The following is a 55,364-nucleotide window of genomic DNA, read 5'->3' as shown; positions in this document are numbered from 1 at the left end:
TCGCACCTTTGAGGTCGGCCCGGCTGCGCACCAGATGGATCGCCGCAAGCTCGGGATGCTCCTGCCGCGCCAGATTGGCCTCGATCCGCGCGCGCAGCGCCTCGCCCGGCATGTCGACGCGCAGGATGCGCATCATCGCGACCGCGGGTCCTGTGTAGATGCAGTGCCAGTCCGCATCGACGCGGCAATCCGCAGGCACGAGACCAGTCTCCTCCTCGAGCTCGCGCAGCACGCTGCCGGCGATATCGACCGTGTCACCCCTGATGTCGTCGAGGTCAGGCGTGCCTGAGGGAAAGTAGATCCGGCCGGCGTTCGAGGTGTGCTGGCCCATCTCGCCGAGCACGAAGGCGCCGTCGCTTGCCAGCACGGCGCCCATGCCGAAGCCATTGAAGACCTCCTTGTCCGGGAAGCCCCAGTCGCGCCAGGCGAGGAAGCTTGCGAAATCGGTCTCGAAATAGTTCGCCGTGAAGCGTCCGTCGGCAAACACCGGATCGCGTCCGAGCAGGACGCGGCCGTTCCACATCCCGGGCCGCTCGCGCTGCTGAGCGACGAAATGCGCCGCGATCTCCGCTTGCTTTTGCTCCGCGAACGGCCACGGCCGGTTCTGCAAGATCAGATCAAGCGCGGTGACGCGGTGAATGGCGGGAGGCTGCATCCGACCCCGCGTCCAGCTATTTCGCGTTCCCGGTCGTCTTCTTGACCTGGTCGACATACTTGTTGGTGTAGGTCTTGGTCACGTCGATACCGGCCTTCGCCACATCAGGCGAGCCCTCACTGAACACCGCGAGCACGGCTTCCGCGCCCTTCGGGTCCATCTTGCCGGTCTCGGAATACATCGGGATCGTGTTCTTCAGCGCGGCAAGATAGAGGTCCTTGTTCTTGCCGACGATCTCGTCCGGCATCTTGGCCATGATCTCCTCGGGCGAATGCGAATGGATCCAGTTAAGCGTGGCCATCATCGCGTTGGTCAGCGCCTGCACGTCCTTCTCATGCCCGTTGACCCAGGCCGCGGTCGAATAAAGCGCGCCGCCCGGGTATTCGCCGCCGAACACCGCGAGCGTGTCCTTCTGGGTACGGGTGTCGCTCAGGATCTTGAGGTCGGAATGGTTGCCCTGCAGCACGGTGACCGAGGGATCGAGCATCACGGCCGCATCGATCTGGCCCTGCTCCATCGCGGCGACCGCGGTGGCGCCGAGGCCGACGCCGATCACGGCGGTTCCCATCGGGTCGAGCCCGTTCTTCTTCAACAGGTACTTCAGGAAGAAGTCGGTCGAGGAGCCGGGCGCGCTGACGCCGACCTTCTTGCCGGCGAGATCCTTGACCGAGTTGATCTCGGCGGTGTGCTTCGGCGAGACCACGAGCACGAGGCCGGGATAGCGGTCGTAGACCACGAAGGACTGCAGCTCCTGCTTCTTGGCCGCGAGATTGACGCAATGGTCGAAATAGCCCGAGACGACGTCGGCGCTGCCGCCAAGCACCGCCTTGAGCGCATCCGAGCCGCCCTTGAGGTCAACCAGCTCGACGGCAAGCCCGGCCTTCTCGTACTCGCCGAGCTGCTTGGCCAGCACCGTCGGCAGATAGCAGAGACAAGCGCCGCCGCCGACCGCGATCGTGATCCTGCTTTGCGCCGCGGCGAGGCCCGTGCCCATCACAAGCGCCATCAGGGCGCCCGCGACCTTGCCAAACATCGTCCTCATGACGTCCTCCATTCCAGTTTGGCGGCAAGATAGTGCAGCGCGGCTGGCTTGAGAAGGCAACTTTCCGATGGCTGGTCAAGCCTGCAACGGCGGCATAGCATCCGCGGCACAAGAAAAACCAGGGGAGGCTCCTTTCATGAATCGCATTGCCACCACGTTGTCGCTTGTCGCCGCGTTCGCCGCCGGCTGCGGCGTCACCCATCTGCTGCGGCCGGCGCTTGCCGCCGAGAATATGACGGCGCAGATCATCCATACCGGCGAGATGGAGGGCGACAAGCTCGGCAACGCCAACAATGTCGGTTTCCGTTCAAAAATGTTCGTCGCCGCCGACGGCGCTACCGTCTCGATCCAGGACGGCAACGTGCCGAAGCACATGCACCCCAACACCAACGAGCTGCAATACATCCTCGAGGGCACCGGCACGATCTGGCTCGGCGACAAGGAAGTGACGGTGAAGCCGGGCGATCTCGTCGTGATCCCGAAAGGCACCCCGCATGGCGGCACCAAGCCGCAGGGCCGCGCCCTCAAGGCCATCGCGATCAAGACGCCACCGCAGGCGCCTGACGATACGAAGCTGCTGGACTAAGGAACAGCAGCGTCGGGTGGGCAAAGGCGCGAAGCGCCGTGCCCACCATTCACGCCGTGCTCGTGACGGTGGGCACGCGGAGCCTGTCATCGGGCGCGCGTTCGCGCGACCCGAAGCGCAGCAAACACCAATTTCAAGGCGTATGACTGGCAGCCGTAACCTGCGATCCCGCGCTTTGTTGCGTAACGATGTTTTCGAGCCGCGCGATGTTTTCCAAGAGTCGCTGGCTGGTCAGGACGAGAAAATAATAGCCGAATTGCGGATTTTGAAAGTAGAGCTCAAGCAGCCTGTCGTAGGTGATGGACAGAACCTGCCCGTCCTCTATGCATTCGACCGTCCCGGTTCGTCGGTTATTCGGCGTGAGGAAACCCAGTTCTCCCATGAGACGTCCAGGCGGAAGCTCGACCTCGATTTCCTTGACCAGAAACTTCCCTGTGACCGTGAGGAACATTTCGGTCGCCACATCACCCTTCCTGAATAGTCTGTCGCCCCGCCGATATCGGCGTTCGGTCATGAACGGCTTCAGCCATTCCATCGACATGTCACCCTGCGACGCGGTGCGTGCCTTCTTGACGAGCCTGAGCATTTGACGAAGGCGAACGGCATTGATCGGCAGCAACAGCAGATACAGCAGGAAAGTGGTGATGTTTCCGGAGAGCGCGCCAAACGCCGCGAAGAACGTACAGCCTGCCATATTCGCGACGCGCAGCGGCACCATCGTCTGCATCAACAAGGTCGCGACAAAGAAGATCGCGCCAATCAATGCAAACATGTTGGCAAGCGTTATGTTGGCCAGCCCAATTTCGAGCAACCGGTTCAACAGCGCATCGTAGGTGACGTTGTTGGGATCGAGACCCAGTTGAATCAGGATCTTTGCAACCCTGAGATTGTCCGCGGCCGTATCGAGGATACGGTCGAGTATCGTCGAAAGATCTGCGCTGAGCTTCATTGGATTATCTCTTCCCGAAGCTGATTAAAAACGGTTCAATTCGTGAGAAATCTGTAGGCGGCGATCAGAGCCACCATGGCAGCGAAGATCAGCAGGGCCGGCACGGATTTCCGGGTGGCCGGCCTGTCCGGAGCGGCCGCGGCCAGCCGAGCCGGCGGAGGCCTGCGCGGCGTCTGAGACCGCACAACGCCTTTATCCGTCGACACAGCGGCGGTTTCCAGTTCCGGCGCCGTGCCAAGGCCTCCCATCTCGCCATAATAGCTGGCGTAGACCTCGCGAACTGCCACGACTTTCGACTCGGCCTCGCTCATCGTCTCAAGCCTTGCTCGATAGCCAAGCAAGAACTCCTGCGCATTTACGGGCAGGTCATCGAAGCTTCCGAGCTTCGCCATCATAAGCCATATGGCAAAATCCGCCTCGGCTTTGGAGTGGGCTTTTCGGGCAATCCGGATGCTCGGGCGTGAGGCCATCTTTATCTGGTCGATGTGCGAGTTATCCAAGCTGGCGTCAAGCACCTCGCGTCGGCTTCGCTTCTTGCGTAGCTCTCGCATGACAGTGCCCGATGCCTATGACTTTCCTATAAACACCGCCTCGAAAATATAGAGCAACGTGCGGCCAGACAGTATGCCACTTAACCGATCGCAAGCTTTCTTTTCCGGGCCCAAAGGTCACGCCCCCGCCCTACTCCCGCACCACCGCCGTCGGCCGCCACACCAGCAGCCGCTTCTCCACCACCGTCACCGCCATGTCGATCAGGATGACGAACGCCGAGAGCACGAACATGCCGGCGAACACGCCGGCGACGTCGAACACGCCCTCAGCCTGCTGGATCAGATAGCCGAGGCCGGCCGCGGCGCCGAGATATTCGCCGACGACGGCGCCGACCACGGCGAAGCCGACCGAGGTGTGCAGGGAGGAGAACATCCAGGACAGCGCCGACGGCCAATAGACATGCCGCATCAGCTGCCGCTCGCTCATGCCGAGCATGCGGCCATTGTCGAGCACGGTGGTCGAGACTTCCTTGACGCCCTGGTAGACATTGAAGAACACGATGAAGAACACCAGCGTCACGCCGAGCGCGACCTTGGACCAGACGCCGAGCCCGAACCACAGCGCGAAGATCGGCGCCAGCACCACGCGCGGCAGCGCGTTGACCATCTTCACATAGGGATCGAACACCGCGGCGACGCGCGGTTGGCGCGCGAACCAGAAGCCGACCAGGATGCCGGCGGCCGAGCCGATCACGAAGGCAAGGATCGATTCCCACAGCGTGATGACGAGATGCTTCCAGATCACGCCGGTCGAGAACCATTTCACAATTTCGCTGAACACGTCGACCGGGTTGGAGAAGAAGAAGGGCGGCAGCAGGATCTTGCCGAACACCGGCACGGTGGCGAAGAATTGCCACAGCGCCAGCGCGACGACGGCGACCAGCACCTGGAGCGACAGCAGCGTCAACCGCGACATCAGGCTGCCCCCGCCTGCGAGGACTGAACGTAGCCCTTCATCACCTCATCCTTCAATACGCTCCAGATCTCCCGGTGCAGGGCGTGGAAATCCTTCTCCATCCGGATTTCGGAGATATCGCGCGGCCGCGGCAGCGCGATGCGCCAATCGCCGATGATGCGCGCGCCGGGGCCGGCCGACATGATCACCACGCGGTCGGCGAGCGCGATCGCCTCCTCGAGATCATGGGTGACGAACAGCACCGCCTTGCGGTCGGCGTTCCACAATTCCAGCAGCAGATTGCCCATGATCTGCCGGGTCTGCGCATCGAGCGGGCCGAACGGCTCGTCCATCAGCAGGATCTTGGGGTCGCGGATCAGCACCTGGGCGAGGCCGACACGCTTGCGCTGGCCGCCGGAGAGCATGTGCGGGTAGCGGTTCGCGAACGCGCCGAGCCCGACCGACGCCAGCCATGTCTGCGCGCGCTCGAGCGCCTCGGCACGCGGCGTGCCCTTGATCTCGAGCCCGATCGCGACATTGTCGATCGCGGTCTTCCACGGAAACAGGGCGTCGGCCTGGAACAGGTAGCCGGCATCGCGATTCAGGCCGGCCAGCGGCCTGTCGAAGATGCCGACCGATCCGGCTGCGGGTTTCAACAGCCCGGCCGCGACATTGAGCAATGTGGATTTTCCGCATCCCGTCGGGCCGACGATGGCGACGAACTCGCCATGGGCGACCGCGAGATTGGCCTTCTCGACCGCCGTATAGACGCGCCGGTCCCCCAACCGAAATGCCACCGTCGCGTCGTCGAGCGCGATCGCCCTTGGCTGTGCCGTCTCCACCTGCATCGTCCCCCCGGTTTTGAGGGATGGCTTAGCGGTTCGAACGGGCAAGTTCAACGCAGGAAGATGGCGCAGGCAGCCCGAGCGCATGCGGATTGCGGTCGTTGGCGCAGAGGCCGGCCTAGTCCACCTGGTGATGCCGACGATAGGCCCGGCGCTTCGGCGGCCTGCTCGGGCCCGCGTAGAACGGATTGATGGAGCACGTGGCCGGGCGGCCTGACGCGGTGGCCTGGCACTGCGGGATCGAGGTGAAGCTGCAATCGATGTAGTCGGCCGTGAAGCGGCCGCCAAATACCTGCATGCAGACGGGATAATTCGGATCGTAGGTCTGCGCCGCGGCGGGCCCGGCGGTGGCAACACCAAGCGCGATGATCGCGCAGATTTTCAGACGCATCGAATCCTCCTTGCCGCTCAAATTGCAGTCACGCGCGGTTATAGCGATCTCGGGCGAAGCGGATACTGGCTCGCGTGAAGAAAATGCCTGGAAACACGTCTCCAGAGCTCAGGTTCGGATCCGATCAGAACCGAGGCCCTAACGCTGCTCGTCCGGCCTGTCGTCGTCTTCGCCAAGACAGCGGATGACGTAGGCCGGCGTGTCCCGCGGCAGGATCTGCGCGGCGCGCGCCCTGAGGCGGCATTCCAGCTGCGCGATCATGCGCGCCTTCTTCCGTTCGCTCGGCAGCGAGGATTGCCGCAATTTGCGCATCGTCATCGGCGATCCGTCGGACTCGAAGCTCAGTTCGTATCGCTTGCCGTTGCGGTCGGTGGCGGCGCAGGAGATGCTGGACACCTGCCGCGTGACGAAGCTTCCGATCTGGCGGCAGGAGCCGGTCGACATCTCCACCAGCGGCACCGGCAGCCCATCGACCCGCGGCCGGTCGCGGGATTTCAGCAGCATGCGATCGACCGACAGTTCGAAGACGTTGTCCTGGGTCTTCTCAACGCTCTCGCCCGAGAACGAGACGATGTGGCTGGTGTCGGCGGGATCGTCGAGCACGACGGTGAATTCGGAGCGGCCGCGCTGGTTGTGGAAATAGGCAACCGCCTTGCAGCTGAAGCTGCGCCCGGCAATGTTGACGTTGCGGCAGGTGCCGGACATCAGCGCGTACATGTCGACGTCGTAGACCGGCTCCGCGGCCGCGGCCGCGGGAAGACAGGTCACGGCGACCGCAAGCAGGCGCGAGAGGCGGGACGCCATCGGGCGGGGTCGATTGAGAACACGATCGACAGGCAGATGCATATCCCAAGGTCGCTGATTTACGTCAACGGCGCAATCGCCGACGCAGGCCGAACTGGCTGCGTTGCATGCGAAGCGGCCAGTCCGATCGAAGCAGATGGCGGGGAATTGCGTCAGATTTGCGGGCCGGACAGCGTGACCTCGCGCTCGGCGCGGAACACGTTGGCGTAGAGGTTCGCGATCCACTGCCGCCCGCTTGCCGTCATGTTGAGATAGCCGATCGCGCCCTGGATATGGGGCGCCACCATATTCCAGTAGAATTGGGGATAGCGATCGACGATATCAGCCGGCGATTCATAGCCGAGCTGGCGGTTCACGCCGACCTCCTCGAACTCGTAGTAGAGCGCGTTGGCCTTTCTGATGTAGTTGGGATCGCCGAGTTGCCCGATGAAGTCGGCCGCACGCACGATCGCGGCCTCCTCGTCATACTGCTGCCCTTCTGGCGCCGGAAAGCGAGTGCCCTCGATGTTGCGAGCGACGCGTTCGCGGTCGAGCGGGATGACAGCCTCGAGGCGATCCAGCACATAGAGCTTCGACCGGTCGACATGGTAAGGCATCAGGCCTGCGTCCGACGAGCCGCGCGGCAGCACCACCTTATTGCCGGTCGCATCGACCACGTAGCCGTCCGGACCGTCGCCCTTGAGAAGGCCGCGCACGTATCCGATGTCGTGGGTCAAACAGGCCACAATCGTGTGCGTGTAGTCCTCGGCCGTCATATGGGTATGCAGCATGCGCCCGCGGATAATGTCGTGCCCCGCCAGCGTGACCAGCATGGTGTGTTCGACATTGTGGTAGAGCGCATCGCTATTGCCGATGCATTCGAGCGCAATGCGGGCGGCGGCCGGAAGGATCTCCGCGAAACGCGCCTGCCCGGCACCGAAGTAGCGGGCCACATACCGCGCGAGAAACTTCTCCAAGGCATTTGCTGCCAACTCAGGTAACGTCATCATCGATGCAGTCCCGCCCCGCGCAACGTCCCTCGCCTGCTCCCGATCTCGCGTCGTTATTGGGCAGGAACTATAGCGCATCTGCAGGCAGGCGGCTACGCGCCGCGGGCCGTGGCGAGCCGAATTGGCCGTATTTCCCCGGTATTGCCCCCCGCAATGCGGCGAGTGCTGATAGTGGCATGAACCCTGCATGAGTCGTTGCAGACATCGCGTTAGACCGGGTACCCACGACCAATAAAGGCCATCATGCTCATTACTCTCGTCGCCGTCCTCTGCAACGCCCAGCTCTGCATGGAGAAAGTCGTCACCACCAGCGATCAATCCGGCATCACCATGGGAGCCTGCGCGGTGAATGCGCAAGTCGGCATCGCCGATTGGCTCGCCAAGGGGCCGTATCACGCCTGGCGGCTGCAGAGCTACAAATGCGTCATGGGCAAGTACGTGCCCAAGAACGAAGTGTGATGTGATCTCCAGCCAGCGGATGCCGTGCCGGCTCACCGCACCGGTGTGATCGGATCACGTTGTTTTGCACGGGTGTGGAACATCCCGCGTGGCAGCGCTCGGCCCAAGTCACGGCCCGAGTCACGGCCCAAGTCAAAGTCCGATTTATCGGCTATCACTGTCGTCCCCGATGGTGAGACTTGAGGTCCCCGCACGATGCCCGCAACGCCGCTGATCGCCTATGCGCATGTCGGCAAGAGCTTTGACGGCGGCCGCGTGGCGGCGGTCGACGACGTCTCGCTCGAGGTCGCCGAGGGTGAATTTCTCGCCATCGTGGGTGGGTCGGGCTCGGGCAAGACCACGCTGCTCAGGCTCGCCAACCGGCTGATCGAGGCCGACTGCGGCCGTATCGCGGTCGAGGGTGAGGACGTCAGCCGCCTCGATCCGATCCTGCTCCGCCGCCGCATCGGCTATGTCTTCCAGAGCGGCGGGCTGTTTCCGCATCTTTCCGTCGCCGTCAATATCGGCATCACGCCGAAGCTGCTGGGGTGGTCGCGGGCGGAGATATCTGCGCGGGTCGATGAGCTGCTCGACCTTGTGCGGCTCGACCGCGCGCAGTATCGCGACCGCCTGCCGCATGAGCTCTCCGGCGGCCAGCGCCAGCGCGTCGGCGTGGCGCGCGCGCTCGCCGCCAAGCCGCGCATCGTGCTGATGGACGAGCCGTTCGGCGCGCTTGATCCGCTCACCCGCGACGCGCTCGGCGACGACTACCGCGCCCTGCACCGCGAGCTCGGCCTGACCACCGTTATGATCACCCATGACATGACCGAGGCGATCCTGCTCGCCGACCGCGTCGCGGTGATGCGCGGCGGCAAGCTGCTGGCGCAGGGCTCGCCGGCGGAGCTTTCGGAAAGCCACGACGCCTATGTCGGCGAGCTGCTGCGGACGCCGCGGCGCCAGGCCGAACGGCTCGGCGCGCTGCTGCCGGGGGATGGCGCCGCATGAGCTTCCTCTCCGATCCACGCTGGAGCGAGGCGTTCGCGCACCTGCCCGACTACCTCGGCAATCATCTGCGCGTCAGTCTCGCGGCGCTGGCGCTCGGGCTTGCCATCAGCCTGCCGCTCGCGATCATCGCCCGCAACAAGCCGCTGTTGCGCGGCGCGCTGCTCGGGCTCGCCAGCATCGTGCAGACCGTGCCGGGACTGGCGCTGCTCGCGCTGTTCTACCCGCTGTTGCTGGCGCTTGCGGCGATATCAGCGGCGTGGTTCGGCTTCGGCTTCTCCGCCTTCGGCTTCCTGCCGGCGGTCCTGGCGCTCGCGCTCTATTCGATGCTGCCGGTGCTGCGCAACACCATCACCGGGCTTTTGGGCGTCGACGCCGCGATCCTGGAGGCCGCGCAGGGCGTCGGCATGACGCCGCGGCAATCGCTGCTCACGGTCGAGCTGCCGCTGGCGCTGCCGGTGATGATGGCCGGCATCCGCACCGCAGCGGTGTGGGTGATCGGCACCGCGACGCTGTCGACGCCGATCGGCCAAACCAGCCTCGGCAACTACATTTTCGCGGGGTTGCAGACCCAGAACTGGGTGTTCGTGCTGTTCGGCTGCGTTGCCGCGGCCGCGCTCGCGCTCGCCGTCGACCAGCTGCTGGCGCTGATCGAGACCGGCTTGCGCAACCGCAGCCGCCTCCGCGCCGCGCTCGGCGGGCTTGGTATCGCCGCACTGATCGCGGCCACGCTGGTGCCGGCGCTGGCGCGGCCACAAAGCAGCTATGTCGTCGGCGCAAAGACCTTCACCGAGCAATATGTGCTGTCGGCGCTGATCGCCGAGCGGCTGCAAGCGGCGGGTCTTTCGGCCACAAGCCGCGCCGGTCTCGGCTCCAACGTGATCTTCGAGGCGCTCGCCGCCGGCGACGTCGACGTCTATGTCGATTATTCCGGCACGCTGTGGGCCAATCAGTTTCACCGCACCGAGGTCAGGCCGCGCGCGGAGCTAATCAGCGAGCTCAAGGCGACGCTGGCGAAGCTGGACATCACCCTGCTCGGCGAGCTCGGCTTCGAGAACGCCTATGCGCTCGTGATGCCGAGAAAGCGCGCAACAGAACTCGGCATCCGTTCGATCGCCGACCTGGTGGCGCGGGCGCCGACCATGTCGATCGCCGGCGACTACGAATTCTTCTCGCGGCCGGAATGGGCCGGCATCAAGGCCGCCTACGGCCTGTCGTTCCGCGCGCAGCGCCAGATGCAGCCAGATTTTATGTACGCCGCGGTCGCCTCAGGCGAGGTCGACGTGATCGCGGGCTACACCAGCGACGGGCTGATTGCGAAATACGATCTGGTGGCGCTTCAGGACGACAGACACGCCATCCCGCCCTATGACGCGGTCATGCTGCTGTCGCCGAAGCGCGCCGGCGACGAGGCGCTGAAAGCGGCGCTGCGGCCGCTGCTCGGCAGGATCGACATCGCGGCCATGCGCGACGCTAATCTGCGCGCGGCCGGCAACGACGCGTCATCGTCGCCGACTGCGGTGGCACGCTGGCTGTGGGAGAAGGTCGGCGGCAAATCGTAGGATGGGTAGAGCGAAGCGAAACCCATCACATCGAAACGATGGGTTTCGCTTCGCTCTATCCATCCTACAAATCATCGGGATGACCGCGCCTCAGAGCCCCTTGATCATCCCGGCATCGATCAGCAGGCGGTTGAAGCGGCGGGCCTCGGCGCCGTCCTTGCAGGCATAGAATACGCCCTTGCAACGCAGCATGATCTGCTTCTGCTCCGCGAACGACGGGTCGAGCAGGACCCCTGCGGCTTCCTGGATCACGATCGGGATATAGGCAGCATCGAGTGTATCGAGCGCCGACGATAGATCGGTCGGTCGAAAGTTGATTCCATCGAGCGCATAGTAAGTTGAGAAGTAACGCGGATCTGTGGTCATCATGCGTTGCGCCAGCGATTTGCGGTCGATGCCCGGCTCAAGCAAATTCTGCGAGATGGCCGGCTGATGATCGCCGAAACGCAAGATCAGAAATGATTGATCCGGATAGTCGCGCGCCAGCCGTGTGGTGAAATCGCGGTACTCCTTCGCCGTCACAGTCTGGCGACGAATATATTCGTCAGTCTCCGCCGCATTTCCCAGCGGGGTCCAGTCCGGCGTCAGATCGGGCCGGTAGACACTCCGCCAGGGATAATGATTGGCCGTGAGATACATGAACATGAAGATCGGTGACTGCGACGGCAGCTCACCCGCAAACAGGTTCAAGGCCTGATCGAAGTAGAACTTGTCGGGCTGCATGTCCTCATCGACGCCCATGTCCGCCATGTCGATGAACTGGCCGATGCCGGCACCCTTCTGGAACCTGCGCGCACTGAGGAAGTCGCCATAGGTCGGATAGAGCGAGAAGGTCCTGTAGCCGCAGTGCTGCAGTGCCCGCGGAAGTCCGCGCGTGACACGGCCCGCGGCGATTCTTGTGACGTAGAATTTCAGATCGCCGAACGATCGCGCCGACAGGCCGGTCAGGACATTCAGCTCGGAGTACCATGTCGGACCGCCGGACGCCTCCACCATCAGGGTCCGCTGCTTGCCGTCTACGGACTTGAAGTAGTCCGAGTACCCTGGGGGCACCCTGACGCCAGGCGCAGCGGTGATATCGAAGCTCGACTCGTCGAGCAGCATGATGAGATGCGGCCGCGGTGCAGTGGTGTCGCATTTTTCGACATTCGGCACCGCCGGATCGAGGGTTGCGTACGTTCCCAAGGGCAGGCGAAGCGGGCCGCTAGCAGGTGGATCGGCCTCGATCCACCCCGTCGAAGCCAGGCGCGACACCGCCACCACTCCCGAGCGCGCGAGACCGGAAATATGATTGACGCCCTGGAACGGCTCCCACGGTTGCTCGGGCACCGCGACCGACATCGCCGACATCAGGACGGTTGTTGCAGCAAGGACCGCCAAAGGAAGGCGGCGACCTGTGCGTACTAGATCGACGAGCCAGATCACCCACAGCAGCGGAACTGCCAGGACTCCCGCCACGATCAACTGCGTCCGCAACGGCGGAACCACCGAAAGCAGGAATGAAAACGTATCGCGATCGATGATCAGGAAATCGAGGGTCGTCAGCGTTAGCTGCAAAATGTCGAACTTGAACCGCGACAGCGCGATCAGCAGCACCACCAGAATCAGTGCGAGCGCCGCAGAGATGCCCGGCCGCGGCAACACGAGCAGGAAAAGGCAATTCGCAAAAACCCAGGTCAGCAGGGACAGTGTGATCGCAAAGGGTCCGTGTTCCGTGGCGAGCAGGACAGCCAGCGCCGCAAGATGCAAGATGACGACCACGCCAACACCGGCGTAGAACCAGGCGCCGCGCAGGTCCGTACCGCCGGTCCGGCTTGTTTCGGTTTTAACGGAGGCTGGAATTTTGGGCCTCCCTTGCGGCTAGAGGTTTTTCACGAAGCCCGCATCGATCAACAACCGGTTGAAGCGGCGGGCTTCGGCGCCATCCTTGCAGGCATAGAACAGGCCATTGCAGCGGAGCATGATCGCCTTCTGCTCCTCAAACGACGGATCGAGCGGGATGCCGGCGGCCTCCTGGATCACCAGCGGCAGGTAGGCCGCATCGATCGTCTGCATCACCGCCGGGCTCTTCACCGGCTCGAAATTGATGGCGTCGATCGCGTAATAGGTGCCGTAATAGCGCGGATCGTAGTCCATCAGCTTCTTGCCGATGCCGGCCTCGTCGAGACCGGGATCGAGCAGTTGCGGTGAGAATTCTGGCTGGTGATCGCCGTAGCGCACGATCAGGAACGGCTGCGCCGGAAATTTCTTCTTCAGCGCCGCGACGAAGGTCGCGTAGTCGTTGGCGCTCATCGCCTGCCGGCGCAGATATTCATCGACCGAGGCCGCATTGCCCGGCCGCTTCCAGGACGGCAGCAGGTCCGGCCGGAACTTCGTTTCCCACGGGAAATGGTTGGCGGCGAGATAGACAAAGGTGAACAGCGGCGAACCGGACGCCTGCTCCGCCATCAGCTTCAGCGCCTTGTCGTAGAAGAAGCTGTCGGGCTCGACGTCCTTGGCGTGCAGGTCATGGGCGTCATAGAAGCGCTGGATGCCGGTCGTGGTCTGGAAACTGCGCGCGCTCATGAAGGCGCCGAACGCCGGATAGAGCGACAGCGTGTTGTAACCGCAGCGGCGCAGCGCCAGCGGCAGGCCCCGCTCCACCCGCCCCGAGGCGATGCGGGTGACGAAATAGGCGAACCGGCCGAACGAACGCGAGGACAGCCCCGCCAGCACGTTGTACTCGGTGAACCAGCTCGGTCCGCCATTGCTCTCGGCGAGGAAGGTCCGCTCGACCCCGTCATAGGACTTGAAGTGGTTGCCATAGCCTGGCGGCACCTTCACGCCGCCGGCCTGGCGGATGTCGAAACTCGATTCATCATGGATCATGATGATGTTCGGCCGGCGGCCCGCGGGATGACAGGCGTCGACCAGCGGCACCTTCAGCCGTTCGTTGACGGCAGGATCGGATTCCATGAAGCCGTATTTGACGAAGTCGGAGACCGCGGTGACGCCGGACCGCGCGAATTTCGACAGATAGCCGTCGTCGTAATAGCCGCGCCAGGCCTCGTCCGGCCAGGCGAAGGCGTAGGCCGAGAGCGCCGCGGTGCAGGCAAGGCAAGCGGCGGCCGCCGGCAGGCGGCGGATGCGGAACGGATCGAGCCACCACAGCGCGTACATCAGCGGCAGCGTGACGAGGCCGGCGCCGATGATCGACCAGCGCAGATTGGGGAAGATCGTCAGCAGGAACGCGGCGGTGTCGCGGTCGATCACCATCAGGTCGACGAAATTCGCGGTCATCTGCACCACGTCGTGCTTGAAGCGCGACAGCAGCACCAAGACCACGACCAGCGTCAGCGACAGCGCGCCCGACAGCGCCGGCCGGCGCAACAGCGCGATGAACAGGAAGTTCAGGATCCCCCAGGTGAACAGGAAGCAGATCCGCGAGCCGAAATCGGTCTCGGTCCGCAGCATCAGGATCAGCGCGCCGAGATGCGGGGCGGCGACCGCCATCAGCCGCCAGATGCCGATCGCGGCAAGGCCGCCGGCAAGCGCGGTAACCGAGGAGTTTTGATTTGGCGCGGGCGCCATAGGTGAGACGCAACACGACCCGGCGCAATACAAGAGCCTTGGCTGGCAACGGCCAGGAGGCGCACGGGACAGCCGGAGCCTGCGCCGTGTCATGAAACCGTAGTGGAATCGTCATGAACGCGCAATGAATTTGCCAGGGCCACACGCAGCTCGGTAAATTCCCCGCACCTAGACTTTCGCCGCGGGCGCTGGCGGCTTCGAAATCCCTGCGATGAAGAGATCGATGATCGCCTCGGCAGTCCGCTCGGCCTCGGCATCCGCGATGCCCCAGCGCGGGAAATGGCCGTCGATGTTCATCCGGGCGAAGCCATAGACCAGCGCCCGGCCGGCGATCTGCACCTGCTTCAGATCGTCGACCCTAAGCAGGCCCTGGGCGAACGCCTCCGACAGCAAGTGCTCGGTCAGGGCGATCACCTCGGCATTGTCGCCCGAGACCGCCGCCGACCGGTCATGGTCAAAAAAGCGGCGGCTGGAGATGATCTCGAAATGGGTGGGGTTCTTCATCGCCCAGCGCAGATAGGCCATCCCAAGCTTGCGGAAACGCTGCAGGGGATCGCCGGACGGCGCCTCCGCCATCGCCGCCTCGATCTCGGCCCGGAAGCGGCGCTGCGCCTCCTCCGCGACCGCATTCATCAGGGCGTCCCGGCTCGGAAAATGCCGGAACGGCGCCCCCGGCGACACCCCGGCGCGGCGCGCTGCCTCGCGCACGCTGACCGCCTCAGGCCCGCCCTCGTCGACCAGTTGCATGGCCGCCTCGACCAGGACGCGGCGGAGATCGCCGTGATGGTAGGGCCTTGCAGCCGGCGCACTTGCCGCGGCACGGCGGCGCGGCTTGCCCGACGGGGGTCTGGGAGACGACGTGCTGTTGGCGGGGCGGCGCATCCACGAGACCTAGCATCACTCCCTTGTGAATGTAAGCACTGATTACACGGATTGACCGCGCGCCGCCGCGCTATGTAACTGGTGATTACATTGTGGCTCCGCGTCATTGCGAGCGAAGCGAAGCAATCCATCCCGCCAAGACAGCAGAATGGATTGCGTCGTCGCTTCGCTCCTCGCAATGACGGCACCAAGAAGGGGACGGACATGCCGATGCGTCAAAACTGGTTCGAGGGCTGGCGGCTGTTCGGCGTGCTCACGCTGATCCTGATCGGCCTCTGCGTCTGGATCGCCGGCATGCGGCAGTTCGAGGTCGAGGGCGTGCGGATGGTGATCCGCTTCACGGCGCGCACCTCGCTGCTGTTCTTCTGCCTCGCCTTCTCCGCCGCGGCGCTGGCGCAGCTCAGGCCCAATGCCTGGACGCGCTGGCAGCGCCGCAATCGCCGCTACCTCGGCGTCACCTTTGCCGCGTCGCACGCGATCCACGCCGGTGCGATCGTGTGGTTCGCGAACATCGATCCGCCAGGCTTCGCCGCCGCAACGTCGGCCGCATCCTATGTCTTCGGCGGCATCGGCTATGCCTTCATCATCGCGCTGACCGCGACCTCGTTCGACCGCACCGCTTCCCTGCTCGGTCCGCGGGCCTGGCGCGCGCTGCACCTGACCGGCGGCTATTACCTCTTGCTGCAGTTCACGGTGTCGTTCGGCAAGCGCATCCCCGAGATGCCGCTCTACGCGCTGTTCCTGATTCCGCTCGTTGCCGTGTTCACGCTGCGGATGATCGCGATGGCCTCGCGGGCGGCGCCGCGCACGGCGCAGGCCGGATAAAGCGCTAGTCACTTCCCACAAGGTGGAACTTGCGGCCCAATCGTCGATGAACGGTCATGACGGCGCGGTCGACGTCGCTGATCAGGCTGTCTCCGAGAATCACGTTCGGGATCTCCCAATTGCGGCCGACACGCACATGCGGCAGCGCAGAGACCGCCGTCACGCGTGCGGTCTCGCATCCCGGCTGCGCGCGCAACGCATCGTCGGCAAGCCGCGTCAGTTCATCCCGATTTTTTCCGTCCGTCATGGCGACGGGTGATGACGAAGGAAGATGGCTCACTGATGGCCGATCGTCTCGAGCTCCCTGGCGCGGGCCTCCGTCATGCTGCGCATGCATTCGCCAGCGTCGATGCGGGCGATGGTGCCCTCGCCCAGGCCGTAGTAGAGGCAGTTGGCGTCGCGGTACTGGATCCATAGCCGCTGCGCGGCGCGCAGCTGCTCGCGCTGCTTGTCGGGCGCATCCTTCATCGCCTGCTGATAGGCGATCGTCATGCGCTTGTCCCATTGCGCGGTCTTGGCCTTGAGGCATTCGACCATCTGGAAAGTGTTGCCGTCGCAGGCCTGGTCGGGGTCGCCCTGGTCGCCGGCGCAAGCGGCAGTCGCAAACGCCCCGACAGCGGCCACGATCAAGGATTTCAGCATGGCCATCAGGTCCGCGGCATCAGGCCGAGGCGCTTGGCGATGATCTTGTCGACCATCCGCTTCGGCAGCACCCTGGTAATGATGTGGCGCATCGGGTCGGGCGCGATCTGATAGCGCACTTTCGGCCGCGGCAGCGTCAACGCATCGAAGATGACCTCGGCGATCTTCTCCGGCGGCAGGCCGATCGAGTCGAGATGCTGCATGTAGACGCTGACCTTCTGCAGCGCCGGCAGATAGGGCGAGTTCTGGTACTTGGCGATATCGACGTCCTGCTGGCCCTTGCCCCAGATCGGCGTCTTGACCGGCCCCGGCGCGACGATGATGACGTCGATGCCGAACAGCATCAGCTCGCGGCGCAGGCTCTCCGACAGTCCCTCGATCGCGTGCTTGGACGCCGCATAGGCGGGCGTCAGCGGGTTGCCGTTCTTGCCGGCGACCGAGGAGATCATCACGATGCGCCCGCGCGGGCCCTTCAGCGACGGATCGGTGCCGAGCAGCGGGCCGAACGCCTGGGTCGAGATGATCGGCCCGATCACGTTGACGTCCATCTGGCGGCGGAATTCATCAGCCGACAGTTCAAGCACCGGGCCCGTCACCGCGATGCCGGCATTGTTGACGAGGCCGGTCAGCGTCTCGCCGTTCAGCGCGCTCCGCACCTCGCGCGCCGCCGCCAGCACGGCGGCCTCATCGGTGACATCGAAGATCAGCGGGGTGAAATTGGCGCCGAACTCGCTTTTGAGCCGGTCGGCGTCGGCCTGCTTGCGGACGCTGCCGAACACGCGAAATCCGCGATCGAGCAGCAGCTTTGCGGCGGCCCAGCCGATGCCGGTGGACGCACCCGTGATGACGGCAGATTTCATGTCGCTTCCCCCTCGTATTTGTTCCTGCCCATGTAGGTGGGCGACATCCTAGTGCAATGGCGCGAGCTTGACACAGCCCGGACCAGGCTGCGTCGTGGCTAGCCAGACCGCCCCCGCGCAGGATATCTGGAGGGCGTGGAGGAGACATGCGGCGCTTCGTGACGCCTACCATCGTCCTGGCAGTGTTTGGTCTGCTGGTGGGCGGCCTGTATCGCTATGTCTTCGACGAGGTCAGCGAAGCCGACATTGCCAATTATCTGCGCAGCGCCGTCCATGGCGCTGGACTAACGCTCGCGGTATGGGGCGTTCATCTCTATTTCACGTCCCGCAGCAGCGCCTGGATACGGCGATGGCCTTTCATCATCGAATTGCTGGTCCGCACCATCACGACGGCATGCATCGTCGTCATTGTCGCGATCGGGCTGGAGGCGATCCTCTATCCCTATGGGGTCGCGGTCAGATGGATCGTCGGCGACCTGCCGAAGATCATGGGCATTTCGCTCGCGCTGTCGTTTGTGATCACCGCGGTCTACGAGCTGATCCGGATGATCGGCGGCCGGACGCTGGTCAATGTCGTGCTCGGACGCTACCGGCGGCCGACGCGCGAGGAGCGTGTGCTGCTGTTTCTTGACCTCGTCGGCTCGACGACGCTTGCGGAGGGCATGGGGGAATTGCGCGTGCAGGAACTCCTGACGCGCTTCTTCTTCGACATCGATGAGGCCATCGTCGTGCATGGCGGTGAAGTGCACGCCTATGTCGGCGACGAGGTGATCGTGACATGGCCGGTCAAGACCGGCCGGCCGGCGCGGCGCTGTCTCGATTGTGTGTTCGCGATCCAGGATCGCCTGGCCGAGCTCGCCGACCGCTACCAGAAGGAATTCGGCGTGATCCCTGCATTCCGCGCCGGCCTCCATGCCGGCCCCGTCGTGATCAGCGAGTGCGGCGATTCCCGCCGGCAGGTCGCCTATTTCGGCGACACCGTGAACGTGACGGCGCGGCTGCAGCAGCATTGCAAGGAGGCCGGCCGTCCGCTGCTGGTGTCGGGCGAGCTGCTTCGCCTGCTGCCATCAGCCGATGACCTTGCGATCGAGCCGTTCGGCGCGACGCAATTGCGCGGCCGCGCCGCGTTGGTCGAGGTGTTTGCGGTCGATCGGCGCGCAGCGGCCGCGGCATAGGCCGCTCACCCCGCCCCGGATCGGCCGCGTCGCGGTTTGACCGGCGAGAGACGTCCTGAAGAATTCCTTAAAGGCGGCGCCGGCCGATGGACCTCCGCTGCCGCACCGGCGGCCGCAACCCGGTCCGACAGCCGAAATACCCGCGCGCAAGAATGACGAATTGAGTCCCGCCCGGTCGTAGCCCGTTAACGATGCATTGTGGCTGTATTTGTACGGGGTGCCGGCTTAACGCAGGCGTAAGACCGTATGCGGAATCTTGCATGCGGGTGTCATTCAACAATCAACAGGCTGCCCTCATGGCGCAACAGCCGGCACATTCGATCATTGCCGAACTAGAAGATGCTGTCCGGGACGGAACTTCCGCGAAGCGCGTGCAGACGCTGCGGCGGGTGACCGACCTTTTCCTGAACGACGGCGACCGCCTCAACGACGAGCAGGTCAAGGTGTTCGACGACGTGCTCTGTCTCCTGATCGCACGCGTCGAGACGCGGGCGCGCGCCGAGCTCAGCAAGCGCCTCGCGCCGCTCGACTACGCTCCGTTCGAGGTGATCCAGTATCTCGCCTGGGACGACGACATCTCAGTCGCCGCCGACGTGCTGACCCATTCCAGCCGCCTCAGCAGCGAGGCGCTGTTCGCGATCGCCAGCACCAAGGGACAGGATCACCTGTTAGCGATCTCGGCGCGCGAGAATCTGCCCGAGGCGGTGACCGACGTGATCATCACCCGCGGCGGGGACAAGGTGATCCGGCGCCTCGCCAAGAACGCGACCGCGCGCTTCTCCCAGGACGGCTATTCCAACATCGTCGCCCGCGCCGAGGGCGACGACGAGCTGATCGAGATCCTCGGGCTGCGCATCGACATTCCGGCCAAGCTGTTGAGCGAGCTGTTGCGCCGCGCCAAGGAAGCGGTGCGCGCCCGCCTGCTTGCAATCGCGCCGCCCGCGGTGCGTGACGAAATCCAGAAGGTGCTGAACGACATTGCCCAGGAGGGCCCCGCCGCCCCGCGCCGCAACTACGGCGTCGCCGAGGAACTCGTCAAGCTGATGAAGCAGCTGAACGAGCTCGATGACGCGGCCGTCTACAAGTTCGCCGAAGACAGCAAGTTCGACGAGGTCACGGTCGCGCTCGCCGTGCTCAACGACATGCCGATCGAGATGATCGAGCGGCTTATGCTCGGCCACCGCTCTGACCTGATCCTGATCCCGTGCCGCTCCGCGCGGCTCAACTGGCCGACGGTCGAAACCATCCTGCGCAAGCGGCCGCTGCCGCATCCGCTCGACGACGCCACGCTCGAGGTCGCGCAGCGCGACTACCGGCGGCTGTCGCTGGAAACCGCGCAGCGCACGGTGCGCTTCTGGCAGCTGCACAACAGGATCGAGAAGCAGCCGATGGCTGTGGAGTAGCCGACCCGGCGCTTTTCACGGCATCACAAACGTAAAGGGTGGGCAAGGCAGACGCCTCACCCACCCTTTCTATTTGCGCGTAGGGTGGGCAAAAGCGCACCGGCGCCGTGCCCACCATCAAACGCTGTGCTCGTGGTGGCGGGCACGCTTCGCTTTGCCCGCCCTACAAGCCTTAGTTCTTCGACTTGTCGACCAGCGCGCCCTTCTTGATCCACGGCATCATGTCGCGGAGCTTGGCGCCGACCTCCTCGATCGGATGCGCGGCGAGCTTGGCGCGGGTCGCCTTGAACGAGGTCTGGTTGACCTTGTTCTCCAGCATCCAGTCGCGGGCGAACTTGCCGCCCTGGATGTCGGCCAGCACCTTGCGCATTTCCTTCTTGGTCTCGTCGGTGATGATGCGCGGGCCGGTGACGTACTCGCCGTACTCGGCGGTGTTGGAGATCGAGTAGTTCATGTTGGCGATGCCGCCTTCATAGATCAGGTCGACGATCAGCTTCACCTCGTGCAGGCACTCGAAATAGGCCATCTCCGGCGCGTAGCCGGCCTCGACCAGCGTCTCGTAGCCGCCCTTGATCAGCTCGACCAGGCCGCCGCAGAGCACCACCTGCTCGCCGAACAGATCGGTCTCGCACTCTTCCTTGAAGGTGGTTTCGATGATGCCGGCGCGGCCGCCGCCGATCGCCGAAGCATAGCTGAGGCCGAGGTCATGGGCGTTGCCCGAGACGTCCTTGGCGATCGCGATCAGGCAGGGCACGCCGCCGCCGCGCTGGTATTCCGAACGCACGGTGTGGCCGGGGCCCTTCGGCGCGATCATCAACACGTCGAGGTCGGCGCGCGGGTCGAGCAGGTTGAAGTGCACATTGAGGCCGTGGGCGAAGACGAGGGCCGCGCCCTTCTTCATGTTGTCGTGCAGGTGCTCGCGATAGATATCGCCCTGCAGCTCGTCCGGGGTCAGCATCATGACGAGGTCAGCCCATTTGGCGGCCTCGGCGACTTCCAGCACCTTGAAACCGGCGGCTTCCGCCTTCTTGGCCGAGGCCGAGCCCTTGCGGAGCGCAATGGCGACGTCCTTGACGCCGGAATCCTTCAGGTTGAGCGCGTGGGCGTGGCCCTGGCTGCCATAGCCGACAATGGCGACCTTCTTGCCCTTGATCAGGTTCAGGTCGGCATCGCGATCGTAGTAAACTCGCATCGTGGTTTCCTCGTTTCAAAAGGGGGGCCAAAATCGGCCGATGGGTCAGGCTTTCGGAAGGACAAAACCGCCGGGCGCCCGCGAATTTCCGGCGTTGTCTAGAGCATTTTCCCCGTCAGGGGAAACCCCCATCTCGCATGGCGCGGTGCGGCATCATGCGTCCATGAAGACCGGGTAGAGCGAGGCCAGGAGCAGGATGGCCATCACCACGTTGAAGGCCCTGATCGCCCGGGGCGAGGTCAGGATCGGCCGCAGCGCAGTGCCGAACAGCGCCCACAGGGTGCAGGACAGGGCTCCCAGGAGCAGGCTCAGGCTGACCTGGATCGCGATGTTCCACGGGAAGGCGGCGATCGCCGCATAGGCGGTGATGGTGCCGATCACCATCACCCAGCCCTTGGCGTTGACCCATTGGAACATGGCAGCGCCCCAGAAGGTCATGGGGCGGCCACCCTTGCCGTCGTTCTGGTCGGCCGACGGCGGCTCCGCCATCGCGATGACGGCGGCGAGATAGACCAGATAGGCCACGCCTGCGTATTTGAGGATGGTCTGCAGCACCGGATAGGCGATGAAGACGGCGCCGAGGCCAACGCCGACGGCGCCGACCATGAAGGCGAAGCCGACCGTGATACCTGCAATATGCGGCACCGTGCGGCGGAAGCCGTAGGTCAGTCCCGACGACAGCAGCATGATGTTGTTGGGGCCCGGCGTGAAGAACATCACGACGGCGAACACGACGAAAGCAAGCAGCAGCGAATGCGACATGGTGCCCTCACGCGACCTTCGGCAGGGTCTTTTTTGTTAGGCCTTTCGGCCGCTTCGACAGCAGCATCACCGCGATGCCGCCGATGACGGTGATCATTCCCGCGAGCCGCAGCGGTCCGAACCGTTCACTGAACACGATGCTCGACGCCGCCGAGCCGACGAACGGCACCAGCAGCGCGAACGGCACCACCTGCGCCGCTGGATGGTCCCGCAACAGCGCGCCCCACAGCCAGTAGGCGATGCTGGTCGAGATGGCGCCGACGAACAGTAGCGAGAGCACACCGACAAGCGACAAATGCGACAGCGCCAGCCATACCGGCTTCGCTCCGAGCGTCAGCAGCGATAGAGCAAACAACGGGATCGCGGCGCACAGGCAGAGCCACGCAAACAGCTGGAACATCGGCGCGCCCTGCGCCGGCCGCAGCAGCAGGTTGCCGATCGCGAACGAGATCGGCGAGATCATCAGGATGGCGAAGGCCGTGACGCTGAAATCATAGCCGACGGTGCCGCAGATCATCAAAAGGCCGATTCCCGCAACGGCGATGCCGACCGTCTGCATCCGCGACGGCAATTCGCCGAACAGAAGTGCGGCAAAGCCGATGGTGAACAGCGCCTGACTCTGCACGATCACGCTGGTGAGCCCGACCGGCATGCCATGCGCAATCGCGATGGATTGCGCCAGGAACTGACCGAGGAACAGCGTGAAGCTGATCGCGATCAGGAGCGGCCACGACACCTGCTTCGGCTTGGGCAGGAACAGGCACGGCACGGCCGCAATGCCAAAGCGCAGCGCGGTCATCAGTTCGGGCGGCAGCTCGTCAAGCGCGAGCCGGCTCGCGACGAACGCAAGCCCCCAGATCACCGCAACCATGACGGCGATGCCCACATCGGCCGGCTTCATTTTTCGGCTCTTTGTTTCCAGTTCTGTTCTTGTTGGGCATGATCTTGTCGGAAATCGGCCGCCCAAACCCTTGTTGTTCTAGATCTGTTGGTCCGGTTTCGGTTTGCGTAGGAGGTAGGTGCCGTGGAGAGGCGCGTGATAATCGGCCGAGACCAGCGTGAAGCCGACCTCGGTCAGCATCCGCTCCATCACCCAGCCGAAGGTCGAATATTCGTCGCGCATATGGGTCATCACGCTTTCGCGCTCGAAATCGTGGTTCTTGATCGAGAAGTCGGCCCAGCCCTCGACGTCGCGCTCGACGCCGTCGGGCATGCTGACGAACACCATGTCACGCAAGTAGAAGTTCGCGCCGGGCTTCAGTGCTTTGAAGATCCGCGACATCGCGACCGCCTTCCAGAAATCCGGCAGATGGTGCAGCGTGAACTCGCTGACGATGAGGTCGTAGGAATTCGGCTGATAGGCGAAGGAGAGCAGACCGGCCGGCTGGGTCCGGATCCGCGCCTTGCGGTCGCGGGCGTAGATGTCGGCGAGCCCGAGCATCGCCGGCGAGATGTCGATCGCGTCGACCTCGGCGCCGATCAGCGCGGCTTCGGTCGCGAGCACGCCGTTGCCGCAGCCGATGTCGGCGACCCGCCAACCCGGCTTGACGCCCAGCATGGTCAGCGCCTGGCGGGCGCGGACGTCGCTGTCGTCGTGGCGGTCATAGATCGAGGCGACCGCAGTATCGAGACCGACCCGCCGCCGTTGCGTGTAGTACCAGTCGCGCGCCAACATGTTCACATCCCTTCCGGCCCGCGCGTGATGGCGGCCACCCCGGTTCGTGACACCTCGACCAGGCCCAGCGGGCGCATCAGGTCGATGAATTGATTGATCTTGGCGGAGTTGCCTGTGATCTCGAACACAAAGCTCTCGGTCGTGGCATCGATCACCCGGGCCCGGAACGCATCCGCGAGCCGCAGCGCCTCGACGCGGTGATCGCCGGTGCCCCTCACCTTGACCATCGCGAGCTCCCGCTCGATCGAGCGCCCGGTCAGCGTCATGTCGACGACGCGGTAGACCGGGATCATGCGGTCGAGCTGGTGCTTGATCTGCTCGATCACCATCGGCGTGCCTGTCGTGACTATGGTGATGCGCGAGAGATGCTTCTGGCTCTCGGTCTCCGACACCGTAAGACTGTCGATGTTGTAGCCGCGGCCGGAGAACAATCCGATCACGCGCGCCAGCACGCCGGGCTCGTTCTGCACGAGCACCGACAGCGTGTGCGTCTCGTTGGGATCGTGACGCTCTTCCAGGAAGTAGGCGGATGCGGGCTGGTTCATTGTCGTCCCCTTATGTCCTCTCGTCACGCCACCGCCCGCCGGGCGGACGGTGTGACATCCGTTCCGACCCACGTGCGGAACAGATCGAAATCGATATTGCCGCCGCTCAGGATCAGGCCGACGCGCTTGCCGGCGAGCCTACCCTTCTCCTGCAGCGCGGCCGCGAGTGCCGCCGCGCCGGCGCCTTCGGCGAGATTGTGCGTGTCGGTCCAGTAGGCGCGGATCGCGGCTCCCACCTCGTCGTCGGTCACCTGCACGATGCGGGACGCGCCCTTGCGGATCAGGTCGAATGCGTCCGCGTCCGGAATCCGCGTCGCCATACCGTCGGCGCGGGTGTTGCTGGTCTCGGTCGAGACGATCTTTCCTGCGGCAAGCGACAGCGCGTAGGACGGCGCTTCGGTGGACTGCACGCCGACGATCTCGGTCTTCAGGCCGAGCAGGTCACGCGCCATGATGCAGCCGCAGATGCCGGAGCCCTGCCCGATCGGCACGTAGAGAATGTCGATATCCGGCGCGGTCCGGAACAGTTCGAGCGCGTAGGTCGCGACACCGAGCACAAGGTCCGGGTGGAACGACGGCACCATGTGGAGCCCTGCGAACTGGGCGCGGCGCTCCGCCTCCTCCCGCGCGGCCTGGAAATCCGCGCCGTGCTCGACCAGTTCGGCGCCGAATGCATGCATCGCGCGGTTCTTCTCGACCGAATTGCCTGATGGCACATAGATCACCGCCGGCACGCCGTGACGGCTCGCCGCGAAGGCCAGGCTCTGGCCGTGATTGCCGCGCGTCGCCGAGATGATCCCGGGGACATCCGGCCGCTCGCGCTTCAGCCGGTCGAGATAGACGAGCCCGCCGCGCACCTTGAAGGCGCCGATCGGCGTGTGGTTCTCGTGCTTGACCACGACGCGCGTGCCGAGCCGCTCTGCGAGCAGCGGCCAGACATGCGCCGGCGTCGGCGGCACCGCCTGGCCCACGATCTCGTGTGCGCGCTCGAGCTCCCTGAGGTCAAACATTGATCTGCCCTCCGAACGAGCTCCGCATCATCCGCTCGCGCGGACCACTCCCTCTCCCCGCTCTTTGCGGGGAGAGGGTTGGGGTGAGGGGCTGCTTCCACAAAAATCGTGAGAGTTGAACCCGCGGAGAGTCCCCCTCACCCGGATTGCGCTCACGCGCAATCCGACCTCTCCCCGCAAGCGGGGCGAGGTGAAGAAGGGAAGCATGCCGCGAAGAAGACATCCTCACACCAACGCCTTGCCGCCGGCGAACGCCGTTGCGGTCGCCTCGCTGGTCGCCTCTTCCGGCAGCAGCATCTCGTTGTGCGCCTTGCCCGACGGGATCATCGGGAAGCAGTTTTCGAGCGCCGCGACGCGGCAATCGAACAGCACCGGACGCTTGACCGCGATCATCTCCTTGATCGCGCCGTCGAGATCGGAGGGCTTCGTCGCCCGCAGGCCGACGCAGCCATAGGCGTCGGCGAGCTTGACGAAGTCCGGCAACGCTTCCGAATAGGAGTGCGACAGGCGGTTGCCGTGCAGGAGCTGCTGCCACTGCCGCACCATGCCCATGTACTGGTTGTTCAGGATGAAGATCTTGATCGGCAGCTCGTGCTGGACCGCCGTCGACATCTCCTGGATCGTCATCTGCACCGAGGCGTCGCCGGCGATATCGATCACCAGGCTGTCGCGATGCGCAACCTGCACGCCGAGCGCGGCCGGCAGGCCGTAGCCCATGGTGCCGAGGCCGCCCGACGTCATCCAGCGGTGCGGTTCCTCGAAGCCGAAGAACTGCGCCGCCCACATCTGGTGCTGGCCGACCTCGGTCGTGATGTAGGTGTCCTTGCCGCGCGTCAGCTCGAACAGCCGCTGGATCGCGTATTGCGGCAGGATGATGTCGTTGTTCTTCTTGTAGGACAGCGAATTGCGCGCGCGCCATTGCGCGATCTGCTGCCACCACGCCTTGATGTCTGGCTTCTTCGCCTCCGCCTTGAACACCTGCAGCAGGTCGCCGAGCACGTTGCCGGCGTCGCCGATGATCGGCACGTCGACGCGGATGTTCTTGTTGATCGAGGACGGGTCGATATCGATGTGGATCTTCTTCGAGCCCGGCGAGAACGCATCGACGCGGCCGGTGATGCGGTCGTCGAAGCGCGCGCCGACGCACAGCATGACGTCGCAATCATGCATCGTCATGTTGGCCTCGTAAGTGCCGTGCATGCCGAGCATGCCGAGCCAGTTCGGGCCCGAAGCGGGATAAGCGCCCAGCCCCATCAGGGTCGAGGTGATCGGAAAGCCGGTCGCCTCGACCAGCTGGCGCAGCAGCTTCGAGGCTTGCGGGCCGGCATTGATGACGCCGCCGCCGCTGTAGATCACCGGGCGCTTTGCGGATGCGAGCATCGCCACCGCCTTGCGGATCAGCGTCGCATCGCCCTTCACGCGCGGCGTGTAGGACACGTGCACGTCCGACTTGCGCGGCGGATGATAGGTGCCAGTCGCAAACTGCACGTCCTTCGGCACGTCGACCAGCACCGGGCCGGGACGGCCGGTGGTGGCGACGTAGAACGCTTCATGCAGCACCTTGGCGAGGTCGTTGACGTCACGCACCAGCCAGTTGTGCTTGGTGCAGGGCCGCGTGATGCCGACGGTGTCGCATTCCTGGAACGCGTCGTTGCCGATCAGGTGCGTCGGAACCTGGCCGGTGATGCAGACCAGCGGGATCGAGTCCATCAGCGCATCGGTTAGCGGCGTCACCATGTTGGTGGCGCCGGGACCCGAGGTCACCAGCACGACGCCGGGCTTGCCGGTCGAGCGTGCGTAGCCTTCGGCAGCGTGGCCGGCGCCCTGCTCGTGACGCACCAGGATGTGCTCGACCTCGCTCTGCTGGAAAATCTCGTCATAGATCGGAAGCACCGCGCCGCCGGGATAGCCGAAGATGTGCTGCACGCCGTGATCGATGAGCGCGCGCACGATCATCGCGGCGCCGGTCATCTGATTGGGGTCGTGGCTCTTGTCGGTCATGGTTCGCTCCGGATGCGCTTAACTTTTGCGCGGCTTTCGTTCGGTTCTGCTTCGGGAAATAAAAAGGGGCCCAAGAGGCCCCATGCACACCGCCTGAATTTGGATGGCCGCTAGCCATCCCCGGCGGTGCGCCTGGGTACGACGACGATAAGGATTTTGGCAATAATATTACGCATCAGACGGCCCAGACTTCCCAAAGGTTGCGCGAACATAGCGACCAAAGCCCGAATGTCAAGGCAAGGCCCCAATCTTCGCGATTTCCGCAGTGTAACGGGGTTCCGGGCGTTCGGCGAGTGTTTTTGCGCCGGCGAACGCGCATGGCTGTTGGGCGCTGTCCGAATCCGTAGCCCGGATGGAGCGCAGTGCAATCCGGGTGCTCTCGCCCTGGGCCAAGCCCCGGATTTCGCTTCGCTCCATCCGGGCTACAGGCCTAACCACCCCCGCGCCGCCTCCGGCGCGACCCATTCGAATTCCGGGAGCTGGTGGCGGAACCAGGTGAACTGGCGCTTGGCGTAATGACGGGTATCGGCCCGGCCGATCTCGGAGGCCTCCGCCTTCGTGATCTCGCCCTTCAGGTGCCGGATCAGCACCGGCACACCATGGGCCTTCATGGCCGGCAGCAGCGGGTCGAGCCTGCGGGCCGCCAGGCGCGCGACCTCCTCGCGGGCGCCGGCCTCCAGCATCGCCTCGAACCGGGCATCGATCCGGGCATAGAGGGCGTCGCGCTCCGGCGCGAGGAACAGGGCGCGGAATGTGCCCGGCGGCAGCAGCGGCGGCAGACCATCGCGATGCCAGTCGGGCAACGGCCGTCCGGTGGCCTCGACGACCTCGAGCGCGCGGGCGATCCGGGAGCGATCGCGCGGCCTCAGCCGCTCGGCCGACAGCGGATCGCGCTGCGCAAGCTCGGAATGCAGCGCCTCGACGCCGTGCTGCTCCAGTCGCGCGCGCACGCTGTCGCGCACCGCGGTCGGGATCGGCGGCACCGCGGACAGCCCGCGCGTGAGCGCCTTGAAGTAAAGACCGGAGCCGCCGATGAAGATCGGCAAACGGCCCTCCGCCCGCGCCTCCGCGCGCACCTTTGCGGCGTCGGCAACCCAGGCGCCGGCGGAGAAATTCACGGCTGCATCGACATGACCGTAGAGCCGGTGCGGAACCAGCGCCTCCTCGGCCTCGGTCGGGCGCGCCGTGATGATCCTGAGGTCGCGATAGACCTGCATGGAATCGGTGTTGATCACGATCCCGCCGGTCTTTTGCGCAAGCTCGAGCGCCAGCGCCGACTTGCCGCTGGCGGTCGGCCCTGCGATAAGCACGGCCTTGTCCACCACCATCGAACGCGCCTGCATGTCCCTCGTCGCCACGCTCATCTGCAATCCCGCGAGCCCTGCGCTCGACTCCACCATCGTCGACGGCGCGCGGGCCGTGCTGCCCTCACCCGGCCCGGCGCAGTGGCTGTTCAACGAGGTGGCCGTCGACATTCCCTTCGAAAGCCAAAGCACAAGCCGCGACGACGTCAAGGCGTTCGAAGCCCGCCTGCGCGAGGCGCGCGGCGACCTGCCGATCGATATCGTCGTGCAGCCTCGGATCGCCCGACGCAAGAAGCTTTTTCTGGCCGACATGGATTCCACCATGATCGGCCAGGAGTGCATCGACGAGCTCGCCGATTTCGCCGGGCTGAAGGCGCATGTCGCTGCGATCACCGAGCGCGCGATGCGCGGCGAGATCGAGTTCGAATCGGCGCTGCGCGAGCGCGTGGCGCTGCTCAAGGGACTATCGGTCGGCGTCGTCGACGAGGTGCTGGAGAAGCACATCACTCTGACGCCAGGCGGCCGCGCGCTGGTCATGACCATGCGCGCCAACGGCGCCTATACCTGCCTGATCTCGGGCGGATTCACGCTGTTCACCAACGTGGTCGCCGCCAAGATCGGCTTCCAGGAGAACCGCGCCAACCAGCTGCAGGTCGAGGACGGCAAGCTGACCGGCGAGGTGATCGAGCCGATCCTCGGCCGCGCCACCAAGCTCGCCACCCTGGTCGACCTGATGGAATCCTTCGACCTCGACGACATCGACACGCTGGTCACCGGCGACGGCGCCAACGACCTCGGCATGATCCAGGCCGCCGGCCTTGGGGTCGCCTATCACGCCAAGCCAGCGGTGGCCGAAGCCGCCGCGGCGCGGATCGACCACGGCGACCTGACCGCGCTGCTCTACGCGCAGGGCTATCGGCGCGACGAGTTCGTGGAGGGGTGATCCGGCAAAAGGCCGTCATGCCCGGGCTTGACCCGGGCATCCATCTTCCGATGAATCTTGTTGGCGATGGATTGCCGGGTCAAGCCCGGCAATGACGAGCGAACCTCACTGCACGCTCAGCGCGACGAAGCGCAGTTCGCCGTCGCCGTTGGAGACGAGCAGCAGCACCGACTTCTTGCCGTCTTTCTTCAACTGATCGACGCGCTTCTTGATGTCGGCGGCGTTGGAGACCGCCTCCTGCGCCACCTCGACGATGACGTCGCCGGCCGACAGGCGCTTCTCGGCGGCATCGGAGGAGGCGTCAACGCCGGTGACAATGACGCCCTTCACGCTGTCCTTGATCTTGTACTTGGTGCGCAGGTCCTTGCTCAGCGATGCGAGATCGAGGCCGAGCGCCTTCTGCGTGACCAGCTTCTCGGCCGGCTCGTCCTTCGGCTTGGCGTTGGCCTGCTGGACCTTGTCGTTGTCCTCGAGGCGGCCGAGCGTGACCTTGCGCGTCTCCTCACTGCCTTTGCGGATGATGACGACGTCGACTTCCTTGCCGACCGCAGTGTCGGCAACGACGCGCGACAGATCCTTCGGATCCTTGACGTCCTTGCCGTCGAACTTGACGACGACGTCGCCGGGCTCGATGCCGGCGGGCTTCGCCGGGCCCTTCTCGTCGACGCCGGCAACGAGCGCGCCGCGCGCCGGCTTGATGTTCAGGCTCTCGGCGATCTCGTCGGTGACCTGTTGGATGCGCACGCCGAGCCAGCCGCGACGCAGCTCGCCGAACTTCTGCAGCTGGTCGACGACGCCCGCGACCGTCTTCGACGGCACGGCGAAGCCGAGGCCGATCGAGCCGCCGGTCGGCGAGATGATCAGCGTGTTGACGCCGATCACCTCGCCGTCGAGGTTGAACAGCGGACCGCCCGAGTTGCCGCGGTTGATGGCGGCGTCGGTCTGGATGTAGCTGTCATAGGGCCCCTGGCTGATGTCGCGGTTCTTGGCCGAGACGATGCCCGCGGTCACCGAGCCACCGAGGCTGAACGGATTGCCGATCGCGACCACCCAGTCGCCGAGGCGGAGCTTGTCGCTGTCGCCGAACTTCACCGCCGTGAGCGGCTTGGTCGGCTTGAACTTCAGCACGGCGAGATCGGTTTTCTTGTCGACGCCGACCAGCTCGGCCTTGATCTTGGTGCCGTCGTTCAAGATGACGTTGATCTCGTCAGCGTCGGCGATAACGTGATTGTTGGTGACGACGATGCCCGAGGTGTCGACGATGAAACCGGAACCCAAGGAATTGGTCTTGCGCGGCTGAAACTCACCGCCCTTGTCGCCACCCTTGCTGCCACCGCCCGGCCCGCGGCGGTTCTTGAAGAAATCGTCGAAGAACTCCTCGAACGGCGACCCCGGCGGCAATTGCGGCATCGCGCCGCCGCCTTTGGCTTCCACGGTCTGCGAGGTCGAGATGTTGACGACGGCGTCGATCACCTTCTCGGCGATGTCGGCGATACCCTCGGGACCGCGCGCAGACGCCGGCACCGAACCCAGCATGCTTGCAGCTCCGATCGAGATCGCCGCTCCGATCAGGCGGAGGCGGCGGCTCAGGGCTGGTCTGGCAGCGGTCATATCGGCTTATCTCCAGGCGAAAGGGGTGAATTCTTAGGCCGCACAGTGCGCCCGAACGTGGCCGCGGCGCAAGCATCCCGGCCGGATATTTCGGCGAAAAGCCGATCGCAAACGCCTCACGTTTGCGTTCATTCCAGCGCACTTTTCGCGCGGGAACTTCAGCACGATCAGCGCCGCACCACCCAGATCAAGACCAGCCCGGCGACCGCCGAACCGATGCCGACGACGCGCAGGATGTTGTCGGGCGTCGCCATCGCGCTTTTCATCGCGCGGCGCATCCACGCGGGGCTCGCAGCGAACAGGATGCCTTCGAGCACGAACAGGATTCCCACACCGATGAGGAAGTCGGCGAACGCTATGGACCTCATCGGATGGCAACCTCCCGCTTGCGGTTTCTTTTTCTTGGCGTGGCGGCGGCGCGCTGTCCGCGTCGCCGCCGTGTTAGGACCTGGCTATTTCGGCGCGGCGGCCGCCTCGGGCCGCTTGCCGGTCGGGTTGCCGAAATACCTGAAGAAGTCGGAGTCCGGCCGCAACAGGAAGCGGGTATCGCTCGCGCGAAGTCCGCTTTCATAGGCCGACATCGACCGGTAGAAGGCGAAGAAGTCCTGGTCCTTGCCGTAGGCTTCCGCAAACAGGCGGTTGCGCTCGGCATCACCAGCGCCGCGGGTCTGCTCCGCCGTCGAGTTTGCTTCCGCAATGATCACGGTCGCTTCGCGATCGGCCTTCGAGCGGATCTCCTGTGCCTTCTGGCCGCCCTGGGCGCGGAATTCGGCGGCTTCGCGCTGCCGCTCGGTCTTCATCCGCTCGTAGACGGCCTGGCTGTTCTGCTCCGGCAGGTCGGCACGGCGGATCCGCACGTCGACAACCTGGATGCCGTAGCCGTCGGCTTCGCGGTCGAGCTGCTCGCGGATCCGCGACATCAGCTTCTCGCGCTCGTCGCGGACCACCGTGATGAAGGTGACCTCGCCGAGCACGCGGCGCAACGCCGCGTTCAACAGCGTCGTGAGCTGCAGGTTGGCGGCCTGGATCGAGCCGACGCTGGTATAGAAGCGCAGCGCATCCTTGATGCGATAGCGGGCGAACGCGTCAACCACCAGTCGCTTCTGGTCGGAGGCGATCACTTCCTGCGACGGGTTCTCGAGGTCGAGAATGCGCTTGTCGATCGAGATGACGCTGTCGGTGAACGGGGCCTTGTAGTTCAGCCCGGGCTCGGTGATGACGTCAACTGGCCTGCCGAACCGGACCACGAGGGCCTGCTCGGTCTGCTGCACGGTGAACACCGAGCTGTAGGCGATGATGATCAGAACGAACAGGACTATCAGGGCGGCAATGCCCGCAACGGGGGACCTCATCGCGTGCCTCCCTGCGGCTGGCCGGTCGTGGCGGGCGCTGCCGGACGCCGCGGCGTCAGTTCGCCGAGCGGAAGGTAGGGCACGATGTTCTGGCCCGGGCCGCCGTCATAAACCAGCTTCTCGGAACCACCGAGCACGCGCTCCATGGTTTCCAGGTAGATGCGTTCACGCGTCACGTCGGGAGCCTTCTTGTACTCTTCATAGACCTTGAGGAAGCGCGCGCTCTGGCCCTTGGCCTCGGCGACCGCCTGCTCCTTGTAGCCTTCGGCGGCCTGGATGATCTGCGCGGCACGGCCGCGCGCCTCGGGCACGATGCGGTTGGCGTAGGTCTGCGCCTCGTTCTGCAACTGCTCGAGGTTGGCGCGTGCCGCCTGGACGTCGCGGAACGCGTCGATCACCTGCGCCGGCGGGTCGACCTTCTGCATCTGCACCTGGGTGATCTGGATGCCTGCGCCGTAGGTGTCGAGCGTCTTCTGGATCAGGTCCTGGACCGCGGTCTCGGTCGAGGTGCGGGCGCCAGTGAGGATCGGCTGAATCATCGAGCGGCCGATCACCTCGCGCATCGCGCTTTCGGCGACCGCCTTCACGGTGCCTTCGGGGTTCTGGATGTTGAACAGGAACTCGCCGGCACCGTTCGGCTTGATGCGCCACAGCACGGTGAAGTCGACGTCGACGATGTTCTCGTCGCCGGTCAGCATCAGGCTCTCCTCCGGCACGTCGCGCATGGTGCGGCCGCGCCGGGCGGGATCGTCGATCAGGGTCATGCCGATCGAGATCGTGTTCACGCGCAGCGCCTTCGGCAGCAGCACGGTCTCGATCGGATACGGCAGGTGATAGCGCAGGCCCGGCTGCGCATCGCGCACATACTTGCCGAAGCGGAGCACGACGCCGAGCTCCTCGGACTGCACGCGGAAGATACCGGAGGCAAACCAGATCGCGAGCGCGGCGACCAGCACCAGCGCGATCCCCATGCCGCTTAGATGTCCACCGGGCAACCATTGCTGCAGCCGGTCCTGGCCACGGCGCAGGAGGTCTTCAAGGTCGGGCGGCCTCGGCCCGACCGATTGCGGACCTGAGCCCCATGGCCCTTTCGGACCCGAGCCCCATGGCCCTCCGCCCTGATTCTTCCACGGCATCAAACATCTCCTCGGCAAGCCCGGACCGGAACGGCGCGGGCTCGAACGTCCGGCCCGGTTATAGGGGACCGTCGGGGCCCTTACAACGCAAGCTTCCTGGCTCGACGAGCTATGCGCCGGGCCATATTTGTCAATGCAAACATTGGTTAACGTTGGCGGCGCCGACGATATGTCACATAGGAAAAGTCGGCGCTGTCGTCCGGACCGGCCGGATTCCGCACGCGCGAGACCTCCTCCCAGTCGTTCGCATCGATTGTGGCAAAGCGCGTGTCACCGTCTGGGCTAACATGGACTTCGGTGATCTCGAGCCGGTCGGCCACGTCCATCCACTGGGCGTAGATCTCGGCGCCGCCGATCACGGCAATCTCGGTGGCGAACCGCCGCAGCGCGTCGCCAAGCGCGACCGCGCGGGCATTTTCGAACGACGTCGTGACAACGGCGCCGCGGGCGCGGTAGCCCGCATCGCGCGTCACCACGATGTTGGTGCGGCCCCGCAGCGGCCGGCGCAGCGATTCGAAGGTCTTGCGCCCCATCACAACGGGCTTGTTCAAGGTGATCGCCTTGAAGCGCTGCTGGTCGCTTTTCACTCGCCACGGGATTGCGTTGTCGCGCCCGATCACGCCGTTCTCCGCGACCGCGACGACGAGCACGACCTCCATTAGCGCGCTCCTTCCGCCAGTGAGGTGAGCGCGGGACCGGAGACGCGGCAAATCGTCCACTCGTCCATCATGACGGCGCCGAGCGACCTGTAAAACGCGATCGACGGCGCGTTCCAGTCGAGCACCGCCCATTGCAGGCGCGACCAGCCGTTGGCGAGGCACTCCTTCGCCAGATGAACCAGCAGCGCCTTGCCGATGCCCTTGCCGCGCAGCGCCGGCCGCACGAAGAGATCCTCCAGATAGATGCCGTGGCGGCCGGCGAAGGTCGAGAAATTGACGAACCAGACGGCGAATCCCGCCGGCTCGCCGTTCCATTCCGCGATGTCGCAGTAGAGCCGCGGGTTGGCGCCGAACAGCGCCTCCGTAATGTCAGCCTCGCTGGCGTGAACCTCGTGGAGCAACTTTTCGTACTCGGCGAGCTCGCGGACCAGCGAGTACACCAGTCCGGCCTCATCGGGCCGCGCGCGGCGGATGGTGAGGGACATCAAACGCTCACACCGCGACTCATACAGCCACCTGGGCCTTGATATGCGGATGCGGGTCGTAGCCTTCGAGTTTGAAATCCTCGTAGCGGAACGCGAAGATGTCCTTCACGTCCGGATTGATCGTCATGGTCGGCAGCGGCCGGGTCGGCCGCGTCAGTTGCAGGCGCGCCTGTTCGAGATGGTTCGAGTAGAGATGCGCGTCCCCGAGCGAATGCACGAAGTCGCCGGACTTCAGGCCCGTCACCTGAGCGACCATCATCGTCAAGAGCGCGTAGGAGGCGATGTTGAAGGGCACGCCGAGGAACACGTCGCCGGAGCGCTGGTAGAGCTGGCAGGACAATCTGCCGTTGGCGACATAGAACTGGAACAGGCAATGGCACGGCGGCAGCGCCATCTTGTCGACCTCGGCCGGATTCCAGGCGCTGACGATCAGCCGCCGCGAATCCGGGTTGCGCTTGATCATCTCGATCACATTGCTGATCTGGTCGATGCTGCGGCCGTCGGGCGCAGGCCAAGAGCGCCATTGCGAGCCGTAGACCGGGCCGAGATCGCCATTGGCGTCGGCCCACTCGTCCCAGATCGTGACGCCGTTGTCGTTGAGGTATTTGATGTTGGTGTCGCCGGCCAGGAACCAGAGCAGCTCGTGCACGATCGCCTTCAGCGGCAACCGCTTGGTGGTCAGCATCGGGAAGCCGGCCGACAGGTTGAAGCGCATCTGATGGCCGAAGATCGACAGCGTGCCGGTGCCGGTGCGGTCGTGCTTCTCCGCGCCGTCGGCGAGGATGCGTTCGAGCAGGTCGTGATACTGGTTCATGGCGTCTTTTCGGGCCCTTCGGGGAAGCGGCGAATTTAGCGGCCGGGGCCGCCGATCGACACGCCGATTCGGGACTTCGCACCGATTATACCCGGAAAAATGATACGCAGATTGCAAACAACAAGGGGCGGAACCGTGTTCCGCCCCTGCCCTATCCACTTGATTGCGCTAGCTAACTTGCCGGCTTGAGCACCGGCGTCCACTTCGCGATCTCGCTTTTGACGAGGCCCGCGAGCGCCTCCGGCGTGCGGCCGGCAGGAGCCGGGATGACGCTGCCGAGTTCGAGCAGACGCTTGCGGACATCTTCGTCGTCGAGCGCCTTGATCGCCGCCGCATTCAGCGTGGCGATGATCGCGGGCGAGGTTCCCTTCGGCGCGAAGATCGCGTTCCAGGCCTGGGCCTGGAACGCCGGCAGGCCGGCTTCGCTGGTGGTCGGCACGTTGGGCAGCGACGGATTGCGCTCGGCGGTCGCGACCGCATAGGCCTTGATGGTGCCGGCATTGATCTGCGGCACGGCGTTGACGATCTGGTCGCACATATAGTCGACCTGGCCCGCGACCAGCGCGTTCATCGCAGGACCGGTGCCGTTGAAGGGCACGCCGACCGGCTTGACGTCGAGGATCGAGTTTAACAGCTCGCACGACGCGTGGGAGACCGAGCCGACGCCGGCATGCGCGGCGTTGACCTTCTCGGCATTGGCTTTCACGTAGGCCACGAACTCCTTGAGGTCCTTCGGCGGAAAGTCCTTGCGCGCCAGGATCAGGATCGGCGTGCCGGCGAGCAGCGCGACCGACTCGAAGTCCTTTTCGGGATGGTAGGCGAGCTTGGGATAGAGCGGCAGCGAGGCGGCGTGCGTGCCCATATGCCCTGTAATCAGCGTATAGCCGTCATTGGCGGCCCGCGCGGCGCGCGTCGTCGCGGTGGTGCCGCCGGCGCCGACCACATTCTCGATGACGATGCTCTGTCCGAGCGTCTGCGCCATGTGCGCGGTGACGATGCGCGAGATGACATCGGTCGGACCGCCGGCCGCGAACGGCACGATCATGGTGATGCTGCGCGTCGGAGAATTCTGCGCCGAGGCCGGTGCGGCAAGGCGCACAGCGCAGCAAGGCACGCGCCCGCAAGCGAGCGAATGGACATCATCGCGAAATCCCCCTGGGAACGTCCAACCAACAAAAATGCCGGCCCAACCGGCCGGCATTTTCATTTCACGAGACGACCGCGAGTGTCGATTCGACTTCCGCCTGCGGCGCGCCGACGCAGGGCCGGCGCGCTCAGCTCTCGGACTCCACGAACACCTCATCGCGCTTGGCACGCAGCGCCGGCAGCACCGCAAGGATCAGCAGGCCGGCCGCAATCGCCATCAGCACCGCCGACAACGGGCGCGTGACGAACACGCTCCAGTCGCCGCGCGAGATCAGAAGCGCGCGGCGCAGGTTCTCCTCCATCAGCGGCCCCAGCACCATGCCGAGCAACAGCGGCGCCGGCTCGAAATCGTGCTTGATCAGCCAGTAGCCGACCAGCCCGAAGAAGCCCGCGAGGATGACGTCGACCGGCGCGTTGTTCACCGAATAGATGCCGATCGCGCAGAAGATCACGATCGAGGGGAACATCAGCCGGTACGGCACGCGCAGCAGGCGGACCCAGATGCCGACCAGCGGCAGGTTGATGATGATCAGCATCAGATTGCCGATCCACATCGAGGCGATCATGCCCCAGACCAGATCGGGCTGCTTCTGCATCACCTGCGGGCCCGGCACGATGCCGTGGATGGTCATCGCGCCGACCATCAGCGCCATCACCGCATTCGGCGGAATGCCGAGCGTGAGCAGCGGAATGAAGGAGGTCTGCGCCGCAGCGTTGTTGGCGCTTTCCGGCGCCGCCACGCCCTCGATCGCGCCGCGGCCGAACCGCGACGGATTCTTCGCGAGCTTCTTCTCCAGCGTATAGGCCGCGAACGAGGCGATCACCGCGCCGCCGCCCGGCAGGATGCCGAGGATCGAACCGAGCACGGTGCCGCGCACGATCGCAGGCGACGAATCGACCAAGTCCTTCCTGGTCGGCATCAGCCCGGTGATCTTCTGTTGCACCAGGTCGCGGTTCATCTCGGCACCGGCGTCGAGGTTGCGGATGATCTCCGCAAATCCGAACACGCCCATCGCCACCGTCGCAAAGCCGAGGCCGTCGGCGAGCTCGGGGATGTTGAACGCCATGCGGGAGGCGCCGGTCTCGATGTCGGAGCCGACCATCGACAGCAACAGGCCGAGCACGATCATCGCGATCGCCTTCAGCACCGAGCCCTTGGCGAGCACCACCGCGAAGATCAGGCCGAGGACCATCAGCGAGAAATATTCCGCCGGACCGAATGCGAGCGCGAGCTTGGTGAGCGGGGCGCCGAGCACGGCGATCAGGACGGTGGCGACGCAGCCGGCGAAGAACGAGCCGATCGCAGCGATCGCAAGCGCAGGGCCCGCGCGGCCCTGCTTGGCCATCTGGAAACCGTCGAGCGCGGTGACGACGGACGTCGCCTCTCCGGGAATATTGACCAGGATCGAGGTGGTCGAGCCGCCATATTGTGCGCCGTAGTAGATGCCGGCGAGCATGATCAACGCGCCGACCGGCGGCAGGCCGAACGTGATCGGCAGCAGCATCGCGACGGTGGCGATGGTGCCGATGCCCGGCAGCACGCCGACCAGCGTGCCCACCAATGCGCCGATCAGGCACATCAGGAGATTGATCGGCGAGAGGGCGACGACAAAACCGTGGGCGAGATTGGCAAACAGTTCCATCACGCCCTCACTGGATCAGGAAACGCGGGAACATCGGCATCGGAAGTCCCAGCACATAGGGAAACAGCAGCGCGCAGCCGAGCGTCAGACAGGCGCCGACGATGATCGCCTCGAGCCATTTTGTCTCATACGTGCCGAGGGCGGCGATCAGGAAGCTGGCAAACGCTGACACGACGAGCCCGAGCGGCCTGATCGCCAGCGCAAAGAACACGATCGCCGCCGACACGAACAGCGGTCCGCGCCATGAATAGGCCGCGATATGCGGGCCGTCGTTCAGTATCCCCATCAGCGCGACGACAGCGCCGAGGATCAGGAGCAGCACGGCGAACATCCGCGGTGCGGTTCCGGCGCCGAACGAAAATCCGTGCATGCCCTGCAGATCGCTCGAGGCCCACAAGGCGAACAGGGCGATCGCCATCAGGGCCACCCCGCCGACAAAGTCCTGCGGACCACGTACCCACTTCGGCAGGATGGATCTGACCGGCGCGTGGCTCGGCGTATCACTCATGGCTACTCCCCCCGGCAGGGCTGTCCCGCCCGTTTTGATTGGATGGCTTTGGCTTGTGGTGCTGGCCCGAAGCCTTGCTAGCGATTTTCGTCACACAACGCCAGCAAAACCCAAGATGCCCCCGGCGAGCAACATCCAAAAAGGATTGATCCGCGTCGCAAAGGCAAGCGCGGCTGCGACAATGGTGATCAGGGCTGCGATCCAACTTTGATCTGATGTCCGCGCCAGGATCAGGGCGCTTGCGGCCATCAGGCCGATCGAAAGCGGAACCAACGCCGCCTGAATGATCGCCGGCCAGCGCGCGTCGCGCGAGCGCTCGAGGAAGCGGCTCACATAATAGGCAAGCAGTGCGGTCGGGCCGCACATCGCAACCGTCGCCGCGACTGCGCCGGCGATGCCTGCGACAGAATAGCCGATCAACGTCACGATCAGGACGTTCGGTCCCGGCGCGAGCTGCGAAATCGCAAACACGTCGGCGAACTGCTTGTCGGTCATCCAATGCTGCACGTCGACCGCCACGCGGTGCATTTCGGGAATGGCCGAATTAGCCCCGCCCACCGCAAACAGCGACATCAGCGCAAATGTCCAGATCAGGGTCGCGATCGGATTTGGGGGCGCGGTCATGGCTTCACCCTGCGGCGGGCCAAAACCGTGATCGCAAGGCTGAGTGGGATTGCGACCAGCAGCACGATCTGCAGCGGCCATCGAACGAGCCCGATCGCGACGAACACCGCGACCAGGATGAGAAGGCCGATGACGTCGCGCCGCTTGAGGAGCGGCATCATCATCTTGAGCACGACCGCGACCAAAAGCCCGACGGCCGCGCAGGAGACGCCTTCGAGCGTGCGGCGAAGGGCGTCGATTTCGCCATAACGCGCGTAGAGCGCAGCCAGGATCGTCGCAATCACCATCGGCGGCCCGACCAGCCCGGCGAAGGCGGCGAGACCGCCGGCGATGCCGCGGAAACGCGAGCCGAACACGACCGACAGGTTGACGATGTTCGGGCCGGGCAGGAAATGGCAGAGCGCGAAGGTCTCGTTGAACTCCTCCGCCGTCATCCAGCGATGCTTTTCGACGATGCCGCGGCGGGCCCAGACCAGGACCCCGCCAAAACCGGCCAGCGACATCTTGGCAAAGGCGATGAACAGCTCGAACAGGCCGGGCTGATGGGGCGGATTTGGAGCTGGAACGTCCGGCGCCGGGGCGGCGGCCGGCGGAGGATCCGGAGGCATGGCGCAAATCTAGAGTGGCGGCGGGGCGCCCACCAACCCAAATCGGCGTGTTTTTCACACCCTGAAAGGGCCCTGAATCGGCTCTGTTTTTCTCGGCGTTTGGCGCCTATATTGGGGGTGCCGGTTCGCCGGCTATGGAAATAAATGACCGTCGCAATAAACCATTCGGACCCGGGGGCGGTACCCGGCGCCTCCACCCAAACCCATCGCCTCAGGTGGTTTTCGGCGGGGGCGAAATAGGATCGACGAGGGCGTAAAGGGCGTGTTTTTTCTCGGTATGGTTCCGCCGATATCGGGCCATTGCAATAGTTGCCAACGACAACTTTGCTCCGGTTGCTCAGGCTGCGTAACGCAGTTTGAAAGACCATCTTAAAGTCCTAGCGGGTTAAGCTCCGCTAGGCGGGGTCCGGAGGCACCTGGCAACAGAAGCCTCCACTTCATTCCAGATCGGGCCGTGTGCTCGCATTTCCGCGGCCGCCCTGCTGATTTCCGGCTCCCGGCAGGGTAGCATGGCCAAAAAGGGGCGAGTCGGGCGGTCCGGCGGCGCCAAACCAGCAGGCCACTTTCGAAAGCGACAGGATACCCCATGGCGACCGATCACATCCGATATGACGTGCTGGCGCGCGACGCGCTGCGCGGGGTGCTGCGGCGGGTCCTGGCCGACGCCGCCGAACACGGCCTGCCGGGCGAGCACCATTTCTACATCACCTTCCTGTCGACCGCCGACGGCGTGAAGCTGTCGCCGCGGCTGCTTGCGCAATATCCGGAAGAGATGACGATCATCCTGCAGCACCAGTTCTGGGACCTGGTGGTGACGGAGGACAAGTTCGAGGTCGGCCTGTCGTTCGGCGGAATTCCCGAGCGGCTGACGGTGCCGTTTGCCGCCGTGACGCGCTTCCTCGACCCGTCGGCACCTTTCGACCTGCAATTCGATGCGTCGGATGCCGTATCGGAAGAGCCGCCGGCGAAGGTGCCGGCCGCAACGCCGGCGACGCCCCTGCCCGCGCCGCCCGCTCGGCCCGCGGCTGAGAGCCCGGATGAGCCCGAGAAGCCCAGCGAGGGCGCCGAAGTGGTTCGGCTCGATCGTTTCCGCAAGAAATAATCTAAGCGCCGATCAAGCCTCGCCCCTGTAGGATGCTCCTCCCAAGGTCGGAATGACCGCGCGTCATCCCGGACTATTCTCTGTCTGAGCACGATCTCCGGGTGGGTGCTTTGCGCCTGCCGTGGGGGAAGCACCGGTTCGTTCCGCGTTTCCGGATCATGCTCGCATGACGCAACGGAAAGCATCGATGGCTCGATCAGCAAGAACAAAGGCAACGACCCGCAGCGAGACCGACAGCTTCGGTCCGATCGACGTGCCCGCCGACCGCTACTGGGGCGCGCAGACCGAACGCTCGCGGCAGAACTTCAGGATCGGCCACGACCGGATGCCGATCGCGATCGTCCATGCGCTTGGCATCGTCAAGCTCGCCGCAGCGCTGACCAATCGCGAGCTCGGCCTGCTCGACGCACGTCGCGCCAGTGCGATCGTCCGCGCCGCGAAAGAAGTGATCGAGGGTAAGCTCGACGATCATTTTCCGCTGGTGGTCTGGCAGACCGGCTCCGGCACCCAGACGAACATGAACCTCAATGAGGTGATCGCCAACCGCGCCAACCAGATGCTCGGCGGCGAACTCGGCGCCAAGAAGCCCATCCATCCGAACGATCACGTCAACATGAGCCAGTCGTCGAACGATTCATTCCCGACCGCGATGCATATCGCGGCCGCGCAAGCGATCATCGCCGATCTGCTTCCGGCGCTTGGCGAGTTGCACGGCGAGTTGCGCAGGAAGGAGAAGGCCTTTGCAAAGATCGTCAAGATCGGGCGCACGCACACCCAGGATGCGACGCCGCTGACATTGGGCCAGGAATTCTCCGGCTACGCAGCGCAGGTCGAAAGCGGCACCGCGCGGCTGCGCAGTGCCGTGAAGGATCTGTTTCCGCTGGCGCAAGGCGGCACGGCGGTCGGCACCGGCCTCAACTCAAAACCGAAATTCGCCAGGACGTTTGCCAGGCACGTCGCCAAGATCACCCGGCTGCCGTTCACAAGCGCCGCGAACAAGTTCGAGGCATTGGCCTCGAACGACGCCTACGTGTTCGTGCACGGCGCGATCAATTCAATGGCGACCGGGCTGTTCAAGATCGCCAACGACATTCGCTTCCTCGGCTCGGGCCCGCGCTCCGGCCTTGGCGAATTGATCCTGCCCGAGAACGAGCCGGGCTCGTCGATCATGCCGGGCAAGGTCAACCCGACCCAATGCGAAGCGATGACCATGGTCTGCTGCCAGGTATTCGGCAACGAGACCGCGATCACGATCGCCGGCAGCCAGGGGCATTTCGAGCTCAACGTGTATAAGCCCGTTTTGGCATATTGTATGATGAATTCCATTCAGCTGCTGTCCGACGTTGTCAGCTCGTTCACCGAGCATTGCGTTGTCGGAATAAGCGCCGACGAAAAGCGCATCAGCGAGTTGATGCAACGTTCGCTGATGCTGGTGACCGCGCTTGCGCCGAAGATCGGCTACGACAACGCCGCGAAGGTCGCCAAGTCGGCGCATGCGCGCGGAACGACGCTGAAGGAAGAAGCATTGCGGCTTGGATTTGTGTCTGCAGATGAATTTGATCGCCTGGTGCAGCCGGACAAAATGACACACCCAGGCTGAGTGAGCGCGCCGAGGACCGGAAAAGTACGGGCTCGCGTGCGTGATATAATTATAGACCATAACGCCTAAAGAATGAGGGAAGTCATCTATCAGCTCTGCGTTGACGCATGGTACAGCGAACAGACGTTGCGTTTTCGCAGAGCGAAATCGATTTTTTGATGCTATCACGACGCATCAAACGAGGAATTATGGATGGATGTCGAGCCTGGCGCGCAGCGCGACCACTCTTGCTTTCGTCACATTGTGCCACCAAGTCGAGTGAATGGATGATGGGAACGAGCATGGGGGACGTGGTCAACTTGAAGCGTTTCAAGAAGCGCGGCGAGCGCGAACAGGCGGCGAAGCAGGCTGAAGCCAATCGTGCGCTGTTTGGCCGCACCAAGTCCGAGCGCGCGCGCGACGAAATGATCAGCGAGCGCACCAATCGCCTGCTCGATCAGCACCGTATCGATGGTGGAGACGCATCATGAAGTCCCCCGTCGTCAAACGTTCGATCGTCGTCGCCGGCCACAAGACCAGCGTCAGCCTCGAAGAGGCGTTCTGGAACGGCATGAAGGAGATTTCCGGATTGCGGAACATGACGCTCTCTGAACTGGTTGGTGAAATCGACAGCAATCGCCAGCAGGGCAACCTTTCTTCGGCGATCCGCCTCTTTGTGCTGGATTATTTCCGGTCTCGTGCGACGCCGGCCGTGCCGGAAGCAAGGCCGCAGCAGCTGGATACGCGGCAGCAGGCCTAGCAGCATCGTCCTGAAATCACCTCTAACGTCGCATGTTCCAAGGCATGCGACGTTTTTTGTTGCGCGAACGGTGGGCGATGAAAATCAAACGCATCGTCGCAGACATTGCAGCCGCTGACGTGACGGCCGCGAAAGCCTTTCTATCAGGATATGCTCGGACTCATTCCGTAAATGGATTTCGGTTGGGTTGCGACTTATGGCTCATCCGAAACAATGCGCGTTCAAATCAGTTTCGTTTCCGAAGGCGACTCGGGTGCCCGATCTGACGATCGAGGTCGATGATCTCGATGACGCGATTCGTCGCGTCACCGGCGCGGGCATCGCCATCGAATACGGACCGGCCGATGAGCCATGGGGCGTCCGTCGATAGCGGCATCGCATGCGAACGCTCTGCTCGCGCGCTGTCCTGATTTCACCTCCTGCACTGATGCACTGGTTTTGGTCGACGTGACGAGACCGCGTCATGCGCGCCCGCGGAGTCCGGTCCCGATTGTCGGAACCGACAGGCGCTAGTTCTGGACCGCCGGCCGCGGCGGCGGATTGGCGACTTGCGGCGTCAGCGACAGCGGCGGACGCGGCTTTGGCTTGGCCGCCCCGGGCGCAGGTTTGACCTCGATCGGCGGCGGCAGCGGCGCAACCTGCGGCTGGCTCGCGACCGGCGCCGGCGGCGCCGTGGCAACCGGCGGCACGACCGGCGGACGCGGCGCCACGACCTTCGGCTTCTGCGGCACGCGGCGCGGATCGCGGCCCGGGATCGGCACCTCACCCGGTGGCAAGGCGGCGGAAGCGGGATCCGGCGTTTCCGCTGCCGGCTCGGTCGGCTGCGGGAGCGCGGCCGGCAACGGCTCGGGCGGTGGCGGCGGCTCGCCGCGCTCGATCGCGTCCAGCCTGCGCGTTTCGCGATCGATCGCGCGCACCGCGAGCCAGGACGACAAGGCGGCGATATCGATGCTGCGCGTCAGCCCGTCGGGCGTGCCGACGGCGAGCAACTGGATTTCCGGCCGATTGTTGGCGGTGCCGACGAGTGTCGAGGCCAGCGCAGCGCGGATGTCGGCCTGATCGGCCGGAATGTCGTAACCACCGGAGACGATGGCGTTGGCGCCGTTGGCGGCAAGCGTCGTCGCGCCGACACGGATACGGCCGTCTCGGATGTTGAACGGAATTTGTGCTGACGCAATCGACAAGGTGCCGGCGGCGAGCATGGGCTCGACGATCTGCTTCAAGCGCGCATCGTCGGTTGCCTGTCCGAGGTCGCTGGCGCGGATCGCGGCGTCGAAAACGCGCGGGTCGAGCCCCGCGAGCTTGATCGATTCCAGCGTCACCGTGCCGCTCCCCGACAGCGCGCCGGTGAGCGCCGAAGCGCTGCGGCCCTGGCTCATCAGCGCCATCTGCATCGACGCGCGACCTTTCGGCATCGCGAGATTGCGATAGCGCAGCGCCGCACCGTCGACCCCCGCGAGTTGAACATTCGCGTTCACGGTGAGGCCGCCCGCGCCATGGCGCGCCTCAATGGTGGCGCTTGCCTCGCCGCCGCCGATCTTGCCCTTGATGCCGTCAAAAGTCAGCGATTGACCATCGGCCCTGACGATGCCACTGACCGGTTGCAGCTCGGCGCCGCCAGGCAGCACGCCGTGCAGCGCCTCGAACGCGACCTTGCCGCGCCAGCCTTTGGTCAGGCCCGCATTGAGCGGCTCGGCTCCATCGTGACCGGCGGCGCCGATCGCGGTCGCAAAGATCGGCGCGAGCGTGATCTGATCGAGACCGACCTCGCCCTCGATGCTCTTCTCATCGGCAAGCGTCAGCGCAAGGCGACCGCGCAGCCGCGAGCCGGCGACGATGCTGTCGAGATCGTCGAAGATCAGCCTGCGGCCGGCCAGCGCGACGCGCGACGAGAGACGGATGTTTGCGGCTTGATCAGGTGATTTCAGGTCAAGCAGCGGGCCGATGTCGGCACTACGGACGCGCAGATTGACGCCGGCCTTGGCCTCCTGCGCCCAGGGCTCGATCGACCCCTCGGCGTCGGCATCGAGTCCGGCTCCCCAGAGCTTCGCCTTCAGCCGCAGCGGCGCGCGCCATGCGCCGCTCACCGTGCCCTCGAACTGCGCGGGGCCCGCGCCGGCCGCTATCGCGCTGTCGAGGTCGAGCAGCGCCAGCAGCGTGCGGCCCTGATCGGCCGAAAGTTTGGTGTCCACCGCGACGTCGCTGCGGCCGAGCGCATCGAGATCGAGCGCGCGGATCGTCGCGAGCGGCGGCGTCGCCGAAATCACCGCGCGTCCCTTCACCTGCGGCGCATCGAGGTCGAGCGTCGCCTGCATGGCGGCACGATCGGTGGCCTGCCCCTTGCCCTTGTTGAGATCGAGCGCGAGCTTTGCGTGGACCGGACCGGAATCGCTCTGGAGCGCGCCGAGCCGCGACGCGAGCGACGGCGCGAACGGCTGGATGCTCGCTGCAAGCCGCCCGAGCGACGCGGCCGATGCATCGATCGCCAATTTGCCGGTTGTGCTGACGCGGTCGAAACTGCCGCCGCCTTCCAGGGTAACGTTGTCGGGCTGGCCGATCCTGATGCGGTCGAGCACGATCTCCTTTGGGCTGTAGCCGATCCTCGCGATCAGCGGCCGCAACTCCTGGCCCGCGGAGATCGCGCGGCCGATATCCAGCGAGAGCCGCGCCTCGTCGGGCCATTCGGCCTGCGGTCCCGCCAGCGAACGGATCAAGGCCGCGGTTGCATCGAGATCCAGTCGCTCCGCCTTCAGCTGCGCCTCGACCTTCGATCCGTCGGTCGCTTCACGGCGCGAGACCGCAACGCGGCCCTCGATCGCCCCACCATCGATCTCGGCCTTCATTGCGTCGATGGCAAATCCGGCCGCAGACGCCGTAACGTCGCCGCGCAGCCGCAGCGGCTTCTGGCTGCGATAGGCGATGTCGCCGCGGCCCTGCAGCCAGGTCATCAGCGCGTCGGGATCGGACGATTCGATCGTGAGCGCCGTCTTGAAGCTGTCGCGCGACGTGCCTTGCGCGCCGGCGCCGCTCATCGAAACGCGCGTCGCCCCCGGTGCGCGGAAGTCCAGCCGGCGTACGGTCCAGGATTTTGCATCTGACGCGAGTTCGGCGGAAATATCCTGCAGCGGACGACCACCGAGCATCACCTGCTCGGTCGCGAGCTCGATCTGCGCGGGCATCGGGCTTTGCGGCAGGCCCGACAGCACGGCGCGCAAGGCGGGCAGCACGCGCGCCGGCTCCGCGTTGCCATCCTTGCCGCCGTCGCTGGCCGCAAACCTGTCGGCATCGAGCTGGCGCGCCGATAGCGCGGCGCGCAGCAGCGGCGAGGCGCCAAGGCGGATATCGCCGCTGCCGGCGAGTTTCAGCGCGCGTTCCTCGGCGCCGTAGCTTACCTCGACCTGATCGAGGCGCGCGGCGGAATGGTCGGCCTTCACCCTGGCGGCGATCCGCCATGGCGGCTCGTCGCCCTGGCCGCGCTGACTGGGCGAGGCCAGCGTCACCGCTCCCTCGAACCGCGGCGCGCGGGCCTCGAAATTCAGGACCCCGTCGAGATCGGCCGAGAACGGGCGCTGGCCCGGATCGACATTGAGATGCACGCGCGTGCCGTTGCCGTCGGGCCCCCGCCCCGACGAGATGCGAAACGGATAGCGGGCCCCTTCGAACATGAAATTGCCGTCGCCGCGGATCGCGCCGGCAAGCGAGCGGACATCGCCGCCGAAGGCGATATCGCTCAGCTCGAGCGTGGAGCGGCTCGACGCATCATGCAGCGCGACGCGGCCGGTGAGATTGAGCCGGTCGATCGCGAGCGAGGCCAGATTGAACGTGCCGATCGAGGCCGGCCAATCGATCCGCCCCTTCGGATCGAGCCCGAGATCGAGCGATACGCCGTTGATGGTGAGCTCGGTGGCACGCCATTCACCGCGCATCAGCGAACCCAGGCTGAACTCGACGTCGAGCTTGTCGGCACGGACCTTGCCGAGGTCGTTGGCGCCGCCGACGGTGACGGTCCTGAGCCGCAGCGAGGGCGCCGGCAGCAGGCGCGCGTCCAGTTCGCCGCCGACACGGACCGGCGCGCCGATGATCTTGGTGGCCTCCGCCTCGAGCTGCGGCCTGAACTGGTTCCAGTCGACGAAATACGGACCCACCAGCGCGGCCACCAGCGCAAGGATGAAGGCGATTGCCAGGCCGAGCAGTGTCGTCTGCACGGTGTCTCCCTTTGAGCCCGCTCCGCGGCAGCCTGCCCACGCCGAAGCCGAGCCGGAGCAGTCCAATATATAGAGACAAGTATGGCGAAGTCACAGCAGCTTTGCTGCTGCCACCAAAGGCAGAGCGATGTTTTCACTCAACAGCGCGTGCGTGCGGCCGCCGTCGTGAGTACCCCGGAATCTACGGGTCACCAGCTCGCAGGCAGGCGCTTCAGCCCGCGCAGCACGAAGGTCGGCCGCCACTCCGGATTTTCCGCGTCATCGAGCCGCAGGTCCGGAATCCGGCGCAGCAGGGTCGAGATCGCGATCTCCGCCTCGATCCGCGCCAGCTGGGCGCCGAGGCAGAAATGGATGCCGCCGCCGAATGACAGCGGCTTCACGTTCGGCCGCTTGATGTCGAGCCGTTCAGGGTGGTCGGGATAGACAGCCGGATCGTGATTGGCCGAGCCGAGCAGGCACAGGACGCTCTCGCCCTTCGGGATGCGCTTGCCGCCGAGATCCTCGATATCCTCGAGCGCAACGCGGCCGGTGAGCTGCACGGAGGAATCGTAGCGCAGGAACTCCTCGATTGCGTTGGTGATCAGGCCGGGATTGGCCTTGAGCAGCGCGAGCTGATCCGGGTTGCGATGAAGCGCCAGGAGGCCGTTGCCGATCAGGTTGACGGTCGTCTCATGGCCGGCGCCGAACAGCAGGATGATGTTGGCGGTCAGCTCCTCGTTGGTGAGCTTCTGGCCGTCCTCCTCGGCCTGCACCAGTTGCGTGGTCAGGTCGTCGCCGGGCTGCTTGCGGCGCAGCTCGAACAGCTGGTGGAAGTACATCGCCGCCATCGCGTTGCCGGCATTGCCCTCCTTGATCTCCTCAGCTGTCAGCGGCACCGGATCGAGGATCCGCCCGCCGTCGCGGGAGCCCTTGTAGAACGCCTCGCGATGCTCCTCGGGGATTCCCAGCATGTCGCAGATGATCGTCACCGGCAGGCGGAAGGCGAAATCCTCGATCAGGTCCATCTTGCCCTGCGGGATGATGCGGTCGAGCGTCTCGTCGACGATCTGCTGGATGCGCGGACGCATGTCCTCGACCCGGCGCGCCGTGAAGGCCTTCACGACAAGGCCGCGCAGGCGGGTGTGATCGGGCGGATCCTGCTGCAGCATCCAGTGGCTCATGCTGCGGAAGATCGGCTCGTCCATGATCTTGGGGCCGTAGCGGCGAATGGTGCGGTCGACATAGTCCTTGCCGAAACGTTTGTCGCGCAGCACGAGGCTCACCTCGGCGTGACGGCTCGCCACGAAGGCGCCGTGCGCGTTGACGTGCATCGGGTCCATGCTGCGCAGCCGCTCGTAGTACGGATACGGGTTGCGGATGAACTCAGGCGCCAGTGGGTTGAAAAGCGGCTCGCTGTTCGCCTTCTGGACATGCTCGTTCATGGTGACCCTCGCTGGGTTGCCGCGCCGATGCCTGCATGCTGGCGCGCCTTGGTGTCATCCTCAGGGCCGGACTTGCGTTGGTCCGCTCCCTCTCGCTCGGCACTTGCAACTCGATACACTCTTGTATCGAGTTGCATTCTGCCCTAAATTGCGCCGATGTCAAGGGTACGAACCAGACCGACACGGGACGACACCTGCGAGAAGCTGTTCGAGGCGGCGGCGCAGGTGTTCGAGAACGAGGGAATTGGCGGCGCCAGCATCGAGGCGATCGCGGCCGCCGCGGGCTTTTCGCGCGGTGCTTTCTACTCGAACTTCAAGAGCAAGGACGAATTGATCATCGCGATGCTCGAGGACCATGTCGAGCAGTCGATCCGGCGCAATCTCGACCTGCTCGCGAAGCACAACAACCTCGACGACTATCTCGAGGCGCTCAGGACGATGGACCGTAGCCGGCAGGATCCGCTCGGCCGCTCTCCGCTCCTGCACATGGAGATGATCCTGTTCGTGGCGCGCGCCGAGAAGCGCCGTCCGGAACTCGCCAAGCGCCTGCGCGCGCGACGCAAGCTGGTCGCCGACATCGTCGAAACGACGCTGAAGAAGTCGGGCCGCAACGGCGCGCTCAACGCGGAATGGACCGGTGCGGTCGTGCTGGCGCTGGAAGACGGCTTCCGCCTGCACCGCCTGATCGATCCGGAGACCACGCCGCCTGACAGCTTCCTGCGCGCCATCACCGATCTGCAGCGTTCAATGGGACTTTCGCCCAGCTGATCGCGATCACGCGACGCCCTGGACCCTGTGCATCTGTCCGGCGACGGCACGCACCCTGCCGGGCGAGGCCTGCCAGATCGCGATCGCCGACAACAGGCTCACGGCAATGCCGACCGCGAACGCGGCCGTATAGCTGCCCGACAAATCGTACAACTGGCCGGTGGCCCAGGGTCCAGCGGCGCCGCCGGCCAGCGCGGCCAGCATGACGGTGCCGAAAATGCTGCCGTAATGCTTGCCCTGGAAAATCTCCAGCACGACCGGCCCCATCACCGAGGTCAGGCCGTAACCAAGCGCCCCCTGCGTGAAGACCATGAGATAGACGAGCGGCATCGTCGGCCAGTAGTTCAGGGCCACCAGCGCTGCAAAGCAGACCGCGAAGCCAATGCACGATATCGCCCACACCCACTCGCGGCCGATGCGATCCGACAGGTGCCCGAGCCAGATCTGGCCGGGAATGCCGAGCAGGCTGACGACACCGAGTGCCCAGACCCCGACATTGGAGCTGAAGCCGATATCGAGCAGGAATTTGGTCTGGTGCACCTGCACCGCGTACCAGATGTACAGGCCGCAGAAATAGCCGACCGCGATCCACCAGAACCGCGCGGTCCGCAGCGCGCGCCGCAGCGTCCAGTCGATGCCGGCCCATACGGGATCGACGACATTCGATGCCACTTTGGCCGACGCGGCAGTCGGCGCCGCGTCGCCGTCGGGCCGCAATCCGATGTCCTCCGGGCGCTTGCGCAGCAACAAATTGATCGGCGCCAGCACGACCAGCACCAGGATGCCCATCGCGGTGCAGGCGGTGCGCCAGCCGCTCTGCTCGATCATATGCTGCACCCACGGCAACAGCGTCACCGAGCCGATGCCGACACCGGCGAAGGCTAGACCGATCGCCAGTCCGCGGCGGCGGACGAACCAGTTCGGCACAAACAGCGACTGGCCGGAATAGCCGAGGCAGACGCTGCCGGCGCCGACCAGCACGCCGATCGTGAGATAGAGATGCCAGGGCTGCGTCGTCAGCGGCGCCAGCAACAGCCCTCCGCCCATCAGTGCGACGCCAAGCTCCATCACCGCGCGCGGCCCGCCGCGGTCCATCATCCGCCCGATCAGCGGGCTGACGGCACCGGATACCACAAAGCCGAACGAGAACGCGCCGGCCGTGACGCCGCGCTCCCAGCCGAACTCGCTGACGATCGGCGGAAAGAACAGCGAGAACGCCGTACGCGCATTGACGCCGATCGCCATGGTGACAAACGTCACCGCGACGATGATCCAGCCGTAGAAGAAGGGAAGTCGCATGGAGGGATGTTCGTGTTAGGTGCTCGAGGCACAAATTGCATATTCCAACCCGCACTCGCGCGCCACGTTGTCACGGGTATTGCGGTAGCGTGCCGACGAAGGTCTTCTGCAACGTTGCATGAGCAATAGTGCACTCGCAGAGCGCAACACAACCCTGCCGATCATGACTTCCTTTGCGAACTTGATGCAGATATTCTTTTCGAACAGGCAGCCAATTCTTCGTACTCGCATTCAGGGAAGCATCAATAAAAATTTCGCAGAAGTTTCAATAATATGACCCCATCGGTGCCGGAAGTTCGACGACGCCTTGCGGCAATTCTTGCCGCTGACGTGGTTGGGTATACACGTTTAATGGAGGCGCACGAGGAGAACACTCATACGCGGCTCATGCAGCTGCGCTCGGAAGTCCTCGACCCTGGTGTAGCGGCGCAAAAGGGAAGGATCGTCAAGAACACCGGCGACGGCTTCCTTGCAACCTTCGATACCGCGCGAGACGCGACGCGCTGTGCGCTTTCGCTGCAGGAAGCGGTCGCTTTGAATACGGCGGGGATGCCCGCTGACGAGCGCATCAGCTTTCGCATAGGGTTGAATGCTGCGGACATTATCGTTGAAGAAAATGACGTCTATGGCGAGGGTGTCAATATTGCAGCACGCCTTCAAAACTATGCGCAGGCGGGTGGCGTTGTTGTTTCGGGCGCCGTTGCGGAGCAGCTCGGCCAGGATTTCGACGTCAGCGTGATTGATCTTGGCGATCTGCATCTTCGCAATATGGGCCGCCCCGTCCGCGTATATGCGCTCCATCCGTCCATGCAGCCCGCGAAGCTGGTTGGCGAAGCTCTGGTGGGCTCGGAACCTCGCCCCTCGATTGCGGTTCTGCCTTTCCGAATGAACTTGGCCACCCCTGAGGAGGGGTACTTCGCTGATGGCGTTGTCGACGACATCATTCGCGGCCTTGCCGGGCTCAAGGAGCTCTTCGTCGTATCCCGCGGGTCCAGCCTTGGTTTTGGCGGCCGCAATATCGACGTGCGCGAGATCGGGCGTCAGCTCGGGGTTCGGTACGTACTCTATGGGGGGATTCAGAGAACGATGACGACGGTCCGCATCGTGACCGAGCTCAGTGATGCCGAGTCAGGCGAAGTCATTCGCTCGGATTTGCACGAAGGCGACCTTCGCGAACTCTTCGCCCTTCAGGATCGCATTGCCATCAGTGTTGTAAGACACATCGCACCGCAGGTTCGCGAGCGGGAGCTGATGCGAGCGATGCGCAAACATCCGCAGAATCTGACTGCTTACGATCTCGTATTGCAGGCACTCGATCTGTTGTACCGAATGGACTACGACTCGTTTTCGAAGGCCCGTGGCCTGCTCGAGCAGGCCATATCACACGACCCGAATTTTGCTCTGGCCTATTCCTACGTTGCTCTTTGGTACGTGTTCCGGATCGGAGAAATGGGATCGCCCGATCCGGACGGCGATGCCGCCGCTGGCGCCCTATATGCCAGGGAGGCTATCGAACGCGGCGGTGACGATGCGTTCGCGTTGGCGGTGTATGGCCATGTCCAGTCATTCTTGCTCCATGACTTTCAGAGCGCAAAGATTGCCCTGGAGCGCGCAATTGCCGCGGGGCCGAGTTCCGCCATGGCCTGGACCATGGCAAGCGCGACATCCGGCTTTCTTGGTGACGGCCCCACCGCAGTGCGCCAGGGTGAGCAGGGCGTGCGACTTTCGCCGCTCGACGCCCGCTCGTTCTGGCACGAAGGGCTGCTCGGCCAAGCTCATTACGTGAATGGCGACTATGAGCAGGCATTGGAATGGGTGCGCGGCGCGCTGAACCGCAACGGGCTCATTCGCTTCAATCAGCGCCTGCTCATCGTCACGCTCGGCGCCTTGGGCCGCCGTGAAGAAGCCGCGGAGGCGGCGCGCCATTACCTCGAGATTCAACCGGACTTCCGCGTATCGTCCTACGCGAGACGCTGCCCTTTTCGCGGCGCTGCGTTGGAAACCTGGCTCAGGCACCTGCGATCGGCGGGCCTTCCTGATTGAGTTGTATTGCTGGCGACAACTGCCGAAAGAGGGAGAGACGTCATGACAGGCAACACGGGCAACACGGGCAATACGGGAAACACCGGCAATACCGGGAACACCGGAAACACCGGCAGCGTCGGTGGTGATGGCTGGTTCATTTCAGACCGCGTCGACCTGCCATTCGTCACACGGCTTGATCCTGCCGGCGAAAACGAGCTTGGCAGCCTACGACGGACTCCACCAGCGCATTTCGGCAGCCGGCAATGGTCGGCGAACTGGTATGCATGGCGCGTCTTGCATGAGATGGTGGCCAAAGTCCCCGGCTGGGCGACGACCATCGATGGGGACGCGACCCTCACGACGATTCGGAATGACCTGGTCGCCAACTACAACCTCTACATAAACAACCTTGTGCTTGCCGCGCGGGATGAACGCCCGGATGCCATGGCTGGCATCCTCTCGCAGGACGTTGAGTTCTTCACGGATTTCTTGGCTGTGCTCACGGCCAGGCCGGGTTCGCATCCGCAAACCTGGCGCGTATTGCATATCGCAAGTCTCATTGGATCCTTTGCGGCATTGTATTTCAAGGACAAGTACGATTTGCCGAGACCATCGCAGATCTGTCCCGCATTGCTGCCGCCGATCCCCGTCCCCGGCCACTCATCGTGGCCAAGCGGGCATTCCACACAGGCGCATTTCATGAAGAACTGCGTGCTCAGGGTATTGGCCGCATCTACGATGCCTGCGGCTGACCAGGCCGTATTGAGATCCGACTTGTCGATTCTGGCGGATACGATCGCGCGAAACCGCGAGATTGCCGGTGTGCATTATCCGAAGGACTCCGAAGGCGGCGCCAGGATTGCGGATTTGCTTAACACCGTCATCCTGACACCAGGCACCGTGCCGATGTTTGACGGTGCGATCGCGGCTGCCGCAGGTGAATGGCAATGAGTACGGGCGACGGGCAGAGCCCGACATTTGACCCCGAGCGCCTGAAGAAGATCGTCACGGATTCGACGAGGAGCGTTCGCCCTCCCCCCGGGTTTGACCCGTTGAAAGCGCCGCAAGAAGAGCTGAAGACGCTCGGATTCCCAAAGCGGCCGGACCCCGCGCTTCAGCCCGCCGAGTATGCGTTCTGGCAGGAGATGTTTGCGCCGCCGGTGCAATTCGAGGCTTTCGATTTCGAAGTCCTTCCTCCTGTCCCGACACTCCGCCGCAGATTTTTCGTTCCGTTGCCGCGGCGACAAAGCAGCTCCAATTGGTCCGGCGTCTACATCACGCCGAGGGATGGCACGGTGTTTTCATCAATCTGGGGGAAATTCCAGGTCCCGACACCAAATCCGCCTGCCGGAGGCCGAGCCACGGAGAAGTATCACAGCTCCACGTGGATCGGTCTCGATGGGCAGCGTCGCTATTACCGATCAACCCTCCCGCAGATCGGCACAGCGCAGAATATCGATCCGGGCTCGGGGGCGCCGAAGAAGTCGTTCTCCGCCTGGTGGCAATGGTGGGTCCGGGATGTCCCGGCTCAAGCGTATCCCACGACGCTCGCTTCGCCAGAAATTCACGCCGGCGATTTGATCATGTGCTTCATGCAGGTGGCGGACGACCGCACCGGGGTTTCATTCGTGATCACGAATCTCACAACCAGCCGATCCGTGCAGTTTTTCCAGACCGCGCCACTGACTGACGCGGGGCATCCCTTCAAGGTGCCGGGAGCGACGGCAGAATGGGTGATGGAGAGGCCGGCGGACGCGCCAGATCCAACACCGCTGCAGCTTCCGGACTACGGTACGGTGGATTTCCACGACTGCGGAGCGATGGCGATCAACATGGATACCGGACAGATGGTGGAGCGCAATCTCTCCGCCGCGACGCCCATGGACATGTACGTGGTGAGACAGAAGCCGGAGAGAACCGTGAAGATCTCGATCGCGAAGCCGCTCGATTCGACGGAGTTCCTCACGTACTTTCGCTAGTACGCGTTTACGGTGGCCAAGCCGTCGCTGTCCCTCCCCGCAACGACGATCTGCGGTGAAGGCCTGCGACAAATCGACCCGACGAGGCTGGGCAAGAACTCGGTCTTTTGCGGAGTTGATGTACGATTCGGTTCATGACGAA

General features: G+C 64.6%; 52 protein-coding genes, 1 other RNA gene and 3 pseudogenes (1 of these 56 running past the window's edge). 18 read left to right on the top strand and 38 right to left on the bottom strand.

What is annotated here, in order from left to right; translation table 11 throughout:
- Positions 1–655 carry the 5' portion of an NUDIX hydrolase gene (locus ACFFWD_RS17820; protein ID WP_376967376.1) on the bottom strand. The gene continues 47 nt to the left of window position 1, outside the view, so 655 of the gene's 702 nt are visible here — the first part of the coding sequence; it begins with the start codon at positions 653–655; the stop codon falls past the left edge of the window.
- 16 nt (positions 656–671) lie between these two features.
- On the bottom strand, positions 672–1,697 hold the full coding sequence (locus ACFFWD_RS17815; RefSeq protein ID WP_376967374.1) for an ABC transporter substrate-binding protein: 1,026 nt from the start codon (positions 1,695–1,697) through the stop codon (positions 672–674).
- Positions 1,698–1,833: 136 nt separating this feature from the next.
- Here ACFFWD_RS17815 and ACFFWD_RS17810 point away from each other — a divergent pair, with 136 nt between their 5' ends.
- Positions 1,834–2,283 carry a cupin domain-containing protein gene (locus tag ACFFWD_RS17810; RefSeq protein ID WP_376967372.1) on the top strand — a complete coding sequence of 150 codons (450 nt, stop codon included), beginning with the start codon at positions 1,834–1,836 and terminating at the stop codon, positions 2,281–2,283.
- 133 nt (positions 2,284–2,416) lie between these two features.
- Here ACFFWD_RS17810 and ACFFWD_RS17805 read toward each other — a convergent pair whose 3' ends face one another.
- The 7 genes from ACFFWD_RS17805 to ACFFWD_RS17775 all read right to left on the bottom strand — a co-directional run bounded on the left by ACFFWD_RS17805 (position 2,417) and on the right by ACFFWD_RS17775 (position 7,707).
- Positions 2,417–3,232 (bottom strand): Crp/Fnr family transcriptional regulator, encoded by an 816-nt coding sequence (locus ACFFWD_RS17805; RefSeq protein WP_376967370.1) that lies wholly within the window; start codon positions 3,230–3,232, stop codon positions 2,417–2,419.
- Between the two features lie 35 nt (positions 3,233–3,267).
- Positions 3,268–3,702, bottom strand: a complete 435-nt coding sequence (locus ACFFWD_RS17800; RefSeq protein WP_376967412.1) for a hypothetical protein — start codon at positions 3,700–3,702, stop codon at positions 3,268–3,270.
- Positions 3,703–3,913: 211 nt separating this feature from the next.
- Complete coding sequence (locus ACFFWD_RS17795; protein WP_376967368.1) at positions 3,914–4,699, bottom strand: ABC transporter permease; 786 nt, start codon at positions 4,697–4,699, stop codon at positions 3,914–3,916.
- The gene (locus ACFFWD_RS17790) at positions 4,699–5,520 is read right to left on the bottom strand and encodes an ABC transporter ATP-binding protein (protein ID WP_376967366.1); all 822 of its coding nucleotides are present in this window, start codon (positions 5,518–5,520) and stop codon (positions 4,699–4,701) included. Before ACFFWD_RS17790 ends, ACFFWD_RS17795 begins: the two co-directional genes overlap by 1 nt.
- Positions 5,521–5,641: 121 nt before the next feature.
- Positions 5,642–5,914: a DUF3551 domain-containing protein gene (locus ACFFWD_RS17785; RefSeq protein ID WP_376967364.1), complete on the bottom strand. Its 273-nt coding sequence runs from the start codon at positions 5,912–5,914 to the stop codon at positions 5,642–5,644.
- A 138-nt stretch (positions 5,915–6,052) separates the two neighbouring features.
- Positions 6,053–6,718 (bottom strand): hypothetical protein, encoded by a 666-nt coding sequence (locus ACFFWD_RS17780; protein ID WP_376967362.1) that lies wholly within the window; start codon positions 6,716–6,718, stop codon positions 6,053–6,055.
- A gap of 152 nt (positions 6,719–6,870) precedes the next feature.
- Positions 6,871–7,707, bottom strand: coding sequence for a metal-dependent phosphohydrolase (locus ACFFWD_RS17775; protein WP_376967360.1), 837 nt, complete (start codon positions 7,705–7,707; stop codon positions 6,871–6,873).
- Positions 7,708–7,950: 243 nt separating this feature from the next.
- Between ACFFWD_RS17775 and ACFFWD_RS17770 the strand changes: the two genes are divergently transcribed.
- The 3 genes from ACFFWD_RS17770 (at position 7,951) to ACFFWD_RS17760 (ending at position 10,709) form a co-directional block, all read left to right on the top strand.
- Positions 7,951–8,166: a hypothetical protein gene (locus ACFFWD_RS17770; protein WP_376967358.1), complete on the top strand. Its 216-nt coding sequence runs from the start codon at positions 7,951–7,953 to the stop codon at positions 8,164–8,166.
- A gap of 195 nt (positions 8,167–8,361) precedes the next feature.
- Positions 8,362–9,150 (top strand): ATP-binding cassette domain-containing protein, encoded by a 789-nt coding sequence (locus ACFFWD_RS17765; protein ID WP_376967356.1) that lies wholly within the window; start codon positions 8,362–8,364, stop codon positions 9,148–9,150.
- A complete protein-coding gene (locus tag ACFFWD_RS17760) occupies positions 9,147–10,709 on the top strand; it encodes an ABC transporter permease/substrate-binding protein (protein ID WP_376967354.1) in 1,563 nt (520 codons plus the stop codon). Before ACFFWD_RS17765 ends, ACFFWD_RS17760 begins: the two co-directional genes overlap by 4 nt.
- A 90-nt stretch (positions 10,710–10,799) precedes the next feature.
- On the opposite strand, the gene ACFFWD_RS17755 is transcribed toward ACFFWD_RS17760, so the two are convergent.
- The 3 genes from ACFFWD_RS17755 to ACFFWD_RS17745 all read right to left on the bottom strand — a co-directional run bounded on the left by ACFFWD_RS17755 (position 10,800) and on the right by ACFFWD_RS17745 (position 15,026).
- A complete protein-coding gene (locus tag ACFFWD_RS17755) occupies positions 10,800–12,470 on the bottom strand; it encodes a sulfatase-like hydrolase/transferase (protein WP_376967352.1) in 1,671 nt (556 codons plus the stop codon).
- 99 nt (positions 12,471–12,569) lie between these two features.
- Positions 12,570–14,279: a sulfatase-like hydrolase/transferase gene (locus tag ACFFWD_RS17750; protein WP_376967350.1), complete on the bottom strand. Its 1,710-nt coding sequence runs from the start codon at positions 14,277–14,279 to the stop codon at positions 12,570–12,572.
- A gap of 168 nt (positions 14,280–14,447) precedes the next feature.
- Positions 14,448–15,026, bottom strand: a complete 579-nt coding sequence (locus tag ACFFWD_RS17745) for a TetR/AcrR family transcriptional regulator (RefSeq protein ID WP_376967348.1) — start codon at positions 15,024–15,026, stop codon at positions 14,448–14,450.
- 339 nt (positions 15,027–15,365) lie between these two features.
- Here ACFFWD_RS17745 and ACFFWD_RS17740 point away from each other — a divergent pair, with 339 nt between their 5' ends.
- Positions 15,366–15,986, top strand: a complete 621-nt coding sequence (locus ACFFWD_RS17740; protein ID WP_376967346.1) for a hypothetical protein — start codon at positions 15,366–15,368, stop codon at positions 15,984–15,986.
- Positions 15,987–15,990: 4 nt separating this feature from the next.
- On the opposite strand, the gene ACFFWD_RS17735 is transcribed toward ACFFWD_RS17740, so the two are convergent.
- The 3 genes from ACFFWD_RS17735 to ACFFWD_RS17725 are packed head-to-tail and all read right to left on the bottom strand — an operon-like array spanning position 15,991 to position 17,488.
- Positions 15,991–16,233 (bottom strand): hypothetical protein, encoded by a 243-nt coding sequence (locus ACFFWD_RS17735; RefSeq protein WP_376967344.1) that lies wholly within the window; start codon positions 16,231–16,233, stop codon positions 15,991–15,993.
- A gap of 29 nt (positions 16,234–16,262) precedes the next feature.
- On the bottom strand, positions 16,263–16,628 hold the full coding sequence (locus ACFFWD_RS17730) for a lysozyme inhibitor LprI family protein (RefSeq protein ID WP_376967342.1): 366 nt from the start codon (positions 16,626–16,628) through the stop codon (positions 16,263–16,265).
- A 5-nt stretch (positions 16,629–16,633) separates the two neighbouring features.
- Complete coding sequence (locus tag ACFFWD_RS17725) at positions 16,634–17,488, bottom strand: SDR family oxidoreductase (RefSeq protein WP_376967340.1); 855 nt, start codon at positions 17,486–17,488, stop codon at positions 16,634–16,636.
- 146 nt (positions 17,489–17,634) lie between these two features.
- Between ACFFWD_RS17725 and ACFFWD_RS17720 the strand changes: the two genes are divergently transcribed.
- Positions 17,635–18,663: an adenylate/guanylate cyclase domain-containing protein gene (locus tag ACFFWD_RS17720; RefSeq protein ID WP_376967338.1), complete on the top strand. Its 1,029-nt coding sequence runs from the start codon at positions 17,635–17,637 to the stop codon at positions 18,661–18,663.
- 260 nt (positions 18,664–18,923) lie between these two features.
- Positions 18,924–20,066, top strand: a complete 1,143-nt coding sequence (locus tag ACFFWD_RS17715) for a DUF2336 domain-containing protein (protein ID WP_376967336.1) — start codon at positions 18,924–18,926, stop codon at positions 20,064–20,066.
- Positions 20,067–20,238: 172 nt separating this feature from the next.
- Here ACFFWD_RS17715 and ilvC read toward each other — a convergent pair whose 3' ends face one another.
- The 8 genes from ilvC to miaA all read right to left on the bottom strand — a co-directional run bounded on the left by ilvC (position 20,239) and on the right by miaA (position 28,615).
- Complete coding sequence (gene ilvC / locus ACFFWD_RS17710; protein WP_376967334.1) at positions 20,239–21,258, bottom strand: ketol-acid reductoisomerase; 1,020 nt, start codon at positions 21,256–21,258, stop codon at positions 20,239–20,241.
- A gap of 153 nt (positions 21,259–21,411) precedes the next feature.
- Positions 21,412–22,020, bottom strand: a complete 609-nt coding sequence (locus ACFFWD_RS17705) for a LysE family translocator (RefSeq protein WP_376967332.1) — start codon at positions 22,018–22,020, stop codon at positions 21,412–21,414.
- 7 nt (positions 22,021–22,027) lie between these two features.
- Positions 22,028–22,921, bottom strand: coding sequence for an EamA family transporter (locus tag ACFFWD_RS17700; protein ID WP_376967330.1), 894 nt, complete (start codon positions 22,919–22,921; stop codon positions 22,028–22,030).
- A 78-nt stretch (positions 22,922–22,999) separates the two neighbouring features.
- Positions 23,000–23,695, bottom strand: coding sequence for a class I SAM-dependent methyltransferase (locus ACFFWD_RS17695; protein ID WP_376967328.1), 696 nt, complete (start codon positions 23,693–23,695; stop codon positions 23,000–23,002).
- 2 nt (positions 23,696–23,697) lie between these two features.
- Positions 23,698–24,240 carry an acetolactate synthase small subunit gene (ilvN, locus tag ACFFWD_RS17690; RefSeq protein ID WP_376967326.1) on the bottom strand — a complete coding sequence of 181 codons (543 nt, stop codon included), beginning with the start codon at positions 24,238–24,240 and terminating at the stop codon, positions 23,698–23,700.
- 23 nt (positions 24,241–24,263) lie between these two features.
- Complete coding sequence (locus ACFFWD_RS17685; protein WP_376967324.1) at positions 24,264–25,250, bottom strand: threonine dehydratase; 987 nt, start codon at positions 25,248–25,250, stop codon at positions 24,264–24,266.
- Between the two features lie 225 nt (positions 25,251–25,475).
- Positions 25,476–27,251 (bottom strand): acetolactate synthase 3 large subunit, encoded by a 1,776-nt coding sequence (locus ACFFWD_RS17680; RefSeq protein ID WP_376967322.1) that lies wholly within the window; start codon positions 27,249–27,251, stop codon positions 25,476–25,478.
- Between the two features lie 422 nt (positions 27,252–27,673).
- The gene (gene miaA, locus ACFFWD_RS17675) at positions 27,674–28,615 is read right to left on the bottom strand and encodes a tRNA (adenosine(37)-N6)-dimethylallyltransferase MiaA (RefSeq protein ID WP_376967320.1); all 942 of its coding nucleotides are present in this window, start codon (positions 28,613–28,615) and stop codon (positions 27,674–27,676) included.
- Between miaA and serB the strand changes: the two genes are divergently transcribed.
- Entirely contained in the window at positions 28,593–29,498 is a 906-nt protein-coding gene (gene serB / locus ACFFWD_RS17670) for a phosphoserine phosphatase SerB (RefSeq protein ID WP_376967318.1), read from the top strand. The genes miaA and serB overlap by 23 nt on opposite strands.
- A gap of 105 nt (positions 29,499–29,603) precedes the next feature.
- Here serB and ACFFWD_RS17665 read toward each other — a convergent pair whose 3' ends face one another.
- The 12 genes and pseudogenes from ACFFWD_RS17665 to ACFFWD_RS17610 form a co-directional block, all read right to left on the bottom strand.
- Positions 29,604–31,109, bottom strand: a complete 1,506-nt coding sequence (locus ACFFWD_RS17665) for a Do family serine endopeptidase (RefSeq protein WP_376967316.1) — start codon at positions 31,107–31,109, stop codon at positions 29,604–29,606.
- A gap of 167 nt (positions 31,110–31,276) precedes the next feature.
- Entirely contained in the window at positions 31,277–31,477 is a 201-nt protein-coding gene (locus ACFFWD_RS17660) for a DUF2065 domain-containing protein (protein WP_376967314.1), read from the bottom strand.
- 84 nt (positions 31,478–31,561) lie between these two features.
- Complete coding sequence (hflC, locus tag ACFFWD_RS17655) at positions 31,562–32,461, bottom strand: protease modulator HflC (protein ID WP_376967312.1); 900 nt, start codon at positions 32,459–32,461, stop codon at positions 31,562–31,564.
- Positions 32,458–33,597 carry an FtsH protease activity modulator HflK gene (gene hflK, locus ACFFWD_RS17650; protein ID WP_376967310.1) on the bottom strand — a complete coding sequence of 380 codons (1,140 nt, stop codon included), beginning with the start codon at positions 33,595–33,597 and terminating at the stop codon, positions 32,458–32,460. Before hflK ends, hflC begins: the two co-directional genes overlap by 4 nt.
- A gap of 146 nt (positions 33,598–33,743) precedes the next feature.
- Positions 33,744–34,256, bottom strand: coding sequence for a dihydrofolate reductase (locus ACFFWD_RS17645; protein ID WP_376967308.1), 513 nt, complete (start codon positions 34,254–34,256; stop codon positions 33,744–33,746).
- On the bottom strand, positions 34,256–34,741 hold the full coding sequence (locus ACFFWD_RS17640; RefSeq protein ID WP_376967306.1) for a GNAT family N-acetyltransferase: 486 nt from the start codon (positions 34,739–34,741) through the stop codon (positions 34,256–34,258). Before ACFFWD_RS17640 ends, ACFFWD_RS17645 begins: the two co-directional genes overlap by 1 nt.
- A gap of 19 nt (positions 34,742–34,760) precedes the next feature.
- Complete coding sequence (locus ACFFWD_RS17635) at positions 34,761–35,555, bottom strand: thymidylate synthase (RefSeq protein WP_376967304.1); 795 nt, start codon at positions 35,553–35,555, stop codon at positions 34,761–34,763.
- 172 nt (positions 35,556–35,727) lie between these two features.
- Positions 35,728–36,698, bottom strand: a pseudogene (locus ACFFWD_RS17630) (tripartite tricarboxylate transporter substrate-binding protein).
- Positions 36,699–36,829: 131 nt separating this feature from the next.
- Entirely contained in the window at positions 36,830–38,347 is a 1,518-nt protein-coding gene (locus ACFFWD_RS17625) for a tripartite tricarboxylate transporter permease (protein WP_376967302.1), read from the bottom strand.
- Between the two features lie 4 nt (positions 38,348–38,351).
- A pseudogene (locus tag ACFFWD_RS17620) lies at positions 38,352–38,801 on the bottom strand (tripartite tricarboxylate transporter TctB family protein); the annotation flags it as partial.
- 141 nt (positions 38,802–38,942) lie between these two features.
- Positions 38,943–39,476: a chromate transporter gene (locus ACFFWD_RS17615; RefSeq protein ID WP_376967300.1), complete on the bottom strand. Its 534-nt coding sequence runs from the start codon at positions 39,474–39,476 to the stop codon at positions 38,943–38,945.
- Complete coding sequence (locus ACFFWD_RS17610) at positions 39,473–40,084, bottom strand: chromate transporter (RefSeq protein ID WP_376967298.1); 612 nt, start codon at positions 40,082–40,084, stop codon at positions 39,473–39,475. The genes ACFFWD_RS17615 and ACFFWD_RS17610 overlap by 4 nt, the downstream gene beginning before the upstream one ends.
- An 80-nt stretch (positions 40,085–40,164) precedes the next feature.
- On the opposite strand from ACFFWD_RS17610, the gene ssrA reads away from it, so the two are divergent.
- From ssrA to ACFFWD_RS17580, 6 genes and pseudogenes are all read left to right on the top strand, one after another.
- Positions 40,165–40,521: a transfer-messenger RNA gene (gene ssrA / locus ACFFWD_RS17605) on the top strand.
- A gap of 149 nt (positions 40,522–40,670) precedes the next feature.
- The gene (locus ACFFWD_RS17600; RefSeq protein WP_376967296.1) at positions 40,671–41,186 is read left to right on the top strand and encodes an SspB family protein; all 516 of its coding nucleotides are present in this window, start codon (positions 40,671–40,673) and stop codon (positions 41,184–41,186) included.
- Positions 41,187–41,373: 187 nt separating this feature from the next.
- Complete coding sequence (fumC, locus tag ACFFWD_RS17595) at positions 41,374–42,786, top strand: class II fumarate hydratase (protein WP_376967294.1); 1,413 nt, start codon at positions 41,374–41,376, stop codon at positions 42,784–42,786.
- A 281-nt stretch (positions 42,787–43,067) separates the two neighbouring features.
- Positions 43,068–43,256 carry a DUF4169 family protein gene (locus ACFFWD_RS17590; protein ID WP_376967410.1) on the top strand — a complete coding sequence of 63 codons (189 nt, stop codon included), beginning with the start codon at positions 43,068–43,070 and terminating at the stop codon, positions 43,254–43,256.
- Entirely contained in the window at positions 43,253–43,525 is a 273-nt protein-coding gene (locus ACFFWD_RS17585; RefSeq protein ID WP_376967292.1) for a ribbon-helix-helix domain-containing protein, read from the top strand. Before ACFFWD_RS17590 ends, ACFFWD_RS17585 begins: the two co-directional genes overlap by 4 nt.
- Before the next feature lie 77 nt (positions 43,526–43,602).
- Positions 43,603–43,895, top strand: a pseudogene (locus ACFFWD_RS17580) (VOC family protein).
- A gap of 139 nt (positions 43,896–44,034) precedes the next feature.
- On the opposite strand, the gene ACFFWD_RS17575 reads toward ACFFWD_RS17580, so the two are convergent.
- Together ACFFWD_RS17575 and ACFFWD_RS17570 are read right to left on the bottom strand one after the other, a co-directional pair.
- Positions 44,035–47,730, bottom strand: a complete 3,696-nt coding sequence (locus ACFFWD_RS17575; RefSeq protein ID WP_376967290.1) for an AsmA family protein — start codon at positions 47,728–47,730, stop codon at positions 44,035–44,037.
- Positions 47,731–47,918: 188 nt separating this feature from the next.
- Positions 47,919–49,151, bottom strand: coding sequence for a cytochrome P450 (locus ACFFWD_RS17570; protein WP_376967288.1), 1,233 nt, complete (start codon positions 49,149–49,151; stop codon positions 47,919–47,921).
- Positions 49,152–49,307: 156 nt separating this feature from the next.
- Between ACFFWD_RS17570 and ACFFWD_RS17565 the strand changes: the two genes are divergently transcribed.
- Positions 49,308–49,919 (top strand): TetR/AcrR family transcriptional regulator, encoded by a 612-nt coding sequence (locus ACFFWD_RS17565; RefSeq protein ID WP_376967286.1) that lies wholly within the window; start codon positions 49,308–49,310, stop codon positions 49,917–49,919.
- Positions 49,920–49,925: 6 nt separating this feature from the next.
- Here ACFFWD_RS17565 and ACFFWD_RS17560 read toward each other — a convergent pair whose 3' ends face one another.
- Complete coding sequence (locus ACFFWD_RS17560; protein WP_376967284.1) at positions 49,926–51,218, bottom strand: MFS transporter; 1,293 nt, start codon at positions 51,216–51,218, stop codon at positions 49,926–49,928.
- A 273-nt stretch (positions 51,219–51,491) separates the two neighbouring features.
- Between ACFFWD_RS17560 and ACFFWD_RS17555 the strand changes: the two genes are divergently transcribed.
- Genes ACFFWD_RS17555 through ACFFWD_RS17545 form a run of 3 tightly spaced genes read left to right on the top strand, consistent with a single transcriptional unit; the run spans position 51,492 to position 55,222 of the window.
- Positions 51,492–53,261 (top strand): adenylate/guanylate cyclase domain-containing protein, encoded by a 1,770-nt coding sequence (locus ACFFWD_RS17555; protein ID WP_376967282.1) that lies wholly within the window; start codon positions 51,492–51,494, stop codon positions 53,259–53,261.
- 42 nt (positions 53,262–53,303) lie between these two features.
- Positions 53,304–54,194 carry a phosphatase PAP2 family protein gene (locus ACFFWD_RS17550; protein ID WP_376967280.1) on the top strand — a complete coding sequence of 297 codons (891 nt, stop codon included), beginning with the start codon at positions 53,304–53,306 and terminating at the stop codon, positions 54,192–54,194.
- Positions 54,191–55,222, top strand: a complete 1,032-nt coding sequence (locus ACFFWD_RS17545) for a G1 family glutamic endopeptidase (RefSeq protein WP_376967278.1) — start codon at positions 54,191–54,193, stop codon at positions 55,220–55,222. The genes ACFFWD_RS17550 and ACFFWD_RS17545 overlap by 4 nt, the downstream gene beginning before the upstream one ends.
- The last annotated feature ends 142 nt before the right edge of the window (positions 55,223–55,364 follow it).

It is taken from the genome of Bradyrhizobium erythrophlei, from assembly GCF_042430365.1.
In the GTDB taxonomy this organism is placed as follows: domain Bacteria; phylum Pseudomonadota; class Alphaproteobacteria; order Rhizobiales; family Xanthobacteraceae; genus Bradyrhizobium; species Bradyrhizobium erythrophlei.
Note: the sequence above shows the minus strand (reverse complement) of the source record. Positions and strands in the feature narration are given on the sequence as shown.

Excerpts from the sequence above, each read along its gene's own strand:
- ACFFWD_RS17815 (WP_376967374.1), bottom strand. The coding sequence starts at position 1,697 with ATGAGGACGATGTTTGGCAAGGTCGCGGGCGCCCTGATGGCGCTTGTG.
- ACFFWD_RS17810 (WP_376967372.1), top strand. The coding sequence starts at position 1,834 with ATGAATCGCATTGCCACCACGTTGTCGCTTGTCGCCGCGTTCGCCGCC.
- ACFFWD_RS17805 (WP_376967370.1), bottom strand. The coding sequence starts at position 3,232 with ATGAAGCTCAGCGCAGATCTTTCGACGATACTCGACCGTATCCTCGAT.
- ACFFWD_RS17800 (WP_376967412.1), bottom strand. The coding sequence starts at position 3,702 with ATGGCCTCACGCCCGAGCATCCGGATTGCCCGAAAAGCCCACTCCAAA.
- ACFFWD_RS17795 (WP_376967368.1), bottom strand. The coding sequence starts at position 4,699 with ATGTCGCGGTTGACGCTGCTGTCGCTCCAGGTGCTGGTCGCCGTCGTC.
- ACFFWD_RS17785 (WP_376967364.1), bottom strand. The coding sequence starts at position 5,914 with ATGCGTCTGAAAATCTGCGCGATCATCGCGCTTGGTGTTGCCACCGCC.
- ACFFWD_RS17780 (WP_376967362.1), bottom strand. The coding sequence starts at position 6,718 with ATGGCGTCCCGCCTCTCGCGCCTGCTTGCGGTCGCCGTGACCTGTCTT.
- ACFFWD_RS17775 (WP_376967360.1), bottom strand. The coding sequence starts at position 7,707 with ATGATGACGTTACCTGAGTTGGCAGCAAATGCCTTGGAGAAGTTTCTC.
- ACFFWD_RS17770 (WP_376967358.1), top strand. The coding sequence starts at position 7,951 with ATGCTCATTACTCTCGTCGCCGTCCTCTGCAACGCCCAGCTCTGCATG.
- ACFFWD_RS17765 (WP_376967356.1), top strand. The coding sequence starts at position 8,362 with ATGCCCGCAACGCCGCTGATCGCCTATGCGCATGTCGGCAAGAGCTTT.
- ACFFWD_RS17760 (WP_376967354.1), top strand. The coding sequence starts at position 9,147 with ATGAGCTTCCTCTCCGATCCACGCTGGAGCGAGGCGTTCGCGCACCTG.
- ACFFWD_RS17750 (WP_376967350.1), bottom strand. The coding sequence starts at position 14,279 with ATGGCGCCCGCGCCAAATCAAAACTCCTCGGTTACCGCGCTTGCCGGC.
- ACFFWD_RS17745 (WP_376967348.1), bottom strand. The coding sequence starts at position 15,026 with ATGCAACTGGTCGACGAGGGCGGGCCTGAGGCGGTCAGCGTGCGCGAG.
- ACFFWD_RS17740 (WP_376967346.1), top strand. The coding sequence starts at position 15,366 with ATGCCGATGCGTCAAAACTGGTTCGAGGGCTGGCGGCTGTTCGGCGTG.
- ACFFWD_RS17735 (WP_376967344.1), bottom strand. The coding sequence starts at position 16,233 with ATGACGGACGGAAAAAATCGGGATGAACTGACGCGGCTTGCCGACGAT.
- ACFFWD_RS17730 (WP_376967342.1), bottom strand. The coding sequence starts at position 16,628 with ATGCTGAAATCCTTGATCGTGGCCGCTGTCGGGGCGTTTGCGACTGCC.
- ACFFWD_RS17725 (WP_376967340.1), bottom strand. The coding sequence starts at position 17,488 with ATGAAATCTGCCGTCATCACGGGTGCGTCCACCGGCATCGGCTGGGCC.
- ACFFWD_RS17720 (WP_376967338.1), top strand. The coding sequence starts at position 17,635 with ATGCGGCGCTTCGTGACGCCTACCATCGTCCTGGCAGTGTTTGGTCTG.
- ACFFWD_RS17715 (WP_376967336.1), top strand. The coding sequence starts at position 18,924 with ATGCGGGTGTCATTCAACAATCAACAGGCTGCCCTCATGGCGCAACAG.
- ilvC (WP_376967334.1), bottom strand. The coding sequence starts at position 21,258 with ATGCGAGTTTACTACGATCGCGATGCCGACCTGAACCTGATCAAGGGC.
- ACFFWD_RS17705 (WP_376967332.1), bottom strand. The coding sequence starts at position 22,020 with ATGTCGCATTCGCTGCTGCTTGCTTTCGTCGTGTTCGCCGTCGTGATG.
- ACFFWD_RS17700 (WP_376967330.1), bottom strand. The coding sequence starts at position 22,921 with ATGAAGCCGGCCGATGTGGGCATCGCCGTCATGGTTGCGGTGATCTGG.
- ACFFWD_RS17695 (WP_376967328.1), bottom strand. The coding sequence starts at position 23,695 with ATGTTGGCGCGCGACTGGTACTACACGCAACGGCGGCGGGTCGGTCTC.
- ilvN (WP_376967326.1), bottom strand. The coding sequence starts at position 24,240 with ATGAACCAGCCCGCATCCGCCTACTTCCTGGAAGAGCGTCACGATCCC.
- ACFFWD_RS17685 (WP_376967324.1), bottom strand. The coding sequence starts at position 25,250 with ATGTTTGACCTCAGGGAGCTCGAGCGCGCACACGAGATCGTGGGCCAG.
- ACFFWD_RS17680 (WP_376967322.1), bottom strand. The coding sequence starts at position 27,251 with ATGACCGACAAGAGCCACGACCCCAATCAGATGACCGGCGCCGCGATG.
- serB (WP_376967318.1), top strand. The coding sequence starts at position 28,593 with ATGTCCCTCGTCGCCACGCTCATCTGCAATCCCGCGAGCCCTGCGCTC.
- miaA (WP_376967320.1), bottom strand. The coding sequence starts at position 28,615 with ATGAGCGTGGCGACGAGGGACATGCAGGCGCGTTCGATGGTGGTGGAC.
- ACFFWD_RS17665 (WP_376967316.1), bottom strand. The coding sequence starts at position 31,109 with ATGACCGCTGCCAGACCAGCCCTGAGCCGCCGCCTCCGCCTGATCGGA.
- ACFFWD_RS17660 (WP_376967314.1), bottom strand. The coding sequence starts at position 31,477 with ATGAGGTCCATAGCGTTCGCCGACTTCCTCATCGGTGTGGGAATCCTG.
- hflC (WP_376967312.1), bottom strand. The coding sequence starts at position 32,461 with ATGAGGTCCCCCGTTGCGGGCATTGCCGCCCTGATAGTCCTGTTCGTT.
- hflK (WP_376967310.1), bottom strand. The coding sequence starts at position 33,597 with ATGCCGTGGAAGAATCAGGGCGGAGGGCCATGGGGCTCGGGTCCGAAA.
- ACFFWD_RS17645 (WP_376967308.1), bottom strand. The coding sequence starts at position 34,256 with ATGGAGGTCGTGCTCGTCGTCGCGGTCGCGGAGAACGGCGTGATCGGG.
- ACFFWD_RS17640 (WP_376967306.1), bottom strand. The coding sequence starts at position 34,741 with ATGTCCCTCACCATCCGCCGCGCGCGGCCCGATGAGGCCGGACTGGTG.
- ACFFWD_RS17635 (WP_376967304.1), bottom strand. The coding sequence starts at position 35,555 with ATGAACCAGTATCACGACCTGCTCGAACGCATCCTCGCCGACGGCGCG.
- ACFFWD_RS17615 (WP_376967300.1), bottom strand. The coding sequence starts at position 39,476 with ATGACCGCGCCCCCAAATCCGATCGCGACCCTGATCTGGACATTTGCG.
- ACFFWD_RS17610 (WP_376967298.1), bottom strand. The coding sequence starts at position 40,084 with ATGCCTCCGGATCCTCCGCCGGCCGCCGCCCCGGCGCCGGACGTTCCA.
- ACFFWD_RS17600 (WP_376967296.1), top strand. The coding sequence starts at position 40,671 with ATGGCGACCGATCACATCCGATATGACGTGCTGGCGCGCGACGCGCTG.
- fumC (WP_376967294.1), top strand. The coding sequence starts at position 41,374 with ATGGCTCGATCAGCAAGAACAAAGGCAACGACCCGCAGCGAGACCGAC.
- ACFFWD_RS17590 (WP_376967410.1), top strand. The coding sequence starts at position 43,068 with ATGGGGGACGTGGTCAACTTGAAGCGTTTCAAGAAGCGCGGCGAGCGC.
- ACFFWD_RS17585 (WP_376967292.1), top strand. The coding sequence starts at position 43,253 with ATGAAGTCCCCCGTCGTCAAACGTTCGATCGTCGTCGCCGGCCACAAG.
- ACFFWD_RS17570 (WP_376967288.1), bottom strand. The coding sequence starts at position 49,151 with ATGAACGAGCATGTCCAGAAGGCGAACAGCGAGCCGCTTTTCAACCCA.
- ACFFWD_RS17565 (WP_376967286.1), top strand. The coding sequence starts at position 49,308 with ATGTCAAGGGTACGAACCAGACCGACACGGGACGACACCTGCGAGAAG.
- ACFFWD_RS17560 (WP_376967284.1), bottom strand. The coding sequence starts at position 51,218 with ATGCGACTTCCCTTCTTCTACGGCTGGATCATCGTCGCGGTGACGTTT.
- ACFFWD_RS17555 (WP_376967282.1), top strand. The coding sequence starts at position 51,492 with ATGACCCCATCGGTGCCGGAAGTTCGACGACGCCTTGCGGCAATTCTT.
- ACFFWD_RS17550 (WP_376967280.1), top strand. The coding sequence starts at position 53,304 with ATGACAGGCAACACGGGCAACACGGGCAATACGGGAAACACCGGCAAT.
- ACFFWD_RS17545 (WP_376967278.1), top strand. The coding sequence starts at position 54,191 with ATGAGTACGGGCGACGGGCAGAGCCCGACATTTGACCCCGAGCGCCTG.